The 56,090-nt window shown below is 44.4% G+C and carries 67 protein-coding genes and 1 pseudogene (3 of these 68 running past the window's edge); 48 read left to right on the forward strand and 20 right to left on the reverse strand.

What is annotated here, in order from left to right; translation table 11 throughout:
• A protein-coding gene (locus NI40_RS08055; RefSeq protein ID WP_039261801.1) for a DNA circularization protein crosses the window boundary here: on the forward strand, positions 1-6 show its end. The gene continues 1,326 nt to the left of window position 1, outside the view; 6 of the gene's 1,332 nt are visible here — the last part of the coding sequence; its start codon lies off the left edge, out of view; the stop codon is at positions 4-6.
• On the forward strand, positions 1-1,207 hold the 3' portion of the coding sequence (locus NI40_RS08060; RefSeq protein WP_039261804.1) for a phage baseplate assembly protein. The gene continues 11 nt to the left of window position 1, outside the view; the window shows 1,207 of its 1,218 coding nt (coding positions 12-1,218); its start codon lies beyond the left edge, outside the window; its stop codon occupies positions 1,205-1,207. The genes NI40_RS08055 and NI40_RS08060 overlap by 17 nt, the downstream gene beginning before the upstream one ends.
• Positions 1,191-1,796, forward strand: coding sequence for a phage baseplate assembly protein V (locus tag NI40_RS08065; RefSeq protein WP_039261805.1), 606 nt, complete (start codon positions 1,191-1,193; stop codon positions 1,794-1,796). The genes NI40_RS08060 and NI40_RS08065 overlap by 17 nt, the downstream gene beginning before the upstream one ends.
• A gap of 89 nt (positions 1,797-1,885) precedes the next feature.
• On the forward strand, positions 1,886-2,236 hold the full coding sequence (locus NI40_RS08070) for a phage GP46 family protein (RefSeq protein ID WP_039261806.1): 351 nt from the start codon (positions 1,886-1,888) through the stop codon (positions 2,234-2,236).
• Positions 2,236-3,303, forward strand: a complete 1,068-nt coding sequence (locus tag NI40_RS08075) for a baseplate J/gp47 family protein (protein WP_039261810.1) — start codon at positions 2,236-2,238, stop codon at positions 3,301-3,303. The genes NI40_RS08070 and NI40_RS08075 overlap by 1 nt, the downstream gene beginning before the upstream one ends.
• Positions 3,300-3,872, forward strand: a complete 573-nt coding sequence (locus NI40_RS08080; RefSeq protein ID WP_039261812.1) for a YmfQ family protein — start codon at positions 3,300-3,302, stop codon at positions 3,870-3,872. The genes NI40_RS08075 and NI40_RS08080 overlap by 4 nt, the downstream gene beginning before the upstream one ends.
• Positions 3,872-4,576 (forward strand): hypothetical protein, encoded by a 705-nt coding sequence (locus NI40_RS24075; protein ID WP_071884828.1) that lies wholly within the window; start codon positions 3,872-3,874, stop codon positions 4,574-4,576. The genes NI40_RS08080 and NI40_RS24075 overlap by 1 nt, the downstream gene beginning before the upstream one ends.
• A 2-nt stretch (positions 4,577-4,578) precedes the next feature.
• Positions 4,579-5,010, forward strand: coding sequence for a tail fiber assembly protein (locus NI40_RS08090; protein WP_039261813.1), 432 nt, complete (start codon positions 4,579-4,581; stop codon positions 5,008-5,010).
• Here the strand turns inward: NI40_RS08090 and NI40_RS08095 are convergent.
• Both NI40_RS08095 and NI40_RS22625 read right to left on the reverse strand, forming a co-directional pair.
• Positions 4,991-5,416 (reverse strand): tail fiber assembly protein, encoded by a 426-nt coding sequence (locus NI40_RS08095; protein ID WP_039261815.1) that lies wholly within the window; start codon positions 5,414-5,416, stop codon positions 4,991-4,993. The genes NI40_RS08090 and NI40_RS08095 overlap by 20 nt on opposite strands.
• A gap of 4 nt (positions 5,417-5,420) precedes the next feature.
• Entirely contained in the window at positions 5,421-5,834 is a 414-nt protein-coding gene (locus NI40_RS22625; protein WP_236918798.1) for a gp53-like domain-containing protein, read from the reverse strand.
• 47 nt (positions 5,835-5,881) lie between these two features.
• Here NI40_RS22625 and NI40_RS08100 point away from each other — a divergent pair.
• The 7 genes and pseudogenes from NI40_RS08100 to NI40_RS08125 all read left to right on the forward strand — a co-directional run.
• Positions 5,882-6,130, forward strand: a pseudogene (locus tag NI40_RS08100) (recombinase family protein); the annotation flags it as partial.
• Positions 6,131-6,530: 400 nt separating this feature from the next.
• Positions 6,531-6,911 carry a hypothetical protein gene (locus NI40_RS08105; protein WP_039261817.1) on the forward strand — a complete coding sequence of 127 codons (381 nt, stop codon included), beginning with the start codon at positions 6,531-6,533 and terminating at the stop codon, positions 6,909-6,911.
• 557 nt (positions 6,912-7,468) lie between these two features.
• Positions 7,469-7,621, forward strand: a complete 153-nt coding sequence (locus NI40_RS08110; RefSeq protein WP_236918799.1) for a hypothetical protein — start codon at positions 7,469-7,471, stop codon at positions 7,619-7,621.
• 439 nt (positions 7,622-8,060) lie between these two features.
• Positions 8,061-8,585 carry a hypothetical protein gene (locus NI40_RS08115; protein ID WP_039261818.1) on the forward strand — a complete coding sequence of 175 codons (525 nt, stop codon included), beginning with the start codon at positions 8,061-8,063 and terminating at the stop codon, positions 8,583-8,585.
• A gap of 429 nt (positions 8,586-9,014) precedes the next feature.
• Positions 9,015-9,245: a hypothetical protein gene (locus NI40_RS23820; RefSeq protein ID WP_139152902.1), complete on the forward strand. Its 231-nt coding sequence runs from the start codon at positions 9,015-9,017 to the stop codon at positions 9,243-9,245.
• Positions 9,246-9,337: 92 nt separating this feature from the next.
• Positions 9,338-9,850: a DUF2778 domain-containing protein gene (locus NI40_RS22635; RefSeq protein ID WP_335338106.1), complete on the forward strand. Its 513-nt coding sequence runs from the start codon at positions 9,338-9,340 to the stop codon at positions 9,848-9,850.
• 404 nt (positions 9,851-10,254) lie between these two features.
• Entirely contained in the window at positions 10,255-10,518 is a 264-nt protein-coding gene (locus NI40_RS08125; protein WP_139152903.1) for a hypothetical protein, read from the forward strand.
• Positions 10,519-10,574: 56 nt separating this feature from the next.
• Here NI40_RS08125 and NI40_RS08130 read toward each other — a convergent pair whose 3' ends face one another.
• Complete coding sequence (locus NI40_RS08130) at positions 10,575-11,240, reverse strand: hypothetical protein (RefSeq protein ID WP_052206716.1); 666 nt, start codon at positions 11,238-11,240, stop codon at positions 10,575-10,577.
• A gap of 425 nt (positions 11,241-11,665) precedes the next feature.
• Between NI40_RS08130 and NI40_RS23825 the strand changes: the two genes are divergently transcribed.
• On the forward strand, positions 11,666-12,031 hold the full coding sequence (locus tag NI40_RS23825; RefSeq protein WP_063161245.1) for a hypothetical protein: 366 nt from the start codon (positions 11,666-11,668) through the stop codon (positions 12,029-12,031).
• 185 nt (positions 12,032-12,216) lie between these two features.
• Here NI40_RS23825 and NI40_RS22640 read toward each other — a convergent pair whose 3' ends face one another.
• The gene (locus NI40_RS22640) at positions 12,217-12,531 is read right to left on the reverse strand and encodes a hypothetical protein (protein WP_071884830.1); all 315 of its coding nucleotides are present in this window, start codon (positions 12,529-12,531) and stop codon (positions 12,217-12,219) included.
• Between the two features lie 186 nt (positions 12,532-12,717).
• On the opposite strand from NI40_RS22640, the gene NI40_RS08135 reads away from it, so the two are divergent.
• The 19 genes from NI40_RS08135 (at position 12,718) to NI40_RS08205 (ending at position 34,636) form a co-directional block, all read left to right on the forward strand.
• Positions 12,718-13,392 carry an EAL domain-containing protein gene (locus NI40_RS08135; protein WP_052206717.1) on the forward strand — a complete coding sequence of 225 codons (675 nt, stop codon included), beginning with the start codon at positions 12,718-12,720 and terminating at the stop codon, positions 13,390-13,392.
• 545 nt (positions 13,393-13,937) lie between these two features.
• Positions 13,938-14,483, forward strand: a complete 546-nt coding sequence (locus NI40_RS23830; protein WP_052206719.1) for a hypothetical protein — start codon at positions 13,938-13,940, stop codon at positions 14,481-14,483.
• Complete coding sequence (locus NI40_RS22645; RefSeq protein WP_176686746.1) at positions 14,395-16,314, forward strand: terminase gpA endonuclease subunit; 1,920 nt, start codon at positions 14,395-14,397, stop codon at positions 16,312-16,314. The genes NI40_RS23830 and NI40_RS22645 overlap by 89 nt, the downstream gene beginning before the upstream one ends.
• Positions 16,315-16,323: 9 nt before the next feature.
• Positions 16,324-16,809 carry a hypothetical protein gene (locus tag NI40_RS23835; protein WP_039261825.1) on the forward strand — a complete coding sequence of 162 codons (486 nt, stop codon included), beginning with the start codon at positions 16,324-16,326 and terminating at the stop codon, positions 16,807-16,809.
• The gene (locus NI40_RS08155; RefSeq protein WP_039261827.1) at positions 16,809-18,329 is read left to right on the forward strand and encodes a phage portal protein; all 1,521 of its coding nucleotides are present in this window, start codon (positions 16,809-16,811) and stop codon (positions 18,327-18,329) included. The genes NI40_RS23835 and NI40_RS08155 overlap by 1 nt, the downstream gene beginning before the upstream one ends.
• The gene (locus NI40_RS24080) at positions 18,283-20,196 is read left to right on the forward strand and encodes a phage major capsid protein (RefSeq protein ID WP_039261829.1); all 1,914 of its coding nucleotides are present in this window, start codon (positions 18,283-18,285) and stop codon (positions 20,194-20,196) included. Before NI40_RS08155 ends, NI40_RS24080 begins: the two co-directional genes overlap by 47 nt.
• Positions 20,197-20,207: 11 nt before the next feature.
• Positions 20,208-20,507, forward strand: a complete 300-nt coding sequence (locus NI40_RS08165) for a hypothetical protein (RefSeq protein ID WP_039261831.1) — start codon at positions 20,208-20,210, stop codon at positions 20,505-20,507.
• Position 20,508: 1 nt separating this feature from the next.
• Positions 20,509-20,946 (forward strand): hypothetical protein, encoded by a 438-nt coding sequence (locus NI40_RS08170; RefSeq protein ID WP_039261833.1) that lies wholly within the window; start codon positions 20,509-20,511, stop codon positions 20,944-20,946.
• 2 nt (positions 20,947-20,948) lie between these two features.
• Positions 20,949-22,640, forward strand: a complete 1,692-nt coding sequence (locus NI40_RS23845) for a hypothetical protein (RefSeq protein ID WP_139152904.1) — start codon at positions 20,949-20,951, stop codon at positions 22,638-22,640.
• Positions 22,637-25,459 carry a hypothetical protein gene (locus NI40_RS22655; RefSeq protein WP_039261835.1) on the forward strand — a complete coding sequence of 941 codons (2,823 nt, stop codon included), beginning with the start codon at positions 22,637-22,639 and terminating at the stop codon, positions 25,457-25,459. Before NI40_RS23845 ends, NI40_RS22655 begins: the two co-directional genes overlap by 4 nt.
• A gap of 56 nt (positions 25,460-25,515) precedes the next feature.
• Positions 25,516-25,989, forward strand: a complete 474-nt coding sequence (locus NI40_RS08175) for a hypothetical protein (protein WP_032659437.1) — start codon at positions 25,516-25,518, stop codon at positions 25,987-25,989.
• Between the two features lie 40 nt (positions 25,990-26,029).
• Positions 26,030-26,320, forward strand: a complete 291-nt coding sequence (locus NI40_RS08180; protein ID WP_032659434.1) for a hypothetical protein — start codon at positions 26,030-26,032, stop codon at positions 26,318-26,320.
• Between the two features lie 56 nt (positions 26,321-26,376).
• Positions 26,377-26,688, forward strand: a complete 312-nt coding sequence (locus NI40_RS08185) for a hypothetical protein (protein WP_139152905.1) — start codon at positions 26,377-26,379, stop codon at positions 26,686-26,688.
• Positions 26,675-29,137, forward strand: a complete 2,463-nt coding sequence (locus NI40_RS08190) for a hypothetical protein (protein ID WP_039261839.1) — start codon at positions 26,675-26,677, stop codon at positions 29,135-29,137. Before NI40_RS08185 ends, NI40_RS08190 begins: the two co-directional genes overlap by 14 nt.
• A 51-nt stretch (positions 29,138-29,188) precedes the next feature.
• Positions 29,189-29,743, forward strand: a complete 555-nt coding sequence (locus tag NI40_RS08195) for a hypothetical protein (protein ID WP_039261841.1) — start codon at positions 29,189-29,191, stop codon at positions 29,741-29,743.
• A 3-nt stretch (positions 29,744-29,746) separates the two neighbouring features.
• Positions 29,747-30,391, forward strand: a complete 645-nt coding sequence (locus tag NI40_RS23850) for a hypothetical protein (RefSeq protein ID WP_050597010.1) — start codon at positions 29,747-29,749, stop codon at positions 30,389-30,391.
• Complete coding sequence (locus tag NI40_RS23855; protein ID WP_139152906.1) at positions 30,391-30,786, forward strand: DUF6950 family protein; 396 nt, start codon at positions 30,391-30,393, stop codon at positions 30,784-30,786. Before NI40_RS23850 ends, NI40_RS23855 begins: the two co-directional genes overlap by 1 nt.
• A gap of 2 nt (positions 30,787-30,788) precedes the next feature.
• Positions 30,789-34,325, forward strand: coding sequence for a phage tail tip fiber protein (locus NI40_RS08200; RefSeq protein WP_039261843.1), 3,537 nt, complete (start codon positions 30,789-30,791; stop codon positions 34,323-34,325).
• 41 nt (positions 34,326-34,366) lie between these two features.
• On the forward strand, positions 34,367-34,636 hold the full coding sequence (locus tag NI40_RS08205; RefSeq protein ID WP_039261844.1) for a hypothetical protein: 270 nt from the start codon (positions 34,367-34,369) through the stop codon (positions 34,634-34,636).
• A gap of 40 nt (positions 34,637-34,676) precedes the next feature.
• Here NI40_RS08205 and NI40_RS08210 read toward each other — a convergent pair whose 3' ends face one another.
• Complete coding sequence (locus tag NI40_RS08210) at positions 34,677-35,123, reverse strand: glycoside hydrolase family protein (protein ID WP_039261846.1); 447 nt, start codon at positions 35,121-35,123, stop codon at positions 34,677-34,679.
• Between the two features lie 39 nt (positions 35,124-35,162).
• Between NI40_RS08210 and NI40_RS08215 the strand changes: the two genes are divergently transcribed.
• The 5 genes from NI40_RS08215 to NI40_RS08230 all read left to right on the forward strand — a co-directional run bounded on the left by NI40_RS08215 (position 35,163) and on the right by NI40_RS08230 (position 37,694).
• Positions 35,163-35,594, forward strand: coding sequence for a hypothetical protein (locus NI40_RS08215; protein ID WP_039261849.1), 432 nt, complete (start codon positions 35,163-35,165; stop codon positions 35,592-35,594).
• Positions 35,595-35,603: 9 nt separating this feature from the next.
• Positions 35,604-36,212, forward strand: coding sequence for a hypothetical protein (locus NI40_RS08220; protein ID WP_039261852.1), 609 nt, complete (start codon positions 35,604-35,606; stop codon positions 36,210-36,212).
• 1 nt (position 36,213) lies between these two features.
• On the forward strand, positions 36,214-36,537 hold the full coding sequence (locus tag NI40_RS23860; protein WP_139152907.1) for a hypothetical protein: 324 nt from the start codon (positions 36,214-36,216) through the stop codon (positions 36,535-36,537).
• 3 nt (positions 36,538-36,540) lie between these two features.
• Positions 36,541-36,843 (forward strand): hypothetical protein, encoded by a 303-nt coding sequence (locus tag NI40_RS08225; RefSeq protein ID WP_039261854.1) that lies wholly within the window; start codon positions 36,541-36,543, stop codon positions 36,841-36,843.
• A 140-nt stretch (positions 36,844-36,983) separates the two neighbouring features.
• A complete protein-coding gene (locus NI40_RS08230) occupies positions 36,984-37,694 on the forward strand; it encodes a hypothetical protein (protein ID WP_039261856.1) in 711 nt (236 codons plus the stop codon).
• A 151-nt stretch (positions 37,695-37,845) separates the two neighbouring features.
• Here NI40_RS08230 and NI40_RS08235 read toward each other — a convergent pair whose 3' ends face one another.
• Positions 37,846-38,706, reverse strand: coding sequence for a DUF2971 domain-containing protein (locus tag NI40_RS08235; protein WP_236918800.1), 861 nt, complete (start codon positions 38,704-38,706; stop codon positions 37,846-37,848).
• 46 nt (positions 38,707-38,752) lie between these two features.
• On the opposite strand from NI40_RS08235, the gene NI40_RS08240 reads away from it, so the two are divergent.
• A complete protein-coding gene (locus NI40_RS08240) occupies positions 38,753-39,481 on the forward strand; it encodes a methyltransferase (protein ID WP_039261859.1) in 729 nt (242 codons plus the stop codon).
• Positions 39,482-39,622: 141 nt separating this feature from the next.
• Here NI40_RS08240 and mdtG read toward each other — a convergent pair whose 3' ends face one another.
• Both mdtG and NI40_RS08250 read right to left on the reverse strand, forming a co-directional pair.
• The gene (mdtG, locus tag NI40_RS08245) at positions 39,623-40,840 is read right to left on the reverse strand and encodes a multidrug efflux MFS transporter MdtG (RefSeq protein WP_039261860.1); all 1,218 of its coding nucleotides are present in this window, start codon (positions 40,838-40,840) and stop codon (positions 39,623-39,625) included.
• Positions 40,841-40,980: 140 nt separating this feature from the next.
• On the reverse strand, positions 40,981-41,907 hold the full coding sequence (locus NI40_RS08250) for a Kdo(2)-lipid IV(A) acyltransferase (protein ID WP_039261861.1): 927 nt from the start codon (positions 41,905-41,907) through the stop codon (positions 40,981-40,983).
• 221 nt (positions 41,908-42,128) lie between these two features.
• Here NI40_RS08250 and trhO point away from each other — a divergent pair, with 221 nt between their 5' ends.
• Positions 42,129-43,178, forward strand: coding sequence for an oxygen-dependent tRNA uridine(34) hydroxylase TrhO (trhO, locus tag NI40_RS08255; RefSeq protein WP_039261862.1), 1,050 nt, complete (start codon positions 42,129-42,131; stop codon positions 43,176-43,178).
• A gap of 41 nt (positions 43,179-43,219) precedes the next feature.
• On the opposite strand, the gene NI40_RS08260 is transcribed toward trhO, so the two are convergent.
• From NI40_RS08260 to mdtH, 9 genes are all read right to left on the reverse strand, one after another.
• On the reverse strand, positions 43,220-43,798 hold the full coding sequence (locus NI40_RS08260) for a YceI family protein (protein WP_039261865.1): 579 nt from the start codon (positions 43,796-43,798) through the stop codon (positions 43,220-43,222).
• 1 nt (position 43,799) lies between these two features.
• On the reverse strand, positions 43,800-44,366 hold the full coding sequence (locus tag NI40_RS08265) for a cytochrome b (protein WP_039262157.1): 567 nt from the start codon (positions 44,364-44,366) through the stop codon (positions 43,800-43,802).
• A 207-nt stretch (positions 44,367-44,573) separates the two neighbouring features.
• Complete coding sequence (locus NI40_RS22670; protein WP_032638658.1) at positions 44,574-44,687, reverse strand: YceO family protein; 114 nt, start codon at positions 44,685-44,687, stop codon at positions 44,574-44,576.
• A gap of 59 nt (positions 44,688-44,746) precedes the next feature.
• Complete coding sequence (gene solA / locus NI40_RS08270) at positions 44,747-45,865, reverse strand: N-methyl-L-tryptophan oxidase (protein ID WP_039261868.1); 1,119 nt, start codon at positions 45,863-45,865, stop codon at positions 44,747-44,749.
• A gap of 116 nt (positions 45,866-45,981) precedes the next feature.
• On the reverse strand, positions 45,982-46,236 hold the full coding sequence (bssS, locus tag NI40_RS08275; protein ID WP_008500827.1) for a biofilm formation regulator BssS: 255 nt from the start codon (positions 46,234-46,236) through the stop codon (positions 45,982-45,984).
• A 275-nt stretch (positions 46,237-46,511) separates the two neighbouring features.
• On the reverse strand, positions 46,512-46,757 hold the full coding sequence (dinI, locus tag NI40_RS08280) for a DNA damage-inducible protein I (protein WP_008500826.1): 246 nt from the start codon (positions 46,755-46,757) through the stop codon (positions 46,512-46,514).
• A 74-nt stretch (positions 46,758-46,831) separates the two neighbouring features.
• Positions 46,832-47,878, reverse strand: a complete 1,047-nt coding sequence (gene pyrC / locus NI40_RS08285; protein WP_033145198.1) for a dihydroorotase — start codon at positions 47,876-47,878, stop codon at positions 46,832-46,834.
• 126 nt (positions 47,879-48,004) lie between these two features.
• A complete protein-coding gene (locus NI40_RS08290) occupies positions 48,005-48,565 on the reverse strand; it encodes a lipoprotein (RefSeq protein ID WP_023311126.1) in 561 nt (186 codons plus the stop codon).
• A 123-nt stretch (positions 48,566-48,688) separates the two neighbouring features.
• On the reverse strand, positions 48,689-49,897 hold the full coding sequence (gene mdtH / locus NI40_RS08295; RefSeq protein WP_039261870.1) for a multidrug efflux MFS transporter MdtH: 1,209 nt from the start codon (positions 49,895-49,897) through the stop codon (positions 48,689-48,691).
• Between the two features lie 236 nt (positions 49,898-50,133).
• Here mdtH and rimJ point away from each other — a divergent pair, with 236 nt between their 5' ends.
• The 4 genes from rimJ (at position 50,134) to murJ (ending at position 53,969) form a co-directional block, all read left to right on the forward strand.
• Complete coding sequence (gene rimJ, locus NI40_RS08300; RefSeq protein ID WP_039261871.1) at positions 50,134-50,718, forward strand: ribosomal protein S5-alanine N-acetyltransferase; 585 nt, start codon at positions 50,134-50,136, stop codon at positions 50,716-50,718.
• 9 nt (positions 50,719-50,727) lie between these two features.
• A complete protein-coding gene (locus tag NI40_RS08305) occupies positions 50,728-51,378 on the forward strand; it encodes a YceH family protein (protein ID WP_039261873.1) in 651 nt (216 codons plus the stop codon).
• A gap of 2 nt (positions 51,379-51,380) precedes the next feature.
• Positions 51,381-52,304, forward strand: coding sequence for a Gfo/Idh/MocA family protein (locus tag NI40_RS08310; RefSeq protein ID WP_039261875.1), 924 nt, complete (start codon positions 51,381-51,383; stop codon positions 52,302-52,304).
• Positions 52,305-52,433: 129 nt separating this feature from the next.
• On the forward strand, positions 52,434-53,969 hold the full coding sequence (murJ, locus tag NI40_RS08315) for a murein biosynthesis integral membrane protein MurJ (RefSeq protein ID WP_039261876.1): 1,536 nt from the start codon (positions 52,434-52,436) through the stop codon (positions 53,967-53,969).
• A gap of 59 nt (positions 53,970-54,028) precedes the next feature.
• Here the strand turns inward: murJ and flgN are convergent, their stop codons facing one another.
• The 3 genes from flgN to flgA all read right to left on the reverse strand — a co-directional run bounded on the left by flgN (position 54,029) and on the right by flgA (position 55,505).
• Positions 54,029-54,454 carry a flagella biosynthesis chaperone FlgN gene (gene flgN, locus NI40_RS08320; protein WP_008500818.1) on the reverse strand — a complete coding sequence of 142 codons (426 nt, stop codon included), beginning with the start codon at positions 54,452-54,454 and terminating at the stop codon, positions 54,029-54,031.
• Positions 54,455-54,458: 4 nt separating this feature from the next.
• Positions 54,459-54,752, reverse strand: coding sequence for a flagellar biosynthesis anti-sigma factor FlgM (gene flgM, locus NI40_RS08325; RefSeq protein WP_023311133.1), 294 nt, complete (start codon positions 54,750-54,752; stop codon positions 54,459-54,461).
• Between the two features lie 93 nt (positions 54,753-54,845).
• Positions 54,846-55,505: a flagellar basal body P-ring formation chaperone FlgA gene (gene flgA, locus NI40_RS08330; protein ID WP_039261879.1), complete on the reverse strand. Its 660-nt coding sequence runs from the start codon at positions 55,503-55,505 to the stop codon at positions 54,846-54,848.
• Between the two features lie 157 nt (positions 55,506-55,662).
• Here flgA and flgB point away from each other — a divergent pair, with 157 nt between their 5' ends.
• Together flgB and flgC are read left to right on the forward strand one after the other, a co-directional pair.
• Positions 55,663-56,079, forward strand: coding sequence for a flagellar basal body rod protein FlgB (gene flgB, locus NI40_RS08335; protein ID WP_023311135.1), 417 nt, complete (start codon positions 55,663-55,665; stop codon positions 56,077-56,079).
• A 3-nt stretch (positions 56,080-56,082) separates the two neighbouring features.
• Positions 56,083-56,090, forward strand: partial view of a flagellar basal body rod protein FlgC gene (gene flgC / locus NI40_RS08340; RefSeq protein WP_008500814.1) — the 5' portion only. 397 nt of this gene lie beyond the right edge of the window; the window shows 8 of its 405 coding nt (coding positions 1-8); the start codon lies at positions 56,083-56,085; its stop codon lies beyond the right edge, outside the window.

A 56,090-nucleotide genomic window follows, 5' to 3' on the forward strand; every position in this document is an offset into this window, starting at 1 on the left:
AGATAAAGATTCGCAGAATACGGTGAGCCTGATTATTGATGGCAAAATCCACAGTGCATGGAGCCGGTATCAGATTGACTCCGATTTTCTGATCCCCTCCGATGCTTGGAGTGTAACGCTTGGTCTGCCAGACGGTATTTTCCCTGCGGCCATTAAACGAGGTGTGCCGGTACTGGTCAGGGTGGGTAATGATGTGGTGATGTCCGGTCGGGTGGATGTGGTTCAGCGCCGCGTATCCCGTCAGCAGGTCTCTTTATCGCTTTCCGGTCGCGATGGCGCTGCCGTGCTTGTTGACTGTGCTTCACCCGTTTTTACCTCCCGTCAGCTCAGTCTTGAAGAAGTGATCGCCCAGGTCGTCAGGCCGCTGGGGGTGACGAACATCCGCATTGAGGCTGAGACATCCCTGCGTAATGACAAGGTCAGCGTTGAGCCCGGAGAACGTGCGTGGGATACGCTTGAGCGTGCAGCTGCTGCACGCGGGTTATGGCCATGGTTTGAGCCAGATGGCACGCTGGTTATTGGTGGGCCGGACTACACAAAAGACCCGGTGGCCACGCTGATTCTTAATCGTGACGGTCGGGGAAACAACGTCCTCGATCTCAGTGACCGGTCATCCATTACCGGGGCGTTCTCTGAACTGACAATGCTGGCACAGGGACACGGCCAGGGGAAAAAATCCGGGAAGCTCGATGTTATTGACGTTGATGACCAGAGCGCTGACGCAGAAGACGACGATGATGCCGATGATATTTATGACAGCACCGGCTCTGCAGAGAATGGCTTTCATGGCTTACGTAGTACCGTTCGCGACAGTACCGTACCTTTCTATCGTCCGCAGATTATGGTTGCAGGTGATGCTGATAACCAGGCGCAGGTTGATTATCGCGCAAGAAAGGCCATGGCTGACGCCCGTCTGAGCGGGTTTGATCTGACAGCTATTGTTAAAGGCCATCGCATGGAGAACGGTCAGTTATGGCAACCGGGCCAGCGTATACGTGTCCGAAGCGAGCCACATGGCATTGATGACATTTACTTCATCATGGGAAGAGAGTTTTCCGGTGGACGGCCAGACAACACCATTACCACCCTGCGTCTCAAAGAGGATGGAATATGGATACCGGATGCTTATCCGAAAAAACGGAAATCACGTAAACGCCGCGCCAAAGTAAATAAAGAGCTGGAGATTATCGATGTGGAACAAAATTGATTCTCGTATTAACACGGCGTTAAACCGTATAAGACAGGCCTTCAGGGGCGTTTTAATAAGGGTTAACAGCGGCGGTGATATTCAGACCATTCAGGGTAAAGGTCTGGCTACGGAGTCCCTGCAGGATGTGGAGATGTTCCAGCAATACGGTTTTACATCCAACCCGCCCAGGGGCACTAAAGCCATTATGCTCCCGCTGAACGGGCGCACCAGTCATAGCGTGGTGATTGCCACGGAACACGCTTCATACAGGCTAAAGAGCCTGAAAAGTGGTGAGCTTGCCATTTATTCGGATGAAGGCAGCAACATTATCCTGAAGCGCGGAAAAATTATTGAAGTGAACTGTGATGAATATATTGTTAATACTAAAAAACATACCGTGAATACCGAAGAGCATATTGTTAATACCAGAACGTATAAAACGACAGCCTCAGAGCGGGCGGATTTTGATACGCCACTGCTGAAAGGCAGTAATGAAGTTGCTGACGGTAAATCTACGCTGAACACCATGCGCGAGACTTATGACGGTCACGACCACAACCACGGCGGCGATGCAGGCATAACGCAGAAACCTAATCAGTCAATGTAATTTGTGGTAACGTAAGTTCACCTTCAAAAGCAATACCCACTGAACCCCTTCACCGATAATTTCAATTTCCATGCCGATAGTATTACGGCATGGAAATGTTGATTGATCCAACGACCGGCGATTATACCGGCGACAGCTCAGACTCTTTAGCGAATGCCGTCTACTTACGGCTGATGACCCCCCTTGGCTCATGGTGGGCTGATCCAACTCTGGGCTCTCTTTTACATACTCTTCGCCGCGAAAAGGATGTTTCCCGCGTTCAGAAACTCGCGGTGCAGTATTCGCAGCAGGCCCTGAAGCCGATTATTGATGACGGTCGCGCTAAGTCCATTTCCGTAACTGCAGAGCACTGGCAAAAAGGCTGGATGCTTCTTCATATCATCGTCACGTCCGCGAGCGGAACGCCGCAGACCTGGAAATTTCCGGTTAAGGTCAGCTGATGCCATTCATTACCAAAAATGCCGCGCAAATTCGCACCGATATTCTGCGGGATATCAAAAATCTCCTGCAGTTGTCAGATGACAAGCTGGGGCCAGACAGCGACTGGTATGTCCGGGCGTCAAGTGTGGCCAGCGTTGCCGAGGGGCTTTATCAGCATCAGGGATGGATAGTCCGTCAGATATTCCCGGATACAGCTGATTCCGAATTTCTCTATCTGCATGCCCGTTTACGTGGTTTAAGCAAAAAAGCGGCCAACAGCGCCTCCGGGCCCGCCACATTTACCGGCGAACCGGGCGCGGCAGCTGCCGCCGGTCTTGTGTTCAAACGCGACAGTGTATCGTGGACAACAACCGAAGAAATTACTATCGGGTCGGATGGAAAAGCATCCGTAAATGCAATGTCTTCTCTGTCCGGGACTGCGGGTAATACCACCTCAGTCACATCGGCAACGCTGACCACTACACCTGACGGGTTTGACAGCACAGTGACCGTTGGTCTGATGACTGGCGGTACGGATGAGGAAACTGATGCGGAGCTGCTTGCCCGTCTGCTTGAAATCATTCGCCGACCTCCTGCAGGCGGTAATAAATATGATTACAAACGCTGGGCACTGGAAGTATCCGGCGTATCTGCAGCGTATGTTTATCCGTTGCGACGGGGGCTGGGCACTGTTGATGTTGTTATTACGTCTGCAGGTGGGCTGCCTTCTCAGGATGTGATCGACAGGACGCAGACTCACATTGACGATGTCCGGCCTGTTACAGCAAAAAACACGCTGGTTCTCATGCCTGCCATCCGTACATTTGACGTGCTCGTAAAGGTATCACTGGAAGGCATCACCCTCGCCTCAGCCAAACAGGCTATCGCCGGAACGCTTGAGGACGATGACTCGCGCCGTGAGCCGGGAGTGGCTTTTATTCGCAGCCAGGCGGGGACACTGATTTCTCTCATTCCAGGTATCACCGACTATGACATCGTTACACCATCCGCAAATATTCAGCCTGTGATCGATGCCACGAAAGTCGAATGGCTTAGATTAGGAAGTGTGGAGGTAGAGCTGCTATGAGCTACTTCACGCTGTTAAATCGTCTGCTGCCACTCGTTTCGTACAGTCCGGGCCAGCCTCTGCTTGATGCATCATTGCGATCAGAATCAGGTGTTTTTGACACTCTCGATGCGTCTGCAGGGCTTGTTGAAGGAGGAGTTACTCCATTTTATGCACGCAGCCTTTTGTCTGACTGGGAACGTGTCCTGGACCTTACTCCTGCTGAAGGTGCGACATACCAGCAACGCCAGCAGCGTGTACTGGCCAAACTGGCTGAGGTCGGTGGTCTCAGTATTCCTTATTTTATCCAGCTGGCCAGTAACCTTGGCTACATCATCACAATTGATGAACCGCAACCTTTCAGGGCGGGAGTTAACCGCGCCGGTGATCGCCTCTGGGTTGAAGACATTATCTGGGTCTGGCGCGTCAATATTCAGAACTCTGGAACACAATCCTATCGCTTTCGCTCAGGCAGTTCAGCAGCAGGTGAGCGCCTGACTACCTTTGGTGATCCGGTTATTGAAGAAGTCTTCCGCGATCTCAAACCAGCTCATACATTTTGCTACTTCGCATATCAGGAGAATGAATAATGCGGCCCTTAATGCCACCGGTGCAGACGCCGGATAATCTTTTCCATGATGGTAATCCGCTCACTGGTGAGCTGGGAACCATAGTTGATGCTGAACACCTGAATAATGAACAAGCCGCTATCCGCGATATACAAAGTGAGCTGATTGCTATTCTAACAGCAGCGGAAATGGAACCAGAATCGACGGCAGGCCAGCTGTTAGCTGCGTTGAATAAACTTTATGCCCCACTTAACGATACTTTGGGAGCGCTTTCCAGTCTGGTCGGAGGGGCTAATAAACTCCCATATTTCACCGCCGCTAATGCTGCCGCTTTAACAGCATTATCCAGCATTGGTCGGGACATCGTCGGCAAAGCAACGGTTGCTGACGTTCTCACATACCTTGGTTTGCAATACTCGATCAGTGAACCAGATACAGAAACTGTTGTTTACACACTTCCTGGTGGATATAAGCTCATGGCTTTTAACCGATTAGTGAACAACTCAACCACTGTCGGTACGGGTGTAACAACCCCCATTACGTTCCCTCAGGCCTTCCCTTCGCGATTGATTGCTGTGTTCGCTACGAAGAAAAACTATGTTCAGGCAGCTGTGAGTTGCGAGAACCAGTCGCTGACTGGCTTTGATGCGGTGGTAACGCTAATTACAACTATCGCGGGTGGTATTACAAGCACTCGCGCAATGTTTTTCGCTATTGGGAAATGACCATGAAATATTTCTACAGTGCTAAAAATAATGCGTTTTATTACTACGGCTGGAAAGATGAATATGATGCTGCTGGTACATGGCCAGATGATGCAATTGAAGTGACCGACGATATTCATGAAAAATATTCGGCAGATCCACCTAAAGGAAAAATTTTAACTGCTGGCGCTGACGGTATGCCTGCCTGGGGAGAAACGCCTCCACTGACTCACGATGAGAATGTAGCTCAGGCCGAAGGTGAAAGAAAAAATCGTATTGGAGTAGCGAACGATTTTATGAACAGCAGGCAATGGCCTGGTAAGGCTGCTATCGGGAGACTGAAGGGGGATGATCTTACACAATATAATCTGTGGCTGGATTATATTGATGCACTAGAGGCCGTTGATACCTCCAGCGCACCTAATATCGAATGGCCTACTCCCCCGGAGGTGTAGGCCATACGGGTTTTGCTGTATCAACTCGCATCAGCAAGACCCGGTATTTTTTCCACTCACCGAGCGACGAAGTTTCCTGCTCTGTGGCTATTTCGGCATCAACAGCATCCTGCCGCCAGTCGATTTCAGCGTCAGCTTTTGCACGAAGTGTGGCTTTCATGTTTTCGGCATCTGATATTTTCTGTTCTGGTGAAAGCGGCGGCTCATCAACCCATGCAAGAGCCCCTGAAACCATTTCCAACATTTTGCCTGTCGGCTTATTTCCCCCATTAAATCTGACAGCATCCTCATCGCTGATTTCAATACCATCCTGCGGCCATGTCTCCTCCTTGATATAACTTTCGTACAGCACTGCATTGTAGATTGCATTTTCGGACGGGCTGTAAACACTTTTAATTTTATTCATTCTGTTATCTCCCTTTCGCTATATAGCAAAGATTAAACCCACCGCTACCTGACATACGGCCTGTAAAACCCGTTCTTGAAGTACCAACTGAGTTAACTCCATAAGCAGGCATGGTTGTCGGGGAAAGCTGAGACTCCTGGATATCTGCCATTGACAGAGTAATTGATTCGACCCGCGCGGGGAAAGGTACCGGAAAAACAACACTCGTCCCTGTTTGTCCATTGGGGAAACCGAAAATACCCCATTGTGTAATTACCCCATCCGGCCCCTTACTCCATCCAGATTTACTACTCACCCATGACGATCCTGATTCTGAGTAGCCCGTTGTAAAACTACTCATATCTGGTACTTGCCCGGTACCTGTTCCGACGTTCTTCGTTGCCGCTGTTCCCAAACCAACATTTTTGAGAATGACCATCTAGCTCACCAGTGGCATGCTTTCTGCCTTTTGCAGGGGATAAAACCATGCTTATTGGGTATGTCAGGGTGTCAACAAATGACCAGAACACCGCATTGCAGCGAACCGCGCTGGAATGCGCAGGATGTGAACTGATATTTGAAGAAAAGATCAGCGGAAAAACCTCGGAGCGTCCAGGGCTAAAGCGAGTGCTTAAGACCCTGGGAAAGGGGGATACGCTTGTGGTATGGAAACTAGATCGCCTTGGGCGCAGCATGCGGCATCTTGTCCTGTTGGTATCCACCCTTTATCGTAGGTTCCCGGCTTCATCATTTGAATGAGATAAGCAGCGTGGCGTTTTAATTTGCACCGTGCGCAATAGCGGTTTTTCGCTCTCTTGCTGCGGTGCATAATTTAATGCGTTTCGGTGCGAAAAATTTCGCCGCGCTACAGTATATAGCGATACAGGGGGCATTGTGAGGTTTCACTTAGGGACGAGGAAGGATTTTAGATACAGCTTCGCACCCAGTGGGTTTGAATTTTCCGTATAAAATAAAGCAAATACTTTTTATCACTAACTAATGGTATGGTCAAGGAAAAATTTAAATTTCTCGACTTTTTATAGTAAAAACGTACAATAGTCGCATCAAATGTGAATCAGCAGCGAGGGCGAACAACATGAGATGACTTTTAATTTAGACAACAAAGGGGGTCTCTATGACCGTATCAAAACGTGGCCGTGTGCCAAAAACAATCAAAGAAGCAGTACAAGCACAGTTTGCTCACATGGGGGAGGGCTATACAACACTTACAAAGTGGAAGAAGACTGAAAGCGTAGCCTACTTTAGTGTCTTTCGTGAGTTGCCAAATGAACCAGAACCAATAATCTATACATTTGCTATTCATGGTGATGAAATACGCTACACATGTTGTGACGTGAACACCTGTGAAGCAACTCAGATATCATTAGCCTACTCAGAGGATGCTTTCTTTCAGTTCATGTTCAAATGTAATCTACCATTAGAATTTGAAGCATTTTCAGAAATAATACGTCTGATAACTGTACATGGGATAGGCGTTTCAGCATTCTATAAATAAAAAGAATGAGAGGCATAATATGATGCCTCTTCTATATCAACTCCTACTTTTGCTAGTCACTATAAATAGTACTACATGAATAGGAGAATGATTATGATTTGGTTAGGTAATGTACTCATTGAAGTACTTGCTACTATTGTATATATGTTTGTACTATTCCCACTTTGGGTAGTGCTATATCTTTGTTTTATGGTTTTAGTGTTACTGTCACTTCCCCTAAAGATTACGATGATTAGAAGGTGCCTCGGAGTTAGTAACTCACAAGATTCTACAAAAGAAGATAATTAAAACGTAAGACAGAAAAATGAAACGGGATTTGTTTACATGGTATAATATAAGTATCTTGGGACACTTGGGGATCTATGTCCTATAATAAGATATTGCTATTTGTATGAAGTCGAAAAACATCCAGATAGCCGAAATCCCCACTCTAATTACAGAGAATAAATAGTAGTAATAACATTATAATCCCTCCTATTGCTAATTAAAGATAGTCCTTTTAGGGCTACTTTTTTACGCATGAGAACGTGAATTATGTAACACAAAAGGTATACATTATGGAAAAGAAAAATAAAGATATTTCAGTATCTATTCGTATCACGGCAGAACAAGCTGAAGCAATTCAAAAGATGCTAGTTGATACCGGCAAGGCAAAGAACCGTTCCGCAGGTATTCAGTATTTGATCACTCAAATGATGATTCAGGGATAAATTATATAATGGTTGTCTACTAACCACACAATAAGTAGAAACGTAGTTACAGGAAGTAACGCGAAATCATAAGGAAACAAACATGAGAAGACAAGTAAGTTATAGTAAATTGAAAAGAACAATCAGGACTAATAGAAAGTCATTGAACAAATCAATACAAAAGAAAGAAAAGGTAAATTTCATTCGACTAACATTTTCACAGTACGAAAATATCCTACTAAGCGATATGACAAGTGCTAGAATTTGTAATGTACTAAAAGTGAATTGTGATAAACATTTCATTAGCAATCTACGCAAAAATAAAGTTCCAGAGTATCGTGAATGGTTCAAAAAGGTACGCGGAGTGTAATACCTTCCAAAATTTTCCGGAATAAAAAAGCCTGAGTGCTAGGAACACATCAGGCCAGTATTAATTAACATTTTTATAGGGATATTTATCATGACAAAAAAGAAAGAAGCACATGAACTAAAGAAACGTGGACGAAAATCGAAAGAACACGACAATGCAGAATTACAAGATCATCTAAGAGGGGTACGCTACCTCAATCAACTTACTGATGAAGCACGTAGAGTAATATCCAATTCAGTAAAAAGTTACTTTGAGAAGAACAAGAAACGTAAGACTTTTGCAAACAAAAACATGCTGCTATTAGTAACTTCTACACGCTACATCACTGATATATCAATAAAGCACAATATTGAGTACTACGACGCTTTTACACAAAAGGAGTATGGCGATTCATCAGTACGTGATTACAAGATGGTTACGATAGCCATATGTGAGGGTTTAAATGAACTTCTAAACAGTGGTAAGCCTATCAGAAGTGATACACCAGAGGGAGCACAGTACCTAACAGGTGAGGAAGCGTATCAACTACGCGAAGCTATTGATGCTGGGTGCTCTAAAACCGATTTACTAAAGGTTATAGCTTCAATTTATCCCGAATTAAAACATTCTATGTAGTGTTTTAATTCAGGGTCAAATGTCGTAATTAGGGTTAAAGTGGGGTTTTATAGGGGAAATTAGCGATTTAGGTGCTACATTTAGTGGTGTAAATAGCTTAAAATCACCATATATAGTGATTCCCGAATTTCGACACCATAATTAGAAATTATTAAGACCTCTTGAACTACGTCCAAATCGGTCTTTGAGTGCCTACACTCCCTGCGGTCGTACAGTCACTGAAACACAAATTAAACCGATCCTTGCGTTTTTTCTCGCTAGTACTCGAAAAGAACGCGAGGGATTTTACTCGCTTTCGCTCAGACAAGTAACAGTACTGTCAAAGTAATTAATCAAAGTATTTGTGAGTCGCCACGGAGTCACGCCCGAACGAGTCACCCGCAAACGCAGTCGCCCGCAGAGGGCATCACTAACAAGAAGGAATATCTAATGAAACCTAACTGGAAACGCGATGGAATGAAGTCTAACGGACTCTATAACAGACAAGCACGCTCAGTACTAACAGATACACCAAATCTCTCAGACGCTCATATAGAAGCCATAACCGACTATACAAATAAGTACATCATAGAGAACGGTAGAAGACCTTCATATACTCATATGAATAAACAATTCGGTATTCGTGCTACTGCTACATTTTATAGAGGACTAACTAAATAACCTACCATTTTTATAGGTCTGCTCATGGTCTTAATCATATGTTAGAATCCTCATATACAAACGTCAGGGAAAACAAAATGCAAATAATGAGGATGACATATGACGACATTGATAAAAATGGCTATGCCAAATTACACGTCTATGGAATAGGAACTTTCTCAGTATTCAGTGGGCAAAACCCATATACCAATGATCCCAACTGTGCATTCATGCCAAACAGTGCAATCCCAACCGGGCGTTACTGGATAGTAGACAGACCAACTGGATCAGTAGTGAATCAGATACGGGCATGGGGTGTTGATACAATAACTGGTAATGATCACTCAGAATGGTTTGCACTCTTCAGTGCTCAAACCATGACAGATAGCATTCTGATTAATGGTGTATCGCGTGGTAGTTTCCGTTTGCATCCATTACGGCCAGATGGAACGGGTGTATCAGAGGGATGCATAACATTCGTCAATCGCCCTGATTTCTATACTGTACGTAGTCAGTTGCTACGTACTAAAAAGGTTAAAGTACCAGGTTCCAGAACTGGATTAATGGCGTATGGCTGGGTGGACGTACAAGGGAGGAGCAACTATGCGAACTGTAGGATTCGTTAAGTATGCAGCCTTATATAGTATCTGCATCATCTTTTCATGGTGGCTATCAAGCTTTGGTAAGCCCCTGAACGGCATAACGCAATGGGCTATGGATACCGCCTATAGTACTTTCGGTTCCGGCCTGAGCGGGTCATATGAAGCTGATGCAGATCCAGTAAGATTCATAGCCTTAATCGTGATGGTACTCATCTACGCTACGGTACTGTTCCTGCTCATACGCTTAGCCCTCATAAAGTTCCAGAACAAACGCTAATACCTCATTTTATTAAGTACCCTCACTGGATATAGTGGGGGTAATTTTCATATAGCTATATGTACTGTTTACGTGCTGAATTCAAATTATTAGTAAATACATAGAAGGCTTAACAGTACTAACCCACTATGGAATTTTTGAAATGATAAGAATGGAATTTAACAACAACGATGATGGAACATATTACTTTCTCTATGTTACAGAGGAAGTACGCATTGAAACTAATGGTATTGATGGCCTTCAAATGGAAACCCGCGATTCGCGAGTATGGGATTTAGGCGAACCTTTTCAGTATCTAACCATAAGCGAACGTAAGGAGGAGTATTTTAACGAAAGTTTAATCAATCCTTACATTGATACAGTAAGAAAAGCCGCTGAAATTATCTTTTACTCATTATATGAAAGTGCTGTATAACAGTTAGAGAATATTTAATCTCCAGTTATATCCACCTCGTATGAGGTGGAATGTGATTATTTAAAGAGAGTATCGAAATCAACAGTTAAGTCTTTAATTGATTGGGCTAATAAATGATGAAGCTCTTCGATATCGTCATTTTTATCTTTCCATGATAAAAGAACATTATATAAATTACTCTCGTTTTTATATTGCCGTAACATATCAGAATGTAGTCTATTAACACGGTTTAATGTTTTAATTAATAGAAGGAATTTATCTGTTTGTAATACGGAAATTTTCCATACTGTTAAACTTTCACATCTTGTTCCAAAGTCAATTACTTTTTTACTGAATTCTTGCCATATTTCATGATGCCGTTTAAAGGCATCTTGTAGCTCCATTGGGGTAGGATTACTATTCTGTATGATCCGTAATCTGTAACTGGATATCAAATGTTGTTGAAGTATCCTCAACTGTACCATTTCAGCCATACACGTACTGGCTTGCTTGAACCCTTCATGTTGTATCTTAGGAGAGATCCAATCTTTCGCATTGTACGCAGCATAGACAGCCGCTCCAGCCATCGCCAAATTACACGCAGCACTTACCCAATCAGTTACGCTCCCCCATTCGAATCCTTTAACATTCAGAAAAAGAACCTTGATAAATACTAAAACTGCAACAATGAACAGCACTATAATGATGCCTAATAAAGTAAAATTTGTTTTTTTTAATTCCATTGTTGATAAAATCCGCAATTAAATTTATTGATCAAATATTGTACTTTACCACTGTAAACGCAATCAAGTACACTCACAACCTCACGCCCCCCACGATGGGTAGGTTTGTTGAAGGTGTGGGTGTGGCGTGAAGCTATCATATGATAATCCTCAGTACTCATTAGCAGACTTCTTTTTTGTTTGTAAGCAGAGTAATTATTGATTATGCTAATAATACTCATGATGACTTATAGAGAGCATAAAGATAGTAATGGGTTGGTCTGCGTTAAAAATATTCGCGATTAACTACATGTCGCTTTGATACTTGCTGGGGTTATCTCAGATTGATAAATGCCTCAAGTGTTGAAAAATGTAATTGACAAGTAATGTTATAACTGGAATATATTGAACTGTAATGTCTCAATGCTGAAAATATAGGATATATCATGGATCTTAGAGTTTTGAATGTTGAAGGGCATGGGGAATTAGACAAAGAACATATTGTACTCGTAGCCGATTCTCAAGCCAACCTTTGGAATTATATACTTTCAGATTCTACTTATCATGGGGATGGAAGTACATCAAATAAACATAGGCATGTTTTTGATTTTGATGAGTTACCTGCGATAACACTCAATAAAGATGATTTAGTTCTTCTTTTCACAAAAAATGGTAAATTTGGTACTCATACCTTACCGAGTGGTGCTAAGGCGTATTTCATTTATTGGGGATTAAATGAAACCGTTTGGAATAAGGATGGCGACGAGGCTATTCTGATTGAAGTTTCTCAAAGAAGCAAAAAGAACGTATGAGTGACTAATTTAATCACATGTTTTATTTGGCAGACCTTAAATCTGGTCTGCCATGAATTATCAAGAGTACTTAACGTAATTAAGTTTTATTTAACTAATTTCAAATCATACATCAAACAGCCGTATGTTTTTCTAGTGCTGCTACAATTAAATAGGGGGTTGTTGTGGGCATGTGTGGCGTGAATCTAGAACGGTAATTCTTCTTGCCCACAAAACCAATCATCAGCATGTTGTTCAATCACACGGTGTTCAGCATGTAGATAACTCAAAGCATCCAGAACCCTGTTAAATGGCGTTTCGCTAATCAGTACAAAACAATCCCTTTCAACCGTTCCCAGCCAGAACAACCCTCCTACAGAACCTTCAAATATCACCCGATCACCAAACTTGAATTGCTCAAGAACACTTCCCCGATAACAGACCGTGAACCAAACCCCAGCGTGTGAGAACTGATGAACACCTCTACGTATGGATGGATCGTAACCGTTCTTATTGCCCATTTCTTAGCCCTCCAAACAAAACCAATAATACTGTAATTATATACAGTACAAAATAAAACACCATAAAATAGATAAAAACGATCATTTTCAATAAGTTAAGTAATTTTCTTTAGTGTGGTTAGTCTTTCATTGATATCTAAAAACGATCAATAATTTTTCATTAACCATTTTTAAAGATAAGCAAGGATGATCAATACAACCTTCATAGCAGAACCAATCATGACAACATCAGGCCAGCTCATAGGCTGTGAACTGTTAACCCGCTTCCATCGTGAAGATCTGCCAGTGCTGAACAGCAAGTACTTCATCATGGCTATGACGGTTGAAGGTAAGAAGGAACTACTCAAGCAACAACTACAGGCCATTGAAGTACGTGCGGCCTGGTTCAGAGATAACCGGCTTTTCTGTACCGTTAACGTTGATACCGTACAGGCACGGCTATGTGTCTTTGACAGGGATATTATTCAGTTATTGGATAAGCTGGAGTTTGTGAGGCTGGAGATCTCAGAAGATTTTGAAGGTCTTGAAAAGGGTATTGAACATCCGATACTCAGAACACTGTTAAACGTTGGCTATCGCTTGTTCCTTGATGATCTTGGTTCAGGTCGTGCCAATGTCGCAGCACTAACTACTGGATGCTATGAGGCCGTAAAACTTGATAGAGCGTTCTACCGTCAGGAAGTACAGAAACCCACATTCAACGTAATGATGAAGAACATCATGAAGTACTGCCATTATGTGATCGTAGAGGGAGTAGAGCAACGCCAAGAGCTACCAATATTACGCGATGCTGGAGTAACAGCGGTTCAGGGCTATCTATACCGTTCAGTACCATTCAATAAAGTTCACACACTTCTATAACACCATAGTAAATACCCTATAGACAACAACTATGGGGTATACCTATGAACATCACATTACACTTCCCTAAAGGCTCTACAAGCATCATAGACGGTACTTATACAGGTTATGAGTATTCCCGTACCGATAAGCTAATCAACGCTCATATCACGTTTGATGAATCATACAAGCTATTCATCAACCATCACAGTTTAGTACTCAGCTATAAATACATTACGGTGAATCACCAGCACAGCTACACAATCGGTAGATGGGTTTATGACTGGAACACAATAGGCAATTACAAAGGCTCAGAGCGAGTACACCTCGACTATCTACAGTGCTTGACTCAGGAACTAATACAAGATGAATCATTGAACGGTAGACCTATAGATAACTATCGAATTGCTCTATTAATAAATGAATTCAGAGAAGAAATTTAACCCAACTAACGAGAACGATTATCAAATAGGTTCTCCCTGAACTTTTCAAACACCGCGTAGTTTCGCCGCACCCTTTTTAAAAAATATATAAGGTTTTGAACCTAATTCATTCATAGAGGCTATATGACATACCTACAAATAGCAAATATATACGGCTATGATCCGGCAACAGTTAGCCGTGATTGGAAAGCCAGAGGCTTAGATATTAGCCAAACAGACGAAGAAATATATCAATGGGTACAGGATAACGTACTAACACCATTGAGAGGACAAACAGATCTAAAAGAAGAAACCCAACGTGAACAATTACGTTTAGCAAAAGCTAAAGCTGACATTGAAGAAATGAATGCGGATCAACTAAGACGTAATTTAATTGAAGTTGATTATGTAACTGAATCACTATCAAGCTACTTACTTCAACTAAAGAACATGTTGCGTAGTATTCCTAACACAACATACGTAGAACTATTCAGTAGTGAAGATGCTAACCAATTGAGGGAAACACTCAAAGATAAAATAGATGAAGTACTACGTGATATAGGAAATTACGAGTACGAGGAAGAAATAGAAGAATATGAAAATGGAATTTCAGAATCAGAAGAAATTATTGAAGATATTGAATCATGCAGTGAAGAACATACTACCGCCTCAGAAGATAAAACCGAGTGATTGGGTAGAGAAGAACTTAAAGTTTTGTGATGGTGAATTACAAGGTTCACCAATGCGTTTATACGAATTCCAGAAAGAACCTCTTAACGCAATTATTGAACCTGGAGTACGTAAGGTTGTGCTAATGAGTTCAGCACAGCTTTTGAAAACAACAATAGTTACTGGTGCTTCATTGTACTTTCTACAGCACGATCCATCAAATATGGTTATTGCAGGTACAACAGCAAACACAGTTAAGAAGTACAAGAATGGTAAGTACGATCCAACAATTCAACTAACACCATCACTTGCTAAATTAATCACAAGTAAATCAGATAAAACAAAAACAAATGATGCCACAACCCAGGAAACAACAGTTGGTACATTCAATTACTTTGTTTCTCTTAACTCACCATCTACGCTACGTGGCCTAACTGCTAAACGTGTCTTTTGTGACGAGATCTCAGGCGTTGAGACAGACGGTGATGAAGGGAACCCCATAGCCCTTGTATCACAGCGTTGTGAATCGTTCCGCGATTCCTTAATCATGATGTGCTCTACGCCGTTAGTACCGGATGATCCCATATGCCAGGAATTTGCTATGAGCGATCAGCGTTACTTTCATGTGCCTTGCCCTAAGTGCGGTGATGAACAACGCCTGATATGGGAAAACGTTAAATTCAAATGGAAGGTTATCGACGGTGGCCGCCGTTCTATCCCTGATGCCGATACCGCCTATCTTGAATGCCCGCACTGTAAACACCAGTACAGCGAAGCAGAACGAGTAAGAGCGGTATCACAAGGACGATGGATCGCAACACATCCAGAGATTAAGGATGTAAGGGGCTACCACATATCACGTTTGTACTCTCCGGTTTCGTCGATCCGCAAGCTGGTACAGGACTTTGCCGAAGCATTTAAGAACTTTGATCATATGCGATTCGTCAATAACGCATTGGGCGAACCTTACATTGATAAAGAAAACGTTGAGCATGATTTAGCACTACTGGAACAGCTACGTGATTTTGATATTGATATTAATAACATTCCTAATGATTGTGTTGGTGTGGGATATGCCGTAGACCAACAATTAGATCGCCTTGAATGTACGTTAGTTGGTATATCAGAAAAGAATTATTATGTACTCGATCATCGTAGCTTTTTTGCAGTGGATTGTAATAAATATGATTCACCAGCTTATACTGAACTACAAAATTTCATAAATAATACTAAGTTAAAAACCAAGAATGGCACGCCATTACGAGTACTTCAAGTATGGGTAGATAGTTCTAACGGTGCGGCAACCAATACGATTTACCGTTTCTGTAATAAAAAAGGGAATGAGATATACAAACCTATCAAGGGTGATGGACGTACAACCATTCCACTATATAAAGAAAGTACATCCGGTGGTTATAAGTTCATGCTATTGAACGTTAACGAAGGTAAGAACCGTATTCGTAAGTTACTAAACGCAGCAATGAACGAAGAAGAACATGAAGGTAAGAAAATCCACTTTAGTTATAGTCTACCTGATGATGCGTTTCTTCAATATACCAGTGAAAAACGTGTAATGAAAGGTGGTCAATTAGTATGGGTGAAACGCAGCGGTTCTAAAGATGATAGAAACGAAATGTTAGATACATTGAATTACTGCCTAATCAGTTTTGAATACATGCTAAACAAACTTGGAACAGACGCGTACAAGAAACTTAGAAATTATAATACTAACGTGGCAAAAGCTAAATACAGTGAAGAAACACAAATCAGTGAATCACCATCAGAACATGTTCCAGTACGTAAACAGCGTAAAAGGCGTATGGGTAGTGGTAGAAACTGGTTTAATGAATAAGGAATAAACATGGCAACACGCAGCGTTGATTTCACCTCAGATATTATCAAAGGTGAAAGCATTGTGTTTAGTTTTGCCGCAGATTCTACAGTAGATATTGTTGGTGTGGATGGTTTAAAGCAATCATACAGCTATCCATACACAACAATAGATACTTCAACATGGAAACCAGGTGCATATACAGCAATTATTAATGATACAACATTTGCTGTACGTACTTTCCAGATAGTAGATCCAACTGCGACAGCTAATAAATACAATCAATACCTATCAATTATTGATGAAATAAATATTGTCATAGAATCCAAAGTACAAGGCGGTGGTGTTATCTCACAGAGCATCAACAATAAAAGCCTAACAACTGAATCTATGGACTCATTACTAAGACTACGTACCCATTATATGAAACTTGCTAATCAAGAATTAGCACGTATGAAAGGGCTTTCCTCTGGTAATCCAATTAAATCTATAACAACTTTTAACAGGGGTAAATAATGTTCTGGAAAAAGAAACGAATTGATGAACCTGTACAAGAACCACAACAACCAAAACAATTTGAACGTAAGCAGCTAACCGATAATGCACTAAAACGTGAACTAAAAGAAATCCGTACTAACTCACAATCACCGATTATCAGTTTTGGATTCTCAGCAGGTAATACGGCAGGTAATATTAATAGTATTATCAATATGACGTTGCCAACATTAGTAGCTAAATCACGTGAACTAAGTCTAAACAACGGTATAGCAAGAAAGTACTTTCAAGTGAACTCTGATGGCGTTACAGGGGCATCCGGTTTATATATTCGTCCTGATGTAAATCTTCATGATGATAATGAAGAAAACTTAGCTATCAATGAAGAACTTGAACACTTGTTCTATAAGTACGCAGATAATCCAGAAGCATTTAGTATGAATGGCAAGATGGACTTAGCAGCATTCCAGCGTTTAGTAGAACGTACACGTAGTATTGACGGTGAAGCGTTTATTATTGTTCATGATGTTAACGGTACTGTTAAGTTTGAACTCATTGACACTATGCGAGTACCTGTAATTGGTAATCGTATTTTTGATGATGGTAGTTATGTATCTAACGGCATCCATTTTGATCAACATGGAAAGGCTATTGAGTACTATGTAACTAAGGTTAATCCAACTTCATATACATATGAGATTGGCAACTATGACATTATCCCAGCATCCAGAATGCTTCACCTGATGATTGAAGATTATCCAAATCAACAGCGTGGTATTCCAGATATCGTAGCTGGTACTACATTACTAAAAGACCTTGAAGCATTCATTAAAGCAGCAATCATATCTAAAAAACTTTCAGCCTCAGCAATGGCATTCATTACTAACTCAGCAAGTAATGATGAAGATGTTGATTTTATGAAAGGATATGAACCTGATTACTATGAAAATGACAGCCTACAAAGTGGTGCTTTAGTCGAACTTCAACCAGGGCAGAACGTAACGAGTGTAAACCCAAATGGGGCAACAGATGGTATTACCGAATTCGTTAATGCTCAGATGCAACAGATCGCTATGTCTCTTGGTATTACTGAACAATCGCTAAGTGGTAGTACTGCTAATGCGTCATTCTCAGCAGCGAAGCTAACAGATCGCCTACAACGTCAAACATTTAAAACACGTACAAATGCTTTAACCACATTCGTACTAAAACCAATTTATTCACGTTGGCTAAAAGCTGAAATGTTACGTAATAAGGGCTTGAACCTTAATTTTAGTGATTTCGATAAATTAGTAAACGCTAAATACGTTAGTGAATTCGTTGAATCACTTGATCCTCTTAAAGATGTACAAACACAGGTATTAATGATCGATAACAAGATCAAAAGCCGTTCTATGGTCGTTTCTGAATTTGGCTATGACCCATATCAAGTACTGAAAGAAATTGAACTGGAGGAAGCACAAACAATAAATACTACAAAGGAAGTTATTCAGGATGAAGAAACCACTAACGAGGGAACTAAACCTACAGAAGATAAATAAAGCTATTGATGTAGAGAATCGAACAATTGAAATTGCCTTTGCCAGTGAAACACCTGTTAAACGTGATTTTGGTGAAGGGCTTGGTGTACTAAATGAAATTCTTAAATGTACTCCAGATGCCGTAAATCTTTCTCGCCTACTTAATGGTGCTCCATTACTAATAGAACATGATTTCACTCGACAAGTGGGAGTTGTATTAGATGCGAGAGTAGACAGTGATCATATATGCCGTGCGACGGTAAAACTATCTTCAATTCAAGCAGCAGAAACTATTTTTACAATGATTCAGGAAGGTATCCGTACAAAGATTTCAGTAGGGTACAACATTGAATCATACCATATCGAAGGTGAAAACCTAATTGTAGATCTTTGGTCGCCATATGAAGTAAGTAGCGTATCTGTACCCGCAGATGATTTTGTTGGTGTTTCACGTTCACTAAATACAAATGAAATTCAACTTAGTGAAGGTGAACAAATGGAACTTGAAAACCAACAAGAAGAACTACGAGTTAATGACGTAGAAGAAACAGAAGTTGAAGTACAAGAAAGTACTGAAACAGAAGAAGTAGAAGTATTAGAAACTCCAGAAGAAGTACAAGAACCTGTAGAAGAAACAGAAGTATTAGAAACCGAAGAAGTAGTACAAGAACCTATTGATGAAGCTGAAACAGAAGAAGTACAGGAAAGTACTGGTGATGTTGAAGTAGAAGCACAAGAACGTGCCGCACTAAATAAAGGTGAATCTGACGAATATCGAATTCGTGAGTTAACCGCTATTGCTGAACTCTACAACGTAGATAGTTCGGAAGCAATTAAATCAGGTGTATCAGTTGAACAGTTTAAACAGGAAGTTCAAACCAGATCCCTAAATAAAGAAACAAATCTAATTAACAAGGATGTTAATCTTATGAAAAAAAATGTAATTGGTGAACTAATCCGTAGTATCAACGAAGATAACTTTGATTCTGTAAAGGTTGAACTTGAAAAAGGTCAACGCGGTTTCAAAATGGATTTTTCACGTGCTCTTGGTGCTAATACCGATACTCAAACAGCAGCAGGTACAGTTAAAACTGTTTATGCGGATTCTTATCTAACCGCTCTATTGGCTCAATCCATTCTTGGTAGCCTAAATCCAACTATCTATAGTGGCCTTGCTTATCGTGGTGTACTTTCTATTCCTCGTCTAACTGGTCTAACTCCAGCGGCTCCAGGTAACTTTAAGTTCTACGAAGAAGGTGATGCGGTAACAGAATCTATTTCTAACTTTGATTCAATAAAGCTATCTCCAAAAATGTTCGCGGGTTCTGTACCAGTAACTAAGCAACTAATGCTAAGTTCTGATACCGCAGCTACTTTTGTTCAAGATGCCCTAATCCGCTATGCGGCTAATGGTCTTGAAGCTCAGATCTTCTCTACCCTACAGGCAGCTATTCCAGAAGTGGAAACCGCAGCAGTAGGTACTATGACCGTAGCAGACGTACAAGAAGCTATTAAAGCACTTGGTGTTGCTAACGTTGATGTACGTTCTTGTGTCGCAGTCATGCACCCAAGTACATTGGCTAAACTACGTCAAACCGCAGTAATGGGTAACACCGCAGCCGTATCTATGGTTGAAGGTCATCGTTTTGATATGTGGCTAAACGATGAAGTACGTGTAATTGAATCTACCTTTGTTGAAGCTGATTCTGTAATCATCGGTGATTTCCGTAACCTAATCATTGCTAACTGGTCAGACGGTCAAGAAATTGATGTAGACACTACTACTCACCGTGCCGCACAAATTACTGTATTCCGTTCATTCCAGTACTTAGCAACCGCTATTGCTCATGATGAAGCGTTTGTAAATCTAAAAATTAAATCCGCTTAATGGTGAAATAAATGAGAGCATTTTTTAGTAACTCACAATCAGAGTCACTACTTAATGCTTTTGGTGAAAAGCTCGTCATTGTTCAAGATGGTGTATCAATAACGATTACCGCAATTTTTGAACAAGACGAGCTTTTTTTCGATGATAGTAAAACTACCGTAACATATTTTAGTGCTAAGTCAGGAATTAAACTAAATAGCACCTTCACGATTGATAACACCGAATACGTAGTAAATAGAATAGATGATGATACGAGCGGTATCTCTAACTATCACTATGTTCGCAAGATCGATTTAGAAGAGGAAATATAATATGTTCACGGCAGACTATTCAATAAGAAAGTATTTGATTAATAAATTAGCAGTGATTGTTAATTTACAATATCCATCAAAAGCCTCAGTAGATAATACTACAATGGTTTACATTGGTGATTCTTCTGTACAACGTACACAGATAGCTAAAGCAAATCAAATTGTAAACAATCAAATCGTACCTTCAACTATTAGAAATTTATGTGAATTTCGAGTTGAGTTTGTAGCTGTCGGACAATCATTTAAAAGTGCTTCAGATGAAATAGAAAAGATTCTTGAAGCACTTTATACATCTGGTTTCTTTGATGAACTAAACCAGCAACTTCCAATGCCATTATTCAATATCCGTATTGAAGATAGCCTAATGACTACTCAAGCCGAAGCAACGGAAACCGCTTATGTACACACGCAAACTCTATCTTTTAGCTATGGGGAATAATTATGGCTCAAACATTTTTAGGGAATCTAACTACAGTATGGATTAATACCGATACAACCAACGTTGATCCAAATGTCCGTACTTTTGTTCAAGTAGAAAACCTTTCAGCATTTCCAAGTTTTAGTGAATCAACTTCTGTTTCAACTGTAGAAACATATGATAGTACTTACACCTCTAAAGTAGCGGGTGATAGTTCATATGGTGATATGACTATTTCAGTTAACTATATTCCAGGTGAAAACGCCGTACTTGATTCTGTTGTTGATTCTCAGCAATTAGTACAGGTCAAGGTAGAAATGCTTGATGAAGGTTCAAACGATACTACCGTAAACTATGTGCTTTACAACGGTTACTTATCCAGCGTTTCCGATACGTCGGATATGGATCAGGTTGTTACCCGCTCATACGTATTCACACCAGAAAGCCAGGTATCAGCAGGTATTCTTGATGAATCAGTAGTTGAACTCTATCGCGGTGATTGGGGTGTTGGTTCGAACGGTAACGAGTTTCCAAGCTATCAAGGCCGTGACGGTAACTCATTCGTTAAGATCGCAGCAGCCAACGCACCAACAGGTGTTGATATGTTGGGTATCACTAACCTTGATGGTTCTAACGGTACTCAATTGGTAATGAGCAAAACCGGTACGCCAGTACTCAACTTTCGTAACTTCTCAACAGCAAGTAACGGGGCATGGTACAAGGTCTACACCAGTGCTGATAAACCAACGCTAACAGAACTTGGTGCGGCAGCCGCTACCGATCTCAGTTACTACGTACCAATCACACGTACTGTCAATGGTAAAGCACTTACAGCTAACATTACTCTGGTAGCAGCAGATATTAGTGATGTTTACTCTAAGACCTACATTGATTCAAACGTAGTACCGAAAGTGTTTCAATTAAACGGACACGCATTATCAGGAACGGCGTTGAACTTAGTAGCGGCAGATATACTTGATGTGTATTCACAGACACAGGCTAATAATACCTTTGTAGCTAAAACAGTTACTGTTAACGGATTGCCTTTAAGTAGCAATATCACACTAACGGCAGCACAACTTACTGATATGGCATCTTTAGCATATAGTAATAGTACTTATGTGCCTAAGACGTTCTTAATCAATAACAAGCCATTATCTGGTACTAACATTCAATTAGTAGCAGCAGATATTAGTGATGTATATTCCCGTACTGAAAGCAACGGATTGTTTGCGTTACGTATCACTACAATTAACGGTTATGCTTTAAACAGTAACGTAACCTTGAACTATAACGATGTAGGAACGTATTCAAAAGCACAAATTGATGCCAAAGATGCCGCACTACAAGCGAACATTGATACCAAAGTAACTATCACTCAAGACCTTCTAACAATAAATAACGTAGAAGATACATTAGAACTTGATATGTCTGATGGTAAACGTGTTTTCAAAGCAACTCTAACAGCACCAGTAACACAACTCAGTGTTATAAATGCGAGTGGAAGTAATTTAAACAGCCAAACTATCACGATGTTATTAACACAAGGAACAGGGGCAAATAAAATTTCATGGCCTTCTAATGTTAAATGGTCTTATGGGCGTGAACCAGTATTAACCTTTACGAAAGATTCAATTGATGTAATTCAATTCTTGTCAATAGATGGAGGAAGTACCTGGTACGGCTCCTTACTAATGGCGGATCTACAAGAATGATAAGAAAACAAAATATCAGCAATGCCCAACAGATGATTGAAGGGCATTGGAAATTTTTAGAACGTAATACTGGTTTAGTTAATGATAATAAAACAGATCACTATGTACTAAACCCACAAAACGTTATATGTAACAACAGGCATTTTATAGCGGAAACGGGATGGGAAGCACAACCGGACGGTGATGCAACCACAGAAGGACAATCCTTAGCAATTCTTGGTGCTATCTATGCGTATCAGGCAACCAAAGAACCGTACTACCTACAACGTGCTAAAGACTTTTTCAACGCCTATCACATGGCGTTCTTCCGTGGTGTAGCGTTTCCTGATCCACCTGATGGTTCATTGCGTTGTAACTGGATCTGTAACGGTAAGGCTCCAGTACTGGCACATTACCCATTAGATCCAGAGTATCCAACTCACGGCGGGTTCAAGGGCGTATTGTTCACATGGACGAACGGACAAACACAGATACCTCATGGTTCACCTAACTACGGTGAATACCTCGATGCTGTATGGTTTGCCTTTCCAGAACGGGCGGGTCTTGGTTGGAACCAGGTTAACGCAACTGCCTACGCATGGTTAGCCAGTGAAGATAGCATTGATTGGGATACTAAAGCCCCTACTTATGATGTTGATTGGATTGTTGACCGTACAGGCCGAAAGGTAGATAGCAATGGTGATGTACTGGCAGAAGGGCTAACAAGTCAGATCGGTACAGTCCAGCTCAAGGACACGTCTATAAACGGCAATTACCGATTCAATTACGCAACTAAAAACCCTGTATCAGAGGGTGGTTATCTCATGGGGCGTAATGAGCGTTGGCACAACAGGCCAGTAAACGTACCTATTGATAACTATGGTACGCTCGACTTTTCTGATAACGCCTCAGATGCTGAATTGTGGTTCTGTCAGGCATGTAAATTACTATGGGATATTACAGGCGAACGTATCTATTACTTAGCATGGCAGAATTCACTAATTACTTGTACTGGTTATTCTGATATTGATAAATTTGATATGTTCTTTCGTAAGAGTGCTATTGCTTTAACGCCTTTTACAGATGGTATCTCATACGATTATTTCTATCCAAGTGATCAAGTAGCATCATATTCACGTGATTCAGATGGCTATATTGTCATAAATCAAAGTGCCTCAGCACAAACAACACTTGAACAACAATCTATATGGTTCAAGTTTAATAATAGTTCATCATTCCATGTTGAATATAGTGGTGTTGATACAACTGGTAAGCCGTTAAGCCTTGCTGTAGCTATGACAGTTAATAAAACAAAAACAGAAGATGGTGCTATTAGATACCGTTGCGGTTTACCTATTACTAATACAGATAATAGTATTATTTCAATGGATATTCCAATGAACCACTTTACCAGAATTGCTAAACCTGATGGTGGACAGTACTTAACCGCAGATATGCGTATGTTATCTGACTATGGGGATAATACAGTAACTTCACTTCAATATGTTTCCGGTATCGCTGGAACGTACTATGACAACGTGATTTCTACTACTATGGATTCTGACGGTAGTTCTACAGTTGGATTCTGGATCTTTGATGATGAAACACAGGACTTAAACAGCTTCACATACAGAACATATGCTGATGATTTTAATATCCGTATTGTTGATGATCTTGGTTGGCGTTGGTGGACTATGCTACCAGCAAGTAACGGGGCATGGGTAACACAAACGTTTAATGTACTGGATTTTAAATTGAGTTCTTATCAACCGGATCATGAAGAAGGTGATGAACAGCCCGGACAACCAACACTAACAGGACGTGAAGAGTTTACGCTATTACTTGATACCGATCCGGTTGATGGTGTCTCAGGGCGTATTGACTGGTATTGTGTTAACGATTTGCCAGCACTTTATAATGATGGTGGTACAGGGGATTATTCAGTACTGGTTTCTCTAACTTTCAACGATAGTACCAGTAGTGGATATACAGCACGTTTAGGTGATTGTGTAATTCGTAATTACATGCTTGATAGTTTGTCATATACACCCGGACTAATACCATTTAGTAACATCACAGATCCATATGCTCAACTGTATTCCGGTTGGCGTGGTCTACCATATCCAGGTTATCAACTACCCGCTATATGGTGTTTCAAAGGTACTACAATTGATCAAACCAGACTAAATAATAGTATTAAGTTCTTATGTGATGCTCAAGATTGGTTTACTAATAAATTCCATCCTGCTTTACCTGGTCCATGTGCTCAGGCTTATGTATGGAACCGTCAGGACGCATTAGCATATTCACCTGATGGACAACCGGATCAATTCATTATGCAGCACTGGTATGAAGAAGCATGGTCAGGTTATGAACCTCGTGCGTTCTTTGGTGGTTGTGATGTGGTCCATGAACTATATCAACGTGGTGATTATGCTATTCCGCAGAACATTATTACGTACTGTAATAACTGGATGAATTACTTAAAGTGGTTCATGAAAAATAATGATGGTCACGCACCAACACGATTTAAAGATACAGGTGAAGTTATCTATGATGGCTTTACAGGTCATATGTCTGGTTTGTGGCTTGCTGGTGCTTCAATGATGGCAATAGCAGGTTATCCAGATCACGAATTACTTGATTTACTATTCGCGGAAATTCAACAGAACTATAACGTAGTTTCAGCTAATCACGTAATGAATGGTGGCTGGTCATCAGCTATCAGAAGTGGAACACCTACTACACCACAGAACAACTCTATGTTCTTTGGATTCTATACAGGTGAACTACTAAGAGGTTTAGCACTTTACATGAAGTACTACAACCAACATATATAAATAAACAGAAGGGGTATCAAGGACTGATGCCCCAAATATATAAAGGAATATTAAATATGGCTTTTAATTCTATTTTTGTAGGCAATAATGTAAAAGTTGAAATCGCTAATGCTCCAGCGGGTGGCGGTCAGGCAACTACTTTTACTGTTGTTGAAGAAGTTGGTGCTTTTCCATCAGCGGCAGGTGCGGAATCTAACGTTGTTAGTGTGAACACTTTCGGTCAACAGTACGCTAAGAAATTGCTTGGTTCTCGTTCAGTACCGGATCTAACTCTAACTGTTAACTGGAAACCAGGTGCGACAGGTCAAGAAATGCTTGCGGCAGCCGCAGCAGCACAAACCCTAATCCAGGTTAAAGTAACTTATTATCAAAATATTGATGATCAAGATGGTGCGGCTTATTACAGCATCGTAAACGGTTATGTAAGTTCTGATGTAGTTAACGGTGATTTTGATGGTGTAGTAACTCGTGATTTCGTTGTTTCCGTTACTGGTGCTCCAATTGCGGTTGGTGAAGTTACTGGTGCGTAAGTACTAAATACTACAAACCAACTAACAAGGATAAAGCGAAATGGATTTTACTAATCTTATGAATGCTATTGGTGTGAAATTAACACCAGTAGTACTAACACCAGAATGTACTGTATACATCAAACTACCAACTATTACCCAACACGCAGAAGTTTCAGATCCATATAAAGCGATCTTCTATTGTGTGGTTGATGAAAGTGGTAAACAGATTTTTGATTCACCTGAACAAGTTGAACAGAATGTTGATTTAACAGTACAACTAAAACTAAATGCCGAGATCGGTAATGTGTTTGCCAAATCCTTTAATGTTGAGGATGTAGAGGCAAAGTAAGACGCGATCCGATTCTCAGACTATCACTATCTTTATTGTATAACAGCGGGTGTAGTGTGGATGATCTCTACACTATGCCCGTTTTGCTTTTCTTCTACCTATTAGTTTTCAAAGAATCGGTTGATCCTGATTCATCACAAATTGAACAAATCAGGCATACAGAACTACTACAGGCAATATGGTTAAGTACTGGCAATATCAAGAAAGAAGATATACCGAAATTTAGTATCTATGAACTCGATTCATTGAACATTATTTCAAATAAAACCTTAGCTGAACAACAAGCAGAGAGGGAGAAGAAGATCGCAGAACAACAAAAAGCAAACATGCTTAATTGGATGGGAGTAAAGCCACATGGCAAACAATAATAAACAATCAATGATATTTGAAATCACAGGTGATGAATCTGGATTACAAAAATCATTAAAAAACGCAGCAAATGATATAGGTGATTTTGGGGATCGTGCTGGCGGTGTGTTCGGTAGTTTCAACACCGGACTATCAACCACGGCTAAAGCTATGTCTGGTTTCGCTGGTGCGGTAGGGGTGGCAGGTATCGCCATTGCCGCCACATTAGCCAACGTTCAAGCTCAATCAGAAAAGGCGTTTGAAGTCTTTCAGGCAGCATCACTATCACAAACTGGCATAGTACAGATACAACAGGCGGCTAATATGTTTGCGGGTGTTGGTCTGACTATGGATCAAGTAGCCGATCAGATGAAAGATGCTAAGGATAAGTTAGGCGATGCTATCACGAATAACGCTGGCTCTATGCTAACCGATGTGATTCAACCATTGAAGTTGAATATGTTTGAGTTACAGAAAGCAGCAGAAAACGGTGAAGATATTATTGCTAAGATTTACTATCAAGCTAAACAAATGGGTTTTAGTCAGGCTCAGATTGTACAGATGATGGAAACCGTAGCTAACGATGCTACTAAACGCATGACTGTATATAGAGAATTCAGTACTGAACAAGAGTACCAAAATAGCCTTGCTAATGAAACTATACAGTTAACAGCAGAGCAATCACGACAATTTGAAGAATATAGAACGGCAACTAATAATCTATCAAGGGCGTGGGATGCGTGGCGAAATTCAACACTTGCCCCTGTTGCTAAAAGCCTTGCTGATATTCTTGATCTAATGACTAAGATACTCAACAGTAAGCCAGTGGCAGCAGCCGCAGCAGCTACGAGTAAGCAGGGTATACAGGCAGTACAGGAATATCAAAAACAGTACCAACAACAGATACAGAAAAACTCTTCTATCTATGGTGCTCAGATGGTAGAGGAACAGCAGAAGCAACAAGAAGCCAATAACAAAACCTTTGAGAATCTTTTAGCAAATCTTGATGCCGCACATAATCTACTTGATAAACAGAAAGAAGAATATAACAAAGGTTCAGATAGAAGTGTTATTGATACAGCGTTGAAACCTTATCTATCAGCTAAGCAGAAGACACAAGCACAGATTGATACTCTTGATGCTACTCACAAACAATTACGAGCAACTATTAAAGATTCTTTAGTACGTGCATATAAGGGTGATGAAGCGGCAATGAATGCCGATTTAGCTAAACTTGATGAAGGTTATAAAGCTAACCGTGAGAAGTTAGTAAAAAGCCTAACAGCCGATGAAGATAAAGCACGTGAAGATAAAGCTAAGAAAGATGAAGCAGCAGCCAAGAAAGCACAAGCCGCACAAGATAAACTTAATGAACAAACTAAAAGAGCAAAAGCACTATTAGAACAAACCCTATCACAGATCGGTACTAACGAAGCTCAGATACGTATTACTCGTTTTAACTATGAACAAGATGAAATTGAAAAACGTATCAGTACAGCAGGTAAATTAGCTGGTAAGAGTGAAACTGAAATTACAGCAATGTTAGATCAGCAATATAAAAGCCGTGCGACTAAGTACAAAACTATGGTTGATGAAATGCTTGCTGAAACAGACCGTTTAAAACAAGCACAAAACATTGCCGCAATTGCCAGTGATCCGAATGCCACACCAGAGGCTAAAGCCAAAGCAGCAGCAGCGGGTAAGACGTGGACAGGTGACACAGCAGGTCAGGGTTTAGGGTATACAAACCCATTAGACTTCTCACCAGATCCAACGAAAGTACAGCAAGTAAACACTGAACAGCAAGAGAACCAGGATGGGGCTAAAGCTCTATACGATGCCAAAGTAATTGGGTTCCAGGAGTACCAGGATCAGCTAACAGCGATTCAGGCCAACGCCGATATGAAACGTGGTCGATTAACCGCAGACGCCTTAACCAGTACTTTAGGTATGTGGCAAGCTGGGGCAGGTGATGTAGGAACTATCATGGCTGGGGTTTTCGGTGAGTCATCAGCAGCGGCTAAGGCAGCTTTTGCCGTAAGTAAAGGTATTGCCATTGCTCAGGCAGTGATCAACATCCAGCAGGGCATATCCGAAGCAATCAAACTTGGGTGGCCTATGGGGATCGCAGCAGGTCTACAGGTAGCAGCTCAAGGTGCGTCCATTGTCCGTACTATTAAAGGTACAGCTATTCAGGGGCAAGCCCATGATGGTTGGGATTCACTACCAAGTACTGGTACATACAATCTTGAAAAAGGTGAACGTGTAGTAGGTAAATCACTAAACCAGGATTTAACAAAATACTTGAGTAATCAGGATGGTAGTAAATCAGGTGATATTAAGATTGACGCACCGTTAATTATTAATAGTAATGGTCAAATCTCAGATTCAGATTTCCAAAAGATGTGTGATAAACACGCTGATACTATTGTTCAGGCAACACGTAAATCTCAGAAGAATAACGTATAAATATCATATGGCCCACATGGATTGTGGGCTAACTATTAAAGGAATAATAATATGTTAAATAACACTCTTATTAGTGAGTTCATGTTAACGGACAATATACCGCAATACCAAAACCAAACATGGACAGGTGAAACTATTACACGTGTTGTTGGTTCGCAGTACTTTACCCTTAGTTTCAAAGTTACCTTAAACAAGATGAACCGTGCTGAACTCGCTAACTTCTACGCTTTATATGGTCAGGGCAAACCGTTCTCTATGCCTCTTGGATGGTGGAGTACATACAACGGTACTCAAACATCACAAGTACAGGCAACAGCAGCAAGGGCAGCGGGGGCAACATCCATTGCCGTTAATGCTAATACACTTGAAGTTGGTACGTTAATTCAATTCAACGGACACAAGAAACTATACCGAATCATAGCCAACACTGGCAACGTGATTAGTATCTTCCCTGGATTAATCAAAAACATCCAACTTGGGGAAGTAATGAAATATGACAATATTCAAGGTTCATTTATTCTTACACCACAGAACGCAGCATATCAGATGCCAAGTACAAATATTATGGAAGTGACAATAAATGCAACCGAAAACATCAGAGGTTAATTTATGTCTATTCCAAGTAATGTACTAACTAATGCGGATCTTGTCGCGTACTGGAACCTTACACGAGGCGATAACAAAACCGTACTAACAGAAAAAGAACTATATCAATGTGGTGTTATGGTAAAGCTAATAGATGTACTTCCACCTACCGGAAGTAACATATATCTAACTGATGCCATTGCCGATCAAAACTATAATGGGATTAACTATAAGTCTGTACCTGATTTCCTTGATTCATCATTTGCTAACTATGTAGAAAAGAACCAAATTAATAATAACGGTACTTCTTTAAAAGTAAGTAATGTAAGCCAGGATTATCTATCTATGGCGTTACGTGGATTGTGGAATGATGCAAAAGTTAATATCTGGATGGGAATTGTTAACCCAGCTACAGGAGGTATTTTATATGCCTATCGTATGTTTAGTGGTTACATTGATTACTTTAGTTCAGACTTTAACAACACAGCAGGTAATACCACAAATGAAACAACAGTAAATCTAAATTCATTGTGGAAGAAGTTAGACCAAACACAACGCCTGTTATCAAGTACATCAGTACACCAATCATTACACACTGGTGATAAGTTCTTTGACCTAATAGGAATACTAAATAGTTCAGAACAATTCTGGAAGAGTAGTAAGAAATAATGAAAAACGGATTTATAACAGAGTACCTAAGTAGTTTAGTTGGTGAACCTTTAGTGTACGGTACTAATGATTGTCATATCATGGTGCTAACAGTAATTGATATGATCACCGGTAGTAAATACCGTGATGAAATCTACCAGAAATACACAACACCAACAGCAGGTAGAAAATACGCAAAAGCAAACTGTAGTTATTCTACTCTACATCTATTGTGTAAAGAAAAAGGCCAATTAGTAACTGAACCACTTGATGGGGATATCATCATTTCATCAGGTCACAGTACAGTTTATTGGCGTGGGAAAGTAGTAATTTTATCAGAAGATAAATCTAACTATATCGTTTCTCAATATATCCCAAATGAAAAAGACAAAATATACAGATTTAAAGGGGAATAACTATGGCAGTAGCAGCAGTTGCCGTAGCTATTATCGCAGGGGCATCAGCAGCGGCAGCAGCATACGCAGCAGGTTTAGCTTTAGCAGCAGTAGTAGCTATAGGTATTGGTACAGCAGCACTATCTTACATTAGTTCATCACAGATGATGAATGTAGGCCAAATGGGGGTAACGTATCCGAGTACGGGTAGTAACAATGCCCGATCAACATCACCAAGTACTGGAATACCGATTTCATACGGCGGTTCTAACCGCAACGCAACAGAGGTAGCTTATAACAAGTTAGGCTCTATCGTCGTATGGCAGAACGTCTATAAAGGTACTTCAAATCAGTTATGTACGGTTCACGCGATCAGTATCGGTGAAATCGGGCAAGTACCAGGGGAACAATCACAAGGCGTAATCAAGCAGATCTTTTTTGATAATGCTCCGGTACTCATGGATGGTGCGTACATCACCACAGAGGGGATCGTGCCTACCTCAATGATGATTGAGAAGTACCGCAAATACTTACAGATTGAGATACGTTTCGGTAAGCCGTCCTACGGTGGTTCTATGACGCTTGCCCGTCAATATGGCGGTAGTCAATGGACTGACAACATGCGTGGTGATGGTCTTGTACAGATCTGTTCCGTAATCAAGAAAACCAATGATTCATTGATTGATGGGATTCTAACGAACCAGAACTATACATTATCGGTAGAAATGCGTGGACGTATGATCTATGACTTAACTGATAATGTACGTAAACCAAGTTCAAACCCACCAAGCCAACTATATGACTTTATCACTAATACAGAATTTGGTTTTGGGCTTGATCCTAATGATATTGATATTACCAGTTTCCGTAATATGGCAAACTATTGTGCTCAGAATCATTTCTATTCCAATGGTAATATTCAATATGATAAATCCTTTAAGGAAAACATTGAAAATATTCTACAAACATTTGGTGGTGTACTTTATGAATCAAACGGTAAGTACTATCTAACCGTTGATGCTCCAGATATTCCAAGTGTACATTTTGATGAAACAAATATTATTGGCAGTGTGAATATCACAACGGGTTCTAAGTCTGACTATTTTAATACAATGGACAGTACCTATACAAACCCAGGTAATGACTATTCACAAGATATTATCCGTTATCCAAGTGATGCCATTAGTAACGCATCCATTGCTAAAGATGGTTATATTATCAAGAAGGATTTAAACTATCTTTGGTTACAGGATAAAAATCAGCTTGCTATTCTTAGTAACATTGAATTGCTAAAATCTAAGTACATTACGAACACGATTACTTTCAATACCTATGTAACAGATATGAAAGTATATGATGTGTTTACAATTGATTTTAAAGAAGCTGGATTTAGTAATAAAAAGTACAGATGTATTCAACGTACTGTACCAATGACCGTAGATAAAGCAGGCATTATCCAGATCACCGCGATTTCATATGATGATGGTATATATCAAGGAAAAGATCCGGGACAATTCCCACAAGATGGATTGACCAATCTACCTAACCCAACATACGTAGAACCGCCAAGTAACCTACAGGCTCAACGTTTAGGGGCAACGGCATCAGGTAACACCGTTCTATTAACATGGGATCTTAGTCAGGATACAACTGTACGTGGTTATAAGATTCGTTATAAACGCAGTGATTCCAGTGTTTGGATCAGCATTGGTAACGTAGGGCAGTACTCTACAAGTTTTGAGATATTAAATCTTCTATATGGGGTACAGTACGATTTTGCTATTGAGGCGTATAACACATTAGGTTATTCATCGGATTTAGTAGCTATCTATAATCAAACACCACAAGTTATATTCGCATTACCGAAGATTACTAACCTTGATATGGTGAATGATGATGTAGGTTTAAACCAGACTTATGCTCAAGATTTTATTTTACGTTGGGATGATCAGGCTAACATAGCCGTAAATGGTAAAACATTTGCTGATTTCTTCAAACATTATGAAATTCGTGTGTATGACCGATACAGGAACTACATCACATCGTACTACACCACTACAAGCAACTGGACGTACTCATATTCAATGAATACCAGTGATGGCCTTAGCCGTTACCGTGTGTTTGGGATCATCGCTCATGGTTGGGGTACTGGTATCTATAGTGAAGAAGTTCAGATTGAAGTTAGTAACCCACAACATCCACAGTTGTTAGGTGTAAATTTGAAGAGTGGTTATGATTCCGTGTTCATTGACTGGACTGAATCAAACGTACCGGATTATGCGGGAATCGTTCTGCAAATCGCACTTGATGAGGGTTTTAGCTCAGGGTCGAAGTACTTTAGCAGTGCTAACCGTTATTCAGCATCGTTTGGTATTGAAGATGGTTCATGGTTCGCACGAGTAGCAGCCTATGACGTGTTCGGACAGGATGAATTGGTATGGTCGCCTACTATCGGTTTTAACCAGAACACGAAGGTTCCTTACAGCAAATTGAACGAAGATGTTATTGATGGCCTACTTAACAGTGATACGGCTACTGGCATTGTTGAGAAACAGATCGTAGATGAACTTGGTTCACGCTGGCAGCTACAGGTATCAAACAACGGTAACGTAACGGGCATTGCTTTAGCCGCAGATGAAAAAACATCAGTGTTTACCGTAATGGCGGATCGCTTTAGTGTTATCAGTACGGACAGTGCCAAACTATCAGACAGGGTTTATCCGTTTGTGGTTCAGGGTGGTAAGACTTACATCAACTCAGCGGTGATAGCATCAGCGAGCATCAATGAGGCTATGATCAATAACCTTTCCGTTTCACGTGCGAAAATTCAGGATGCCGCAATAGACAACACGAAGATTGCCAATGCCGCTATTCGTAATGCACATATCATGAATGGTGAAATTGACTCAGCGAAGATCAGCCAGCAGATACAATCCAGTAATTGGGATGGTACGAACGGTTGGATGATTAACAAGAACGGTACAGCCAACTTTGGTAACGCTACTATTCGCGGTACGATTTTTGCGAACAGCGGAGTACTCAACAACGTTACTATCAATGAAAACTGTAACATTCTTGGTACTCTAAGTGCCTCACGTATCGTAGGTGACATTTGCCGTCCTCAGTCTACAGGTATAGCATCAGTGCCGTTTATTTTCGGTTCACATACTGTATCAGGTGGTCAGGCCGCTAATGATCCAGTAGCTTACCAACACTATGTAGCGTTGCGTATACGTGGTGAAGATTTCGATCGTATCCTTGATAGTAATATGACTATCACACTTACTTCATTTGAGCGTCAGTACTTCTATATTCGTATGGGTGGTGATGGCATTGGTTTAACAAACTTAGCTTTCGTTGATGCTGGTAACAATGGACATAACACACCATATACTTTCCCAATCAATGGTATCTATGTACCTGCTGTTGGTCGTGGCAAGTGGAATTATATCTATGTTATGTGTACTACATCGCGTTCTGGTTTAGCTTCACTTAATGTACCTTCATTATTGAATGCGTTTATATATCGAGCGGGGGATCAACCTTTATATAATGCGTAATAAATACTATTACCAAAATATATAATATAGGGAAATTCTTAATGGATATTGGGACACTTCTTGCTCTGGTTATTAGTGGGTTAGGCGTTTTATATTCTATCTTCCGTGACAATACAAAGGATACTACTGATTTATTAAGTCGTGTATCCTACCTTGAAACTACCATTGCGGTACAAGATAGTAACATTACACGTCTAAGCGACGAACAAGACAAGATGAAAGAAACCTTGCGAAACCTTGAAATTCAAATTCACGAATTGGATATCAAACTTGAAAGGATTATTACTATTCTTGAACAATCAAAGCAGTAATTAAAAAGGGATAGTACCGTAATTGATACTATCCCTTTTTTTACTTATTAGTTAGTTGTGCGATCATCGCATTAACTCTATTTGGTGTCTGACGATACCATAAACTATCTTTTGCTTGTTTGATTGCTTCCGTGTAGTTGGCATCACGTAGTGCTTGAATCATCTTTTTAAACTTCATCGTTCCAGATAGGCCAAGTTGAAAAATCATGATGATCATGAAGTCTTGCCAATCTTTAGGAATGGTTAGGTTTAGTTTACTTAGCTGGCTTGTTGCTATGGCTATATCTTTATCAAGTAGTCGAAGTACTTCAATCTCATTAATACCATTATTGAAATTCTCGTTTGGTAGTACCTTATGTCCGTATCCTACGGTTAAGAATCCTTCACTATCTTTATATGGATAATACTTGTTGTTTCTAAAGTACCCCATACGTATTTGATATGCTCGTGAACCCTCATAATCTATGAGTCGTGTTTTTATATCCATTGAATAAATACCTTATGATAATTTTTATAAGGTATTTATATGGAAGCATGGCAATACAACGAAGATTGGAGCGAGAAGGAATTAACAAACGGAAGTTATGTAGGATTCGTGTACTTGTTCCAATTTGAAGATAACACAAGCTACATAGGCAGCAAACAGATGTACAAGAGAGTTAAGGATATTAAGAAACTAAAAGATAATTCAATAGAAAACGGATGGCGTGAGTATAGTTCAAGTTCAAAAATAGTTAATTCCAAGATTGAAGAAGGGTTGAATTATACTCGTACCATCTTGTGGGCTTTCCCTTCGATGAAAGAAACACTTTTTGTAGAAACAGCATTAATCATAAATGAAGGACTAAAAACGGGTAATCTAAACCTTGCCGTAATGCATAAGGCAAGATTACCGAGTGGGAAAGATGCTGTACGTATTCGTGGAATCCTTCAATCATTATATGAAATACTCAATTAAGGAATTGATATGGCTTGGAGAAACAGTAATAGTCCTAATGATATGAAGCGATTCATAAACAAGAATAGCCCAAAGATAGGACAAGAATTTAAAAAAGAATTAAGTAGCCGTATGCGTATTGTTACACAGCACATTCAAAGAAAGATTGATAATGATGTAGCGGGTGGTGGTGTCGCGTTTACTGGAAAGAGTATGTACTTTAACTTTAGAAAGATAAATGAGTTCAAGACAGTTAACCAAATCATCCTATTACCTAATCAAGCATCATATTTGAAGTACATTCTTGATCCAGTATATAAGCATGTTAATGAAAGTAAGATCATACCTTACCAGAATGCTAAGTTAACGAAACAGGGCAACATTACACAACTACGTTCTAGATCTAAGAGTAATAAATACAAAAAGGTGAAGAGTAAGAATGGTAATACGTACTTAATCGACACTACCAAGAAATCCTCTAAACGCAATCCTAAACTAGCACGTGAACAGAGGGTGATTGGTTACTATGGTTCCGTTGGTAGAAAACCATTGTTTGATTTCTATGATGAAACCGAGAAGCAAGTAATAGAACAATTAAGAACATTACGCGGTACGTTTGATTACCGTTGGAGGAAGTAAGATGGATAACTTAGAAAATTTCCCATGTTATGATCATTCTGTACTAACAGATTTTTCTTTTCAGACAATACAACCTGTAAGTGTTACATTACCATATGATAAAGCACTATCTGGTAGTAAGCTCATAAAAAAGAAAGTAGATAAAACAAAAGGTGATTTAGTCGTATATAGCTTCCATCATCATACAACACCTAAAGTAAATGAAGATGATGTATTGATGGTTGAACTACTAAAAAAACAAGTAGAAGTAAAGGTACTATTATCTTACAACCACATCTTTAAAGGTCATCGCGTAGTTTCTTGTGTTTGCCAAATACAAGGATAAAATATGTTAAGTATTATCATTGACCTTATCAAATCAGGGATTAGCCTTTTTAGTAAGAATAAAACCGAAGTTGCTAAGTCAAAAGACGAACTTGAGACAGAAAAAACGAATGAAGCACAGGAAACAAACCGTGAAGAGATCAAAGCTGGTAGAGGCTGGAGATCATTCTTAGGTTATGCGTGTACTTTCATTCTTGTGTATAACTATATCTTAGTACCTATCTTAGATTACTTTGGTATTGTTTTATTCTCTTTCCCACTATCTGACATTATCAGAATCATCGTTTTGTTACTTAGTGGTAACTAAAGTTAAAGCCCCAATCGGGGCTTTTTTTATGGTTTTATATTGTTCTTTTGTTATAAATGGTTTCCTGGCGTAAATGCTTGCAATACTATAAAGGTTACTTTATTCTTTGTGTGTTAATTTTTATGGAGTAGATTGCTAAAATGTCTTCCAACTTAAAAATAGTAATTTTTGTATCAGTGTTTTTTGTCTTTTTTATTATATATAAATCCTGTCCTGAATATATATCTGGAATAAAAATTACAGATTGGATTTCAGCCTTATGTAATGTTTTTATGGCTGGGGCGGCAATTGGTGGTTTTTGGATAGCAAAGAATTGGCAAAGACAAAAAATGCATGAGGATGCTTATCAGTTATCAAAGAAAATCGTTCTGAATAATTATAGAGATATCTCCAATGTGTATTCTGATCTCTATGTTCGACTGGATTTTTATAGCATTTTCATTTCCGCATTACCACAAAGAGGGAAGGAGCATTTACCAAGTATAGAAAAGGTTCATCAGTTTAAAAATAAACTCAACTCACTCTATCATTTAAGAAGTGAACTTGAAGATAATCTTTTGTATATTGAAAAGCTTGGTTGGAAATTTAAAATCGAATTGCTGGCTTATGATGAGGAATTTAATAATATAGCTTTTGGCGATTTACTTCAAACAACTAAATCTGCTTTGGATACAATTGAGTTTATTATACTTAGTATCGAGAATGAAGATCAGAATGATATAGTTAAAGGTAAGCGTGAGTACTTAGAGTACATGATAACAATCAAACATGAGCAAAGATTGTTAGATGCTAAGTATGAGTACTTCAAAAACTTTTCAAAACAAGTTAATGGTTATTTTGATATTGAGTGATTCCATATTAAATGGAGAATTTTAACCCCATTTAAATGTATTAGCTCAAACTTGAACTGGTACTGTTGCTGCATAGGGCTTAACCTAAGCCGTCAGTCCGCTCTGTGCCAAAAAGCGGACATTGATGACATCGTAATCGACACAGATAATCTTAATCACCTATATGATTACGTTCCATAGCTCTTAAAACCCTCTCTACAGAATCAAATACATCCATTCTCTGCATAGCATGAGGGTATGGGGTGTATTCATAATCTTCTATGGTGAGATCCCATGTGCTTTTCTTGAATTCACACTTATATAACTGCACTGTCTTTTTTAAAATCAATTCCTCTAATGTACTGTTATTTTTAATAATATTATCAAATCCCTTGTTGTTGATTCCAATATAAATACCTGTTACCGATTTTAGATCAACTATTTTATCAATTAAAACAGAGTCATGATTTTGTAATGACTCTTTCTTTTTTATTATCCTGACTTCTTCTTCATACTGCCAATGCAATGATTTAGTAAGCAGTAATTTACTTATAATATCAGTGTCATAGATATCTTCTCGACTGATTTTTAGTTTGCTTTTTATTCGGTTCTCTAGATAGTTAATATCACCTTTCGAAGCTGTAATCAGGCATTTTTCTTCATCATCGAATCCTGCTCTTTGAGTGTCGATTGCTACAACAAAACCCTGATGTTTATCTGCGTAATGTGACCACATCAATACATTGAGAGGATTTTTAGCAAGGCATAGGCAAGCAAGGTTTTGATCGATCACATACCTCATAGTTAATGATTCAATTGATTCATCATCAAGTGCATATCCATAACTTTCGAAAGGATCATTAAACTCACTATGCGGTGTGAATTTTATAGAGATGTATCCATCTTTGAAAAATCGATTTAATGATGCATGGTCTATGTATTTGTACAGAATCATAAAATGCTCAGAATTATTTTTAGGTGTTATCAGTGTACAGTCTTTCGGGTAGTCACGTTCGAATTGTTCTTCAATCATGTCAAATCCCCTAAATACCCGTACAACAATTGTACAAGGGTATTTTATGGCAAGAATTACAAAAAAGGAATCAGCATTACACATTCAAGTAATGGATCTCATCCACTCAGATAAGCAACTAACTCAAAACGATAAAGAGTTTATCTTCAACAACTACAAAGGCGATGGTATAGGGGCTACTGGTGCTTTCTTCACACCTGAAATGCTCGCATGGGATTTCATACTTGATGCTGGTTGTACTGGTCAGTGTATCGAACTATGTGCGGGTATCGGTCGCCTCAGCTATTACCAGTACTTGAGAAACAACCCAGCACACATTACCTGTGTTGAACTCAATCCAGAGTACGTAATGATCGGGAAGAGGGTACTACCAGAGGCAGAATGGATCATTGGTGACGCTCTCCAGTACACCCCAGACCGTTTCTATGAGGTTGCCTATGGCAATCCACCATTCGGCAAGATCAATACCTCAGAAGCGTACACAGGCCGTTATACAGGCTCAGAATTCGAATACAAGGTAATTGAACATGCTTCGAATTTTGCTTCATATGGGGCATGGATCGTACCGCAAGGTTCAGCAGGGTTTAAGTACTCAGGCCATACGTACTATGACGCTACAGTACAGACAGACAAGTACCAGAAGTTTGTTAATGATACAGGGTACACGTTTCGACCTGGGGTAGGGATTGATACCAGTATCTACAAGGACGAATGGAACGGTACGAAGGTAATCTGTGAGAGCGTTTGTGTGGATTATGACGGTACAAATTTATGATGTTTTTTACTTTACGCTGCTTCCAGCGTGGCGTACATGGTCATTGGTGTCTCCCTGTTTTCCAGAAGGTTTCAGGGAAAGAATAGCTGAATATAAGATTCTGCAAGTATGAATACGAAAATAAGCCGTCAGGCGTTCGTCTTATTCCGTCACGGGCCGCAGCGCGCGGGATAAACTGAACCATGAATAAATGGCATTGAACAGCACGATGCCCGCCGTCACGATAAAGACGGCGCGAAAACCGAAGCTGGCGGAGATCCCGGCCCCGAGCAGCGGTCCGGTGACGTTACCGATATCGCGGAATGACTGGTTATAGCTGAAAATACGCCCGGCGATCTGGTTCGTGGAGTTGTAGACCAGCAGGGTCTGTACGGCGGGCAGCAACGCGCCGTCGGCGGCACCCAGTAAAAAGCGCAGGACGCCCAGCTGCCATGGCGTTTGCACCATCGACATCGGGATAAGCAGCAGGACGGAAATGACCAGCGCGCAGATCAGGATTTTCTCGGGACCAACGCGGTCTCCCAGTTTACCCAGCCTCGGGGCGCTCAGCAGCGCCGCCACGCCGGGCACGGAGGCAATCAGCCCGCTGATGAACGCAATATTGCTGACGTTACCCGCCAGATCGCGAACGTACAGCGTCAGAATAGGGGCAATCGACCCGGTAGCCACCTGGATAATCATTGTCGTCACGAACAGGCTCAGCACCAGTCTGGGATTTTTGAGCGAGGTCAGCACCTCTCTGGCGTGGAGCATCTCTTTTTTGGCGACAGGCGTGAAGTTTTCCCGGATACAGAGCAGGGTGACGATAAAGCACAGGAACAACACGCTGGCGGTGATAAAGAAGACCGGCCGCAGGCCGTAGTTATCCGCCAGTAATCCGCCGGCCAGCGGTCCCAGCAGAGCACCGCTCACGCCGCCGGTGGAGAGTGTTCCTAGCGCCCAGCCGCTCTTATGGCGGGGAATTTGCGTGGCTATCAGGGCATTCGCGTTGGGAATAAATCCTCCCAGCAGGCCCAGCAGCGCGCGCAGGATCAGAAACTGCCAGACGTTCTGCGCCACGCCCATCAGCGCCATGATAATGGCCATCCCCAGCGCCGAACGCAGCAGCATGATTTTACGTCCCTTGCGGTCGGCAAGGCCGCCCCAGAAGGGCGAGGCCATCGCGGAAAAGAGAAACGTGATGCTGAATACCAGACCGGACCACATATTGAGCGCGCTGTGGCCCGTCACGCCAAGCTGTTCGACGTAGAGCGGCAGGAAGGGCATGACCAGGCTAAAGGCCGCGCCGGTAAGAAAACAGCCAAGCCACGCAACCGTGAGGTTACGCTTCCAGTTTATGGGGGCATCTGAGGGTGACATAACTATCCGCATAATGAGGTGCAGAGCACCTGAAGCATAAAGTAATAAGCCTGCTAATTATGCGCCTGGGTTATGATTGCCGCAATGACGAGGAGCTTTTAAAGCTAAAACGGCATGCGGCCCTGAAGACCGCATGGGGATTAATAGCGGGACGGCGTGCCTTGTGGCCGCGTTTTAAAACGGCGGTGCAGCCACATGTACTGCTCGGGCGCCAGCATGATGCACTTCTCCACAACGCTGTTCATCCAGCGTGCGGTGGTTTCCGCATCGTCGAGCGGCGGCGCGAGTTCCGGCTCCAGCATCATCAGCTCGTAGCCTGAACCATCCGGCTTACGGCGGGGAACAAAAGGCACGATGGCGGCTTTGGACATGCGCGCCAGCATCCAGGTACCGGTCGTTGTGGCGGCCTCTTCAACGGCGAAGAAGGGAACAAATACGCTGGCCTGTGGGCCATAGTCGTGGTCGGGGGCATACCAGACCACTTCACCGGATTTCAGCGCGCGGATCATCCCCTTCAGATCCTTACGGTCGATCATGCTTTTGTTGGAGCGCATGCGGCCGCTGGTCTGGATTAAATCGATGACCGGGTTATCGTTAGGACGATAAACGCCAATGCCCGGCGCCTGCATGCCGAACATGCGCGCCCCGATTTCCAGCGTCAGGAAATGGACGCCGATCAGCAAAACGCCCGTCTGATTGGCCTGAAGCGTATGCACAGGCTCCATGCCGGTTCCCGTCACCTCGCTCCAGCGGGCCATGCGTTTGTCCGGCCAGAACCACGCCATACCGGTCTCCATAAGCCCCATCCCGACGGATTCGAAATTCTTCGCGACCATATCGTGACGCTCTGACTCGCTCATCTGCGGAAAACACAGCTCAAGATTGCGGTACGCAATTCTGGCGCGACGCTTCATAAACAGTTGCGCGAAACGGCCCAGAAATTTACCCAACCGAAAAATAACAGGGTAGGGAAGCTGTACCAGAAGCCATAAAAAGCCGATGCCAAGCCAGGTCAACCAATAGCGGGGATGCAAAAGGGCGGCAGTAAATTTTGGTAACTGGGTCATGTCTTTCCTGTGTTCAAACGTCCTGTTTTGCTAGTGTCTCATTTTTTGAGACATAGCCAAAATATCTGCTTTCGAAGCGTGCACGAATACAGCAATTGTTAAGCCTGATTAATCAGGGTGTGTGAAATGTAGCGTAAATTGTGTGGATGTAAATTGGTTTTGTTTGCTATATGATGCCGACCGATTTTTAATTCTCTCTAACGATTCCAGGACTGTACACCATGCCAGTGTTACACAACCGCGTGTCGAATGAGATGTTGAAAGCGCGTATGTTGGCTGAAACCGAACCGCGCACAACCATCTCTTTCTATAAATACTTCACGATCGACGATCCGCAGGCGACCCGCGATGCGCTTTATCAGGCGTTCACGGCGCTGAACGTCTTCGGCCGCGTCTACCTTGCCCGTGAAGGCATCAACGCGCAAATTAGCGTACCGGAAAGCAAAGTCAGCGCCTTCCGCGACGTGCTTTATCAGTTCGATCCGGCCCTCGACGGCTTGCGCCTGAACATTGCCTTGGACGATGACGGGAAATCCTTCTGGGTGCTGCGCATGAAGGTGCGTGAGCGCATCGTGGCGGACGGTATCGACGATCCTGAGTTTAACCCGGCGGATGTTGGTGAATATCTGAAGGCAGCGGAAGTGAATGCGATGCTGGACGATCCGGATGCCGTGTTCATTGATATGCGTAACCACTATGAATACGAAGTGGGGCATTTCGAGAACGCGATGGAAATCCCGGCCGATACCTTCCGCGAGCAGCTGCCCAAGGCGGTTGAGATGATGCAGGAACATAAAGATAAAAAGATCGTTATGTACTGCACCGGCGGTATCCGCTGTGAGAAAGCCAGCGCGTGGATGAAGCACAACGGCTTTAATAAGGTCTGGCATATTGAAGGCGGCATTATCGAGTACGCCCGCCGCGCCCGCGAGCAGGGTTTACCGGTGCGCTTTATCGGGAAAAACTTTGTTTTTGACGAGCGTATGGGTGAGCGTATCTCGGAAGACGTTATTGCCCAGTGCCACCAGTGCGGCGCGCCGTGCGATACCCATACCAACTGCAAAAACGACGGGTGTCATCTGCTGTTCATTCAGTGCCCGGCCTGTGCCGAGAAGTTTAACGGCTGCTGTAGCGAACTGTGCAGCGAAGAGAGCATCCTGCCGGAAGAAGAGCAGCGTCGCCGTCGCGCAGGACGTGAAAACGGCAACAAGATTTTTAATAAATCACGCGGCCGTCTGAATACCAAACTGGGTATCCCTGACCCGGAATGATAATAACGCCCGGCACGGCGAAAGCCTGCCGGGCGAATCTATTATGATTTCTGCTGTACGCCTTCAACGGAAATAATCAGCTCAACGTCCTGAGACGCCGGGCCTAAATCCGTTGTGATATTAAAATCTTTCAGGTGAATTTTACCCGACGCTTCAAAACCTGCGCGTTTACCGCCCCACGGATCGTCACCCTGACCCAGTAATTTAGCATCCAGCGTGACCGGTTTTGTTACGCCGTTAAGCGTCAGGTTGCCGGTAATATTCAGCTTATCACCCTCTTTTTTCACTTCCGTGGAGGTGAAGGTCGCCTGCGGGTATTTCGCGACATTGAGGAATTCCCCACTACGCAGATGTTTATCACGTTCAGCATGATTAGTATCCACGCTGTTGGTATTAATGGTTACGTTGACCTTATCGGCGGCAGGATTCTTCTCGTCAAAGGTGAATGTGCCGTCAAAATCTTTAAAGGTACCGTACAGCCAGCTGTATCCCAGGTGCTGAATACGGAAATTGACGAAAGCGTGCTGGCCCTCCTTATCAATTTTATAATCAGCCGCCACGGCGGAACCGGCGGTGAATAACAGAGAACCCAGGGCGATACCCAGCAGGTGTTTTTTCATTTTATGCTCCAGAGTCAACTGACGAGCGGCCAAGCATGCGCTTTAGCGTATCGTCTTTATCAATAAAATGGTGTTTGAGGGCGGCAAGCCCGTGCAGCACGGACAGGATCACGACGCTCCACGCAAGCCAGAGGTGAACGACCCCGGCGGTGTCAGCCTGAGCGCCCGCATCGCTGAGCGTTGCCGGGACGTCAAAAAGGCCAAAGACGCTAATCGGCTTACCGTCCGCCGTTGAGATAAGATAGCCGCTAATCAGAATGGCGAAGAGCAGCGCATAGAGCGCGATATGCGCGGCGACTGCACTGACGCGGGTAAATTTGCCGTGGGTCTTCGCCGCGGCGGGCGGCGGGGAAATATGTCGCCAGATCACGCGAAAAACCAGACCCAGCATCAGGAGAACGCCAATGCTTTTATGTAACTCCGGTGCCTGGTGATACCAGCCGTCGTAATAGCTGAGCGTGACCATCCAAAGTCCAAGGCCAAACATACCGTAGACGGCAATAGCAAATATCCAGTGCAAACCTATGGATATTATTCCGTAGCGCCGGGAGGTGTTACGCAGTTGCATCAGAATGTCCATTTTCATATTAACCGAAGGGTAAAAATGAACGGGAAGATGAGACATTGCAACTGAAATAATTGTCTATTGATTTTTATTTTATTTATTTCAGCAATTTTGAAAGGAAAGGATGAAGGTAATTCAATGCCTTCGTGCAAGAGGAATTGTGAGTTTCAATAAAGCTAAATTAATGTCAATTATTGTCAGTCAGGGTTTTCAATAAAATACAATATAAACAAAATCAATAATTGCCAGCAGCGCCCACAATAAGATATAGAGCATGAAATGCTCGCGAATATTATTCATCAGAAAGCTAACGATCCTGCGCATAACGCCCCGTAATACCGTGTGAATGAAACGGGCCCCGGAACGTCCGGAGCCCGTGCGGATTATCCGTTAAAACGCGAGAGTGAGAAGGGCGTCAGATCAAACTGCGGTTTGATACCCTGGGCGAACTGCGCGGCGATCTCGCCCAGCACGGAAGCGAATTTAAAGCCGTGGCCGCTCAGCCCGGTAATCAGCAGGACGTTGTCATGCCCTGGCAGTGTATCAATGATAAAGTCTTCATCCGGCGTGTTGTCGTAGGTACAGGCCGCGCCATACAGCAAGCCACCGACGCCCGGAAGAATAGTGCGCAGGAACGAGAAGGCTTCCGAACCATCCTGTGGGAAAGCGCCAAAAGGCTTGCGTTCGTCAGGAGAGGCGATAGCCTGGCCACCGTTGTGTTTACCGATTTTCAGCGCGTCTTTCTCGGAAGGGAAACCGTAGAACTGATCGCCATTCGGCAATTCGCCGGTGAAGGCCGGGAATTTATTCTGCGCGCTGTAGCGACCATCCGACTGGAACCAGGAGAAGACCTTGCGCACCGGCTGGATTGGCAGTTCCGGCAGCAGGCGAGTGACCCAGGTTCCTGCGCTGACGAGCAGGTGGGACGCTGAATAGTCGCCGTCAAGAGTCGTTACCGTGACGCCATTCTCGTCATGGGTGATGGCCTCCACCGGACAGTTAAACAGCTGCGCACAGCCGGCCTTAGCGGCAAGATCGATCCAGGTTTTGATTGCCGTTTCACAATGCAGCACGCCGGAGTGGGCTTCAAAGAGGCCGATGTAATCGTCCGGGACGGTAATTTCAGGCCAGCGCGCGGTAATGCCCGTCGCGTCCAGCTTCTCGACATCAAGATTAAAGGCTTTTGCGCTGCGTTCGACGCCGGCGAGAAAATCAGAATGAGCGGGGCCAAGGTTGACGACGCCGGTACGCTCGAAAATACGCTCTTCGGTCTGTTTCGCCAGCTCGTCCCACAGCGTCTGGGCGCGAAGCACCAGCGGCACATAGCGCTCGCCTTCTCCATACGCATGGCGCATGAGACGGGTATCGCCATGATGGCTGCCCTCCGAATGAGGAGGAAGGTGGGCATCGATCATCAGGACCTTCAGACCTGCCTGTGTTGCGTAATAACCGGCGGCGGAACCCACGGAGCCGCTACCAATAATGATTAAGTCGTATCTCATATGCATCTCGTAAACTGATGTTTTGTTAGCAGAGTAATTAACAACGCGGGGTTAGACAAGGGAGAAATAAATAAGGCACCGCGAGGGTGCCTGTAGAGAGAAAAGTGGGCATAAGCTTAGTGCCGTTTATACTCATTTTCCTGATAGTCGCCAGATTCTATTTTTGCAATACCTGCCTCTAAAATAGAAATAAACTGACGGGCGACGTCTGTTGTTAGCCACAGCGTCTGTCCAACTTCCGCTTCTTCACGGTTGAGTTGATTCGGGGTCTGGTAGTGCAAACGCAGCATCAGCGCATCGTAGCTATCTACGGTACTGATATCCCAGCCAACCAGTGGATGGGTCTGGATCACTTCACTATTCTTTTCCATTATAACCCCCTTAATGCGTGTTAGAAGACAACGGCTCTGAGGTTCAATGCATGTTTTTCTGAAAGCATCTTCAGTATACCAAGTAATAAGGGTTCCAACGGGAAAAATAAACAGGTGGCAACACATTTTTCTGCTTTTTAGGATTGTTCGAACAATAAAACACCATCTCGTTCACGATTTTTAAAGAAGATGCCGAATTAATTTGAACTTGCAGGATTTTTAGACAAAAAAAAGCCGGGGCGACCCGGCAAAAAAAACACAATGAGGGAGCAGTGTTAATCTGTGATAAACCAGTCGTCTGCGCTTTCCCACGTTTCCTGCAGGATTTCGCTGATGCGATCTTTATCTTCTTTCGCAGCACCGATGACGGAGAGGTTGTTCGCCGCGGCGTAACGCACCGTTACGGCACCCGCGTTGTCGGGAAAGGTGTTGTTAATACGGCGGGATAATTCGCCTGCCAGTGCATCAAGCGCGCCGGCAGGCAGAACGGTTGTTTTGGCTATGGTGACTTCAATACGCATAAATGCCCCCTGTGTAATATACTGTTTATTTATACAGGCATATTATCGATTTGACAACAAGGGGCATTGATTTTTTAACGTTTTACCGTCCAGTTAACGGTTTCGCCCGCCAGGAATGGGATCAGCGTGTCATCCGTCAGCGCAATGGACTCCTCAACGTGGCTCGCTTTACGCTCCAGTTCGATAAAGGTGTCGTTGACCGGCAGGCCGTAGAAGCGCGGGCCGTTAAGGGAGCAGAACGCTTCAAAATGTTCGAGCGCGTTCATCTCTTCAAAGACGGTCGCGTAGCTGGCCAGTGCCGTTGGGGCGTTGAAGCAGCCTGCACAGCCGCAGCTCGCCTCTTTGCGGTGGCGGGCGTGAGGTGCGGAATCGGTGCCGAGGAACGCGCGGGAGAACCCGCTGGCAACCAGCTCGCGCAGCGCCTGCTGGTGGATGTTGCGTTTGAGAATAGGTAGACAGTACAGGTGAGGACGCACCCCGCCCACCAGCATGTGGTTACGGTTAAACATCAGGTGCTGTGGCGTAATGGTCGCGGCGATAAGATCGTTGCCGTCGCGTACATACTCTGCCGCGTCTTTGGTGGTGATATGCTCAAAGACCACTTTAAGCGCGGGCAGGCGCTGGCGCAGAGGCTCCATCACGGTCTCGATAAAGCGGGCTTCACGGTCGAAGATGTCAATCTCGGCATGCGTGACTTCACCATGGACCAGCAGCGGCATGCCCAGTTTCTGCATGCGTTCCAGAACCGGCATGATGGCATCAATGCTGGTGACGCCGTGGCTGGAGTTGGTGGTGGCATTTGCCGGGTAGAGTTTCGCCGCCGTAAATACGCCTTCGTTAAACCCGCGCTCCACTTCGTTCGGATCCAGCGAGTCGGTAAGATAGCAGGTCATCAACGGGGTAAAATCGTGTCCCGCAGGAACGGCATCCAGGATGCGCTGGCGATAGGCCATCGCGGCATCGACGGTGGTGACTGGTGGAACCAGGTTAGGCATGACAATCGCGCGGCCATAAATTTCGCTGGTATAAGGCACGACGGTTTTCAGCATATCGCCATCACGCAGATGGATATGCCAGTCGTCAGGGCGGCGGATTTTAAGAACCTGGGGTTGTGCAGTCATGGAAGCTCCGGCTTGTCAGGAATCAGTCATAAGGATGGCTGTTTTTGCCGGACACAAATCATAAGCGGAAACGTTTTCGTTTGCACACTTTTCCGTAAAAAAAAGGGCGCCGCAGCGCCCTTCAGGTTAATCGGTGAAAGGAATGATAATTTCACCCGGTTTCACCTCTATACCTTTTGCATATTTTTTCGCCAGAGCTTCACCCTTGCTTTTGTCTTCGCTTAAGACGTACGCGGGCTGCTGGTTAAAGTAATTTCGCAGCGACTGGTTCAGATAGGGCATCAGGGTTTGCAGAACCGGTGCCATCTTGTCCGGCGACACCTGCGCATCGACGACTTCCATCTCCTGCAGGAAAATTGCCCCTTTCTCTTTGTTGAAAACGGGCAGGGCCTTCAGCTTGAGCTTGATGTTGGCCTTCTGATTGCCAAAGAGGGATGACATATCGAGATCCGCATCACCGGCCAGGGTAACTTTGTTTGGCTCTTCACGTCCGATCTGGCTGGTCAGGTTCGTCAGGACGATATGCGCGTCCGCCAGTCCCGGCACGCCAATGTCTTTAGAGAAATTGTTATGTTTTTCCAGCGCCTGATTAATTTCCTGTTCACTGACGGTATATTGCGTGAGCTGGTTACAGCCAACCAGCAGGCCGCTGACTACTAATGCCGCGGCAAAGACAATTTTCTTCATAGTGTTCCTCAACGAAAAATCGGCGCTTCTGTCCTGTTGCGCCAGTATGTCAGTGTGAATTGGCAGAAACCAGCAGAAAAAACTGAGAAGTGGGGCGGGAGGGGCTCCCGCCCGAGGGAAAGGCTACGCGCCAGGCTCGAGCATCCCGCTCGCGCTGCGCTTCGGGCTGAACTGCCACCACAGGGCAAGGAGCGTCATAAAGCCCACCGCGCCGAGCATCATCCACGGGAGTTCAGGCTGGCTTAACGCTTTTCCGGCATCAAACAACCAGCCGCCACCGGCGTAACCTAATGCGCCGCCAAGCGCCAGCCCCAGCCGGCTGAAACCCATATAGCTGCCGCGCGCACGCGCATCCGCAAGCGAGGCGCTCAGCGTTTCACGGGCAGGCTCGGCGATGATCGACCCTATATAGAACGTGCAAATCAGCGTAAACAGCTGCTGGAGAGAGTTCACCAGGCCGATCGGCATCATGCTCAGCGTCATCAGGAACAGCCCGGCCATCAGTCGATGCTCCAGACGAAAACGCCGTTCGCTCCAGCGGGCAATCGGATAGAGCAGCGTTAACGACAGGCAGGCTTCGATGGCGTACATCCATTTAACGGCTGCAGGGGTCCCCGCGATGTCGTTAACCATGATCGGCAGCATCAGCATGACCTGTACAGCCAGCATGTAGTATCCCGTCAGGGTCAACACATAGGTGACAAAACGCCTGTCGCGCAGGACGCGGCCAAGCCCTTCCCGGACCGGCGCTTTGACCGTCGACAGTTTCCAGGCGGGCAGGAACAGGCCATTAAACAGCGCGCACAGAATAAAGAGCACCGCCCCAGCCGCGCAGACCAGTCGGAAATCATACTGCAGCAGCCAGCTTCCCAGCAGGGCGCCGATAACCGCTCCGGCACTGTCCTGCATCATCAGTATCGAGAAGAAACGGCCGCGGTGCTGAGGGCGAATAAGCTTCACCACCAGCGCGGTGCGTGGCGGATCGAACAGCGTGCCGCCGATACCGGAGAGGAAACAGGAGAACCAGAGCAGCCAGGGCTCCTGGGCGACCGCCATCGTGGCAAAGCCTGCCGCGCGCAGCAGCATACCGGTAACGATCATCGGCTTAGCGCCGAAGCGGTCGGCGATGGCCCCGCCAAAGACGCCCAGGCCCTGCTGGACAAACTGGCGTAATCCCAGGGCAATGCCAACCATTAATGCCGCCCAGCCCATCTGATCGACAAAGCGGATCGATATCAGCGGAAAAACGACAAAAAAGCCGAGCACGACCAGCATGTTATCGACGAGCAGGAAATATTTACCCAGGCTCCTGGCCTGTGATACGCGGGACATTTTCCCTCCAGGGAAAATAAGAAGGTGAGCACGCTAACATTCTGCGGTGTCGCCGCGTTTTTTCCCACCCCCGGGGGTGACAATATTTTTTTATCAAAAGGGTGCTTTGATAGAGAGTTCTCATCGAAAAATGTGAAAAGAGGTGAAAATGGTATGTCACTGTTTTCACAGACGGCACAGGCGCAGGTATAGTAAAGCTAATGGGTCAGCAGAAGTGACGGGAAGGAGTGGTATCGATGTTTGGCTATCGCAGCAATGTGCCAAAAGTGCGTCTGACAACGGACCGGCTGGTCGTTCGTCTGGTGCATGAGCGTGATGCCTGGCGTCTGGCGGATTATTACGCCGAGAATCGCCAGTTTTTAAAACCCTGGGAACCCGTTCGGGATGAGAGCCATTGTTACCCTTCCGGCTGGCAGGCGCGCCTCAGCATGATTATGGAATTTCACAAGCAGGGCAGCGCGTTCTATTTCGCGCTGCTGGATCCTGAAGAGAAAGAGATTATCGGGATCGCCAATTTTTCAAACGTGGTGCGCGGGTCGTTTCACGCCTGCTACCTTGGCTACTCCATCGGCCAGAAATGGCAGGGGCAGGGGCTGATGTACGAGGCGTTAACGGTGGCGATCCGCTATATGCAACGCACGCAGCATATCCATCGCATTATGGCGAACTATATGCCGCATAATCAGCGCAGCGGCAATTTGCTGGCCCGCTTAGGGTTCGAGAAAGAGGGTTACGCCAAAGACTATCTGCTGATAGACGGAGAGTGGCGCGACCACGTTCTGACGGCGTTAACCACCCGGGACTGGACCGCAGGTCGTTAAGGAGAAAAGATGAAGTATCAGCTAAACGGTACAGAAGCGCGCGTGATTGGGTGCTTACTCGAAAAACAGGTTACCACGCCGGAGCAGTATCCGCTCTCCGTCAACGCCGTAACCATGGCCTGCAACCAGAAGACCAACCGCGAGCCGGTGATGAACCTCAGCGAACATGAGGTTCAGGACGTGCTGGATGCGTTGGTTAAACGCCACTATCTGCGCACCGTCAGCGGCTTCGGCAACCGCGTGACCAAATACGAACAGCGCTTCTGTAACTCCGAATTTGGCGACCTGAAGCTGAGCAGTGCGGAAGTGGCGGTCATCACCACGCTGTTGCTGCGCGGGGCGCAGACGCCGGGAGAGTTGCGCACGCGCGCTTCCCGTATGCATGAGTTCAGCGATATGCAGGAAGTTGAGCAGACCCTGGAAGGGCTGGCCTCACGTGAAGACGGCCCGTACGTGGTGCGTCTGGCGCGCGAGCCGGGCAAACGTGAAAGCCGCTATATGCATCTGTTCAGCGGCGACGTTGATGTCGCTACCGTGGAGAGCGACGCGGGATCCTCAGTAAGCAATGACACTCTTGCCACGCGCGTAGAAGCGCTGGAAGACGAGGTCGCCGGGCTGAAACAGCGCCTGGATGCGTTGCTGGCACATCTGGGAGACTGACGGTGAAAAAATTACGCGTAGGCGTGGTGGGGCTCGGCGGCATCGCGCAAAAAGCCTGGCTGCCTGTTTTAGGTGCAGCAACGGACTGGACCCTGCAAGGGGCATGGTCACCCACCCGAGAAAAGGCAGAACGTATCTGCGAAACCTGGCGCATTCCGTATGCTGCCTCCCTGCAGGATCTGGCCCGCGAGTGTGATGCGGTCTTTGTACATACCTCAACGGCAACCCACTATCAGGTGGTGAGCGAGCTGCTCAATTTGGGGGTTCACGTCTGCGTGGATAAACCGCTGGCGGAAAATGTTCAGGATGCCGAACGGCTGATTGAGCTGGCCGCGCGCAAAAAACTGACGCTGATGGTGGGCTTCAACCGCCGCTTCGCGCCGCTTTACCAGCAGCTTAAGGCGCAGTCGGACACGCTCGCCTCGCTGCGGATGGATAAGCACCGCACCGACAGCATTGGGCCAAACGATCTGCGCTTCACCCTTCTGGATGATTATCTGCACGTTGTGGATACGGCGCTGTGGCTGAGCAACGGTAATGCGCAGCTGAAGAGCGGTACCCTGTTAACGAATGACCAGGGGCAGATGGTCTACGCGGAGCACCACTTTGCCGTTGAGCATCTTCAGATTACCACCAGCATGCACCGTCGGGCGGGAAGTCAGCGTGAATCCGTGCAGGCGGTGACCGAGGGCGCGCTGTACGACATTACGGACATGCGCGAATGGCGGGAAGAGAAAGGCAATGGCGTGGTGACGCTCCCGGCGCCAGGCTGGCAGAGCACCCTCGAGCAGCGCGGTTTCGCAGGATGCGCCCGCCACTTTATCACCTGCGTGCAAAATCAGACGGTTCCTGAAACGTCCGGCGAGCAGGCCATTATGGCGCAGCGCATTGTGGAAAGGCTCTGGCGCGATGCCATGAGCGAATAACTCGCTGTAACATCTGCGGATAGTAATTCGTTGAAATCCGGTTAGACTAAGCGCCGCTTGTTGGCTTTGCCGGGTGGCGCTTACGCTGACTCGGCCTACAAATCCGTATGGTTCTGGAAATTCACGTTAATGAACTTATTAAAATCGCTGGCGGCCGTCAGCTCGATGACCATGTTTTCCCGCGTGCTGGGTTTTGCGCGCGACGCCATTGTGGCAAGGGTATTTGGTGCAGGGATGGCCACGGACGCCTTTTTCGTCGCGTTCAAATTGCCGAACCTGCTGCGTCGTATTTTTGCTGAAGGGGCGTTTTCCCAGGCATTCGTGCCCATTCTGGCGGAATATAAAAGCAAGCAGGGTGAAGACGCGACGCGCGTCTTTGTTTCTTATGTCTCCGGGCTGCTGACGCTGGCTTTGGCGGTGGTGACCGTACTCGGGATGCTGGCCGCGCCCTGGGTGATTATGGTGACCGCGCCCGGTTTTGCCGATACGGCTGACAAATTTGCGCTGACCTCGCAGCTGCTGCGCATTACTTTCCCCTATATTCTGCTCATCTCGCTGGCCTCGCTGGTGGGGGCGATCCTGAACACCTGGAACCGCTTCTCTGTTCCGGCGTTTGCGCCGACGTTTCTCAACGTCAGCATGATCGGTTTTGCCCTGTTCGCCGCGCCGCACTTTAACCCGCCGGTGCTGGCGCTGGCCTGGGCGGTCACCGTCGGCGGCGTGCTGCAGCTGGCGTATCAGCTGCCGCATCTGAAAAAAATCGGCATGCTGGTGCTGCCGCGCATCAATCTCAAAGATGCCGGGGCGATGCGCGTGATCAAGCAGATGGGGCCCGCTATTCTCGGCGTCTCCGTCAGCCAGATCTCGCTTATCATCAACACCATCTTTGCCTCTTTCCTCGTGTCCGGCTCGGTTTCCTGGATGTACTACGCCGACCGTCTGATGGAGTTCCCGTCCGGGGTGCTGGGCGTGGCGCTGGGGACCATCCTGCTGCCGTCGCTGTCGAAAAGCTTTGCCAGCGGCAATCATGATGAATATTGCCGCCTGATGGACTGGGGTTTACGTCTCTGCTTCCTGCTGGCCCTGCCAAGCGCGGTAGCGCTGGGTATTCTTGCCAAACCGCTGACGGTGTCGCTCTTCCAGTACGGGAAATTCACCGCCTTTGATGCCGCTATGACCCAGCGCGCGCTGATTGCTTACTCGGTCGGCTTGATGGGGCTGATCGTCGTCAAGGTGCTGGCGCCCGGGTTCTACTCGCGTCAGGACATCAAAACGCCGGTGAAAATTGCCATCGTGACGCTGATTATGACCCAGCTGATGAACCTGGCGTTTATTGGTCCGCTGAAGCATGCCGGCCTGTCGCTGTCTATTGGTCTGGCGGCCTGTCTGAATGCCGGGCTGCTGTACTGGCAGCTGCGCAAGCAGGATATTTTCACGCCGCAGCCGGGCTGGGCAAGTTTCCTGGCACGTCTGATCGTTGCGGTACTGGTGATGTCAGCCGCGCTGCTCGGCATGATGTACGTGATGCCGGAGTGGTCCCTCGGCACCATGCCTTATCGTCTGATGCGGCTGATGGCCGTGGTAGGCGTCGGGGTGGTGGCTTACTTTGCCACGCTCGCGGTGCTGGGGTTCAAAGTGAAAGAGTTTGCCCGCCGTACGGCATAAACGCCAAAAGGGGAGTTCACCTTATGGTGCTCCCCGCTGCATGATTTGTCGCCCAGGCGTCAAATCGAAATCTTTTTAACTCCCGCAATACGCGCAGTCGCTGTTTGACCATCCGCACCGTACAGTCCGGTTTCTTTATGCGGTTTCAATACCTCAAGCGCCTGCTGATTACGCTCAATCTGACCTTCCAGTAGCCAGCCGTTGTGCTGGTTAAGGTCGCGCAGGTGCTGGGTTTTTTCGGTAATGGTTTGCCAGCGCTCAATAATATCGTCATTGGCGCTACGCTTAGGATCCTGCTCAGCGCGGCGCTGCTGCTCCAGATAATCCAGCGTCGCCAGTAGCGAACTCTTATCTTCAGTAATACGCTGCAGCGCGCTGCCGTTGATGTGACCGGAAGAGAGATGCTGCTGTTCAGCGTCCATTACCGTTTTCAGGTCGTTAAGAACAACCGTCATTTGATCCAGTATTTCTGACAGTCGACTCATACGGTTAGTTACTCTGTAAGAAACTCTGTGCTTCCTGAATCAGGGCGTCAGCGATTTTGCTGGTGTCCATTTTCAGCTCACCGTTACGAATAGCCGTTTTCAGCGCTTCAACACGTTCCATATTGATATCGTTGCTGCCTGGCTGCATCAGTTTTGCCTGTGCGTCGCTCAGGGTCACGCTGGTGCTGTTGGACGTTGACGGTTTTTCCAGACGCGTTTTCTGCGCAGGAGCGTCATTCGTTTCGCGAGGTTGTACAGCGCTTACCGGCTTCAGGGCTGATGTACGATCAATGCTCATAGTGTTGTCCTCATCGAGGGTTCGCGGCGTTTGCGCCTGACATCATCATTAGTGGAATATTTATCGGCACGCGCCGCGAAATCTTTAAAAAGATTATAGGTTAATCAGAATATTCCCATCAGAATCGACGGTTCCGCTCACCACCTGGCCTGAGGACATTCTGACGCGGGCGTTTTGCGCCACCGCGGCATTGTTTAACGCTTTCCCTTCACTGTTGATGCTAAAGCCATCTCCGTTGGCCACCACCATCACCTGTTGACCCGCTTTGACCCGCCATGACTGACGCAGCATTGAGAGCTGTATTGGCTGGCCGGGGGCGACATCGCGCAGGCTGACGGCGTCCTGTGCCTGGTTCATTTCCAGCATGGTGCGTGGAGGCAGCTGGTCCAGACGACCGCGCTTTAACGTCACGCTGTTCGTCTGCAGCACGCTGCCGCGCGCAATGGGCACGGCGGCGACAACATAATTGCCCGTCGCCTGAACTGCAACCTGTAAATAGCGTTTTTCGTTCGCGCAGCGTGCCAGCACGTTCACATTTCCCCACAGCCGGGTGGTTCCCGTCACGCTGAATGACGGTTGGTCACAGGTCGGGTACAGATTCGGTGGGGTGCGCACGGTAACGTTAACCTCATCGCTAAAGCCCGCCAGCTTTTCAGCAAAAAAAGCCGTCAGCCGATCCTGTAAGCCTTCAGCCTGCGCCAGAGGGCTAAACAGCAAGAAAGTTGCCGTCAGGGCACGTTTTAACGTTTGCATCGCAAGTTCCACCGTTTCCAGAGTTGAATGAATTCTACCTGCAGTGGTTTTGCATCAACGCAATAAATAGCGACGCATTTTGCGCTTATTCCGTCGATAGGGGAGACCGGGTGAGATTTAAGCTGTGAACTGAAATTTTGCCATCAGCGGAGGAGACATGCTCGATAAACTCGACGCCGCGTTACGTTTTCAGCAGGAAGCGCTCAATTTACGCGCCCAGCGGCAGGAGATTTTAGCCGCCAACATCGCTAACGCCGATACCCCAGGGTTTCAGGCGCGCGATATTGATTTTTCCAGTGAACTCAAAAAGGTGATGGAGCGTGGACGTGCCGAAGGAACGGGTGTTGCACTTGCCATGACATCCTCTCGCCATATTCCTGCTCAGGCGATGACCGCGCCAGCGACCGATTTACTTTACCGCATTCCCGATCAGCCCTCACTCGACGGTAACACCGTGGATATGGACCGGGAGCGTACCCAGTTTGCCGATAACAGTCTGAAATACCAGACGGGCCTGACCGTACTCGGCGGACAAATCAAAGGCATGATGAACGTCCTGCAGGGGGGGAACTGATAGATGGCCTT

It is taken from the genome of Enterobacter sp. E20 (assembly GCF_000801755.2).
Classification (GTDB): Bacteria; Pseudomonadota; Gammaproteobacteria; order Enterobacterales; family Enterobacteriaceae; genus Enterobacter; species Enterobacter asburiae_B.

Excerpts from the sequence above, each read along its gene's own strand:
- NI40_RS08190 (WP_039261839.1), top strand. The coding sequence starts at position 26,675 with ATGGCAAACAATAATAAACAATCAATGATATTTGAAATCACAGGTGAT.
- NI40_RS08155 (WP_039261827.1), top strand. The coding sequence starts at position 16,809 with ATGTTCTGGAAAAAGAAACGAATTGATGAACCTGTACAAGAACCACAA.
- NI40_RS08165 (WP_039261831.1), top strand. The coding sequence starts at position 20,208 with ATGAGAGCATTTTTTAGTAACTCACAATCAGAGTCACTACTTAATGCT.
- NI40_RS08220 (WP_039261852.1), top strand. The coding sequence starts at position 35,604 with ATGGCTTGGAGAAACAGTAATAGTCCTAATGATATGAAGCGATTCATA.
- NI40_RS08070 (WP_039261806.1), top strand. The coding sequence starts at position 1,886 with ATGGAAATGTTGATTGATCCAACGACCGGCGATTATACCGGCGACAGC.
- NI40_RS08110 (WP_236918799.1), top strand. The coding sequence starts at position 7,469 with ATGGAAAAGAAAAATAAAGATATTTCAGTATCTATTCGTATCACGGCA.
- NI40_RS08230 (WP_039261856.1), top strand. The coding sequence starts at position 36,984 with ATGTCTTCCAACTTAAAAATAGTAATTTTTGTATCAGTGTTTTTTGTC.
- murJ (WP_039261876.1), top strand. The coding sequence starts at position 52,434 with ATGAACTTATTAAAATCGCTGGCGGCCGTCAGCTCGATGACCATGTTT.
- NI40_RS08250 (WP_039261861.1), bottom strand. The coding sequence starts at position 41,907 with ATGACCCAGTTACCAAAATTTACTGCCGCCCTTTTGCATCCCCGCTAT.
- NI40_RS23835 (WP_039261825.1), top strand. The coding sequence starts at position 16,324 with ATGGCAACACGCAGCGTTGATTTCACCTCAGATATTATCAAAGGTGAA.
- NI40_RS08115 (WP_039261818.1), top strand. The coding sequence starts at position 8,061 with ATGACAAAAAAGAAAGAAGCACATGAACTAAAGAAACGTGGACGAAAA.
- flgA (WP_039261879.1), bottom strand. The coding sequence starts at position 55,505 with ATGCAAACGTTAAAACGTGCCCTGACGGCAACTTTCTTGCTGTTTAGC.
- NI40_RS22640 (WP_071884830.1), bottom strand. The coding sequence starts at position 12,531 with ATGGGCAATAAGAACGGTTACGATCCATCCATACGTAGAGGTGTTCAT.
- NI40_RS08095 (WP_039261815.1), bottom strand. The coding sequence starts at position 5,416 with ATGAATAAAATTAAAAGTGTTTACAGCCCGTCCGAAAATGCAATCTAC.
- NI40_RS08180 (WP_032659434.1), top strand. The coding sequence starts at position 26,030 with ATGGATTTTACTAATCTTATGAATGCTATTGGTGTGAAATTAACACCA.
- solA (WP_039261868.1), bottom strand. The coding sequence starts at position 45,865 with ATGAGATACGACTTAATCATTATTGGTAGCGGCTCCGTGGGTTCCGCC.
- NI40_RS08290 (WP_023311126.1), bottom strand. The coding sequence starts at position 48,565 with ATGAAGAAAATTGTCTTTGCCGCGGCATTAGTAGTCAGCGGCCTGCTG.
- NI40_RS08065 (WP_039261805.1), top strand. The coding sequence starts at position 1,191 with ATGTGGAACAAAATTGATTCTCGTATTAACACGGCGTTAAACCGTATA.
- NI40_RS08265 (WP_039262157.1), bottom strand. The coding sequence starts at position 44,366 with ATGCAACTGCGTAACACCTCCCGGCGCTACGGAATAATATCCATAGGT.
- NI40_RS08240 (WP_039261859.1), top strand. The coding sequence starts at position 38,753 with ATGGCAAGAATTACAAAAAAGGAATCAGCATTACACATTCAAGTAATG.
- NI40_RS08205 (WP_039261844.1), top strand. The coding sequence starts at position 34,367 with ATGGATATTGGGACACTTCTTGCTCTGGTTATTAGTGGGTTAGGCGTT.
- NI40_RS24075 (WP_071884828.1), top strand. The coding sequence starts at position 3,872 with ATGCGGCCCTTAATGCCACCGGTGCAGACGCCGGATAATCTTTTCCAT.
- NI40_RS08105 (WP_039261817.1), top strand. The coding sequence starts at position 6,531 with ATGACCGTATCAAAACGTGGCCGTGTGCCAAAAACAATCAAAGAAGCA.
- NI40_RS22670 (WP_032638658.1), bottom strand. The coding sequence starts at position 44,687 with ATGCGCAGGATCGTTAGCTTTCTGATGAATAATATTCGCGAGCATTTC.
- NI40_RS08225 (WP_039261854.1), top strand. The coding sequence starts at position 36,541 with ATGTTAAGTATTATCATTGACCTTATCAAATCAGGGATTAGCCTTTTT.
- NI40_RS08200 (WP_039261843.1), top strand. The coding sequence starts at position 30,789 with ATGGCAGTAGCAGCAGTTGCCGTAGCTATTATCGCAGGGGCATCAGCA.
- NI40_RS23860 (WP_139152907.1), top strand. The coding sequence starts at position 36,214 with ATGGATAACTTAGAAAATTTCCCATGTTATGATCATTCTGTACTAACA.
- NI40_RS08235 (WP_236918800.1), bottom strand. The coding sequence starts at position 38,706 with ATGATTGAAGAACAATTCGAACGTGACTACCCGAAAGACTGTACACTG.
- dinI (WP_008500826.1), bottom strand. The coding sequence starts at position 46,757 with ATGCGTATTGAAGTCACCATAGCCAAAACAACCGTTCTGCCTGCCGGC.
- NI40_RS23850 (WP_050597010.1), top strand. The coding sequence starts at position 29,747 with ATGTCTATTCCAAGTAATGTACTAACTAATGCGGATCTTGTCGCGTAC.
- mdtH (WP_039261870.1), bottom strand. The coding sequence starts at position 49,897 with ATGTCCCGCGTATCACAGGCCAGGAGCCTGGGTAAATATTTCCTGCTC.
- NI40_RS08130 (WP_052206716.1), bottom strand. The coding sequence starts at position 11,240 with ATGGAATTAAAAAAAACAAATTTTACTTTATTAGGCATCATTATAGTG.
- NI40_RS08175 (WP_032659437.1), top strand. The coding sequence starts at position 25,516 with ATGGCTTTTAATTCTATTTTTGTAGGCAATAATGTAAAAGTTGAAATC.
- flgN (WP_008500818.1), bottom strand. The coding sequence starts at position 54,454 with ATGAGTCGACTGTCAGAAATACTGGATCAAATGACGGTTGTTCTTAAC.
- NI40_RS23855 (WP_139152906.1), top strand. The coding sequence starts at position 30,391 with ATGAAAAACGGATTTATAACAGAGTACCTAAGTAGTTTAGTTGGTGAA.
- NI40_RS23825 (WP_063161245.1), top strand. The coding sequence starts at position 11,666 with ATGGATCTTAGAGTTTTGAATGTTGAAGGGCATGGGGAATTAGACAAA.
- NI40_RS08090 (WP_039261813.1), top strand. The coding sequence starts at position 4,579 with ATGAAATATTTCTACAGTGCTAAAAATAATGCGTTTTATTACTACGGC.
- NI40_RS22645 (WP_176686746.1), top strand. The coding sequence starts at position 14,395 with ATGGAATTTCAGAATCAGAAGAAATTATTGAAGATATTGAATCATGCA.
- NI40_RS23830 (WP_052206719.1), top strand. The coding sequence starts at position 13,938 with ATGACATACCTACAAATAGCAAATATATACGGCTATGATCCGGCAACA.
- NI40_RS24080 (WP_039261829.1), top strand. The coding sequence starts at position 18,283 with ATGAAGAAACCACTAACGAGGGAACTAAACCTACAGAAGATAAATAAA.
- NI40_RS08125 (WP_139152903.1), top strand. The coding sequence starts at position 10,255 with ATGGAATTTAACAACAACGATGATGGAACATATTACTTTCTCTATGTT.
- rimJ (WP_039261871.1), top strand. The coding sequence starts at position 50,134 with ATGTTTGGCTATCGCAGCAATGTGCCAAAAGTGCGTCTGACAACGGAC.
- flgM (WP_023311133.1), bottom strand. The coding sequence starts at position 54,752 with ATGAGCATTGATCGTACATCAGCCCTGAAGCCGGTAAGCGCTGTACAA.
- NI40_RS22625 (WP_236918798.1), bottom strand. The coding sequence starts at position 5,834 with ATGGTCATTCTCAAAAATGTTGGTTTGGGAACAGCGGCAACGAAGAAC.
- NI40_RS08215 (WP_039261849.1), top strand. The coding sequence starts at position 35,163 with ATGGAAGCATGGCAATACAACGAAGATTGGAGCGAGAAGGAATTAACA.
- NI40_RS08080 (WP_039261812.1), top strand. The coding sequence starts at position 3,300 with ATGAGCTACTTCACGCTGTTAAATCGTCTGCTGCCACTCGTTTCGTAC.
- pyrC (WP_033145198.1), bottom strand. The coding sequence starts at position 47,878 with ATGACTGCACAACCCCAGGTTCTTAAAATCCGCCGCCCTGACGACTGG.
- mdtG (WP_039261860.1), bottom strand. The coding sequence starts at position 40,840 with ATGTCACCCTCAGATGCCCCCATAAACTGGAAGCGTAACCTCACGGTT.
- trhO (WP_039261862.1), top strand. The coding sequence starts at position 42,129 with ATGCCAGTGTTACACAACCGCGTGTCGAATGAGATGTTGAAAGCGCGT.
- NI40_RS08170 (WP_039261833.1), top strand. The coding sequence starts at position 20,509 with ATGTTCACGGCAGACTATTCAATAAGAAAGTATTTGATTAATAAATTA.
- NI40_RS08210 (WP_039261846.1), bottom strand. The coding sequence starts at position 35,123 with ATGGATATAAAAACACGACTCATAGATTATGAGGGTTCACGAGCATAT.
- NI40_RS23820 (WP_139152902.1), top strand. The coding sequence starts at position 9,015 with ATGAAACCTAACTGGAAACGCGATGGAATGAAGTCTAACGGACTCTAT.
- NI40_RS08075 (WP_039261810.1), top strand. The coding sequence starts at position 2,236 with ATGCCATTCATTACCAAAAATGCCGCGCAAATTCGCACCGATATTCTG.
- NI40_RS08260 (WP_039261865.1), bottom strand. The coding sequence starts at position 43,798 with ATGAAAAAACACCTGCTGGGTATCGCCCTGGGTTCTCTGTTATTCACC.
- NI40_RS08135 (WP_052206717.1), top strand. The coding sequence starts at position 12,718 with ATGATCAATACAACCTTCATAGCAGAACCAATCATGACAACATCAGGC.
- NI40_RS23845 (WP_139152904.1), top strand. The coding sequence starts at position 20,949 with ATGGCTCAAACATTTTTAGGGAATCTAACTACAGTATGGATTAATACC.
- NI40_RS22635 (WP_335338106.1), top strand. The coding sequence starts at position 9,338 with ATGACATATGACGACATTGATAAAAATGGCTATGCCAAATTACACGTC.
- NI40_RS08195 (WP_039261841.1), top strand. The coding sequence starts at position 29,189 with ATGTTAAATAACACTCTTATTAGTGAGTTCATGTTAACGGACAATATA.
- NI40_RS22655 (WP_039261835.1), top strand. The coding sequence starts at position 22,637 with ATGATAAGAAAACAAAATATCAGCAATGCCCAACAGATGATTGAAGGG.
- NI40_RS08305 (WP_039261873.1), top strand. The coding sequence starts at position 50,728 with ATGAAGTATCAGCTAAACGGTACAGAAGCGCGCGTGATTGGGTGCTTA.
- bssS (WP_008500827.1), bottom strand. The coding sequence starts at position 46,236 with ATGGAAAAGAATAGTGAAGTGATCCAGACCCATCCACTGGTTGGCTGG.
- flgB (WP_023311135.1), top strand. The coding sequence starts at position 55,663 with ATGCTCGATAAACTCGACGCCGCGTTACGTTTTCAGCAGGAAGCGCTC.